This window comes from Shewanella basaltis (assembly GCF_023283885.1).
Lineage (GTDB): Bacteria > Pseudomonadota > Gammaproteobacteria > Enterobacterales > Shewanellaceae > Shewanella > Shewanella basaltis.
This window is the reverse complement of record NZ_JAKILA010000030.1, coordinates 1-46,326: the sequence shown is the minus strand read 5'-3', so window position 1 is coordinate 46,326 and position 46,326 is coordinate 1. Positions and strand designations below refer to the sequence as shown.

The following is a 46,326-nucleotide window of genomic DNA, read 5'->3' as shown; positions in this document are numbered from 1 at the left end:
AACTCCAAACTTGCTCAATTGGGTTTAATTCCGGAGTATAATACTAATCAGTACAACAATGTGCTCATGCTTACTGGTTAACATTGCTTATAGTCTGGCGAGAATTGTTGAGGCTAGAAAAACTAGCTCGATTCAATTACAGCCTTATTCTAAGCGATGTTCCTGATACAATCTTTAATCATTTACTTATTCTGATTGGTACTGCATAAATTAACTCGTTAGTTTTTCAATTTCGTGAGCATAAATTAATTATTCTTTCAAATTCTGTAACAAAGAAATGGACAGACTGAGAGTTTCCAGCAAACGGGTTTCTATTCTTCTTAAGAGCATTTTGACGAACGATGTTATGGCTCTTGGAGTTAGTCGATGCTGGAGCAGTTGCCGACGACTGCATGGATGCTGGAGGTAGAGCAACGCAGGAGCAGTTGCCGACGACTGCATGGATGCTGGAGGTAGAGCAACGCAGGAGCAGTTGCCGAGAACAAATATGCCTACAATACTATCACTTGCCTAGGGTCTGTTGATTTTTCAAGGTTATTTTTGCAGCGAGTTGTTGGTCTTTTATACAAGGTAGAGACGTTGAAGTGTAGTTATTCTACATAAAAAGTCGATAACGCAGTAAAAATGACCAACAAACGCTGCCCACAGGGTTCGACTAAAAACGTTTTACTCTTTGTTGAATAGATTTTGCTTAGGTGGCTAGGCTTCAATCCATTCGCCTCGATTAAAACGTTTTTAACTCGAACAAAATTCAACCAGCAAAGATCAACAGACCCTAGCAAGCCTGGAGTTCCAGCTGTTAATCAACTAAATTCGGTCACCTTAGTTAAGTTCTTTAAGCTACATCTTTAAACGGTTTAGTCATAGTTTCAAATTCATTAGGACTTTGAAATTGAAGTATAAACGCATCCGTATCCCGCAGTATCACATATTGATGTAATGCTAGACTGATGCATACAGCATAGTACGATTTGATAAAACGATTTTCACTCGAACGATAAAGTTTGGCTAAAATGATATTAAGATTTAGATCGAAACTCGAGAATCGAATTTATGTTCCCTGTTACAATATGTTATTACTTTAAAGATTAATAATTTTATGTCTATTTCCTTGGCTCCACTTAATACATTTGGTCTTAAACAAAATTGCTCAGCTTTGGTTCGTGTAGTGACTAAATCTGAGCTAACGACAGCCTGTAGGTTTCTTTATTCTGAGCAAGTGCCGATGCTTATATTAGGCGGTGGTAGTAATTTAGTTTTTACCACTGACTATCAAGGTACTGTGGTGAGTGTAGAAACGAAAGGAATTAAGATCACAACAGATGATGACTATTATTACGTCAATGCCCAAGCAGGGGAGAATTGGCATTCATTAGTTGAATTTTGTTTAGCTAATAATATTAATGGTCTGGAAAACATGGCACTTATACCTGGCACAGTGGGTGCGGCTCCAATACAAAATATTGGTGCCTATGGTATTGAATTTAATCGTTATTGCCAAGATGTAGAGTTTTTGCGATTAGACACTAACGAGCTTGTTGTGTTCAGCAACGAGCAGTGTCGGTTTGGCTATCGCGAATCAATATTTAAGCAGGAGTTAAAACACCTCGTGGTGATTACGGAGGTGACACTAAAATTACCTAAACAATGGCAGCCAATACTTGAGTATGGTCCATTACAACATCTGGAACAGTCAACTGTGACAGCGCAGCAAATATTTGATTGTGTCTGCCAGGTTCGCCAATCTAAACTACCTGATCCCAGCTTGCTAGGTAATGTTGGGAGTTTCTTTAAAAACCCTATTGTTTCATCAAGTCAGTTTATAACGCTTAAGCAGCGGTTTCCTTCGATAGTGGCCTTTAAGCAAGCGGATGAGCAATACAAACTAGCCGCGGGCTGGTTGATTGAACAGGCGGGTCTAAAAGGATTTCAAATAGGTGGAGCTGCGGTGCATAAAGATCAAGCTTTAGTACTCGTCAACACAGGTCAAGCAACTGGTGAAGATGTGTGTCAATTAGCGAAATATATTATTGACGTCATATATGCTTTATTTGACGTTACCTTGCATGTTGAGCCGAGGATTATTGGACCTGAAGGGGAGATTGAAATCAAATGAATGATCATTGGTTACGCAAAAGGCAGATATTAGCTTGCTTGAGTCACAAGGTGTTTGTGTCTGGTGAAGTCATTGCACAGTCATTGTCACTCTCTCGTGCAGCTATTAATCAACATATTGATGCACTTAAAGACTATGGTGTCGAAATTTATAGTGTGAAAGGTAAAGGTTATAAGCTTGCTAGTGCGATTTCTTTGCTAAATGAAACCGAGTTGGTTAATAACATAGAAAATCGGTGTTTCTATTTTGACGAAATCCACAGTACTAATACATTTATGTTAGAACATGCATCTGAGCTTAAGTCTGGTGATGTATGTGTGGCTGAATTTCAGTCTGCAGGTCGTGGGCGTCGTGGACGAAAGTGGTTATCTCCTTATGGTCACCATATTTACGCTTCATTGTTTTGGCGTTTAAATAAAGATATTTCACATGCGAGTGGTCTGAGTTTGGTGGTTGGTTGTTCAATTGTAAAAACCTTACAGGATTTAGGTGTAGAAGGGTTAGGTGTTAAGTGGCCTAATGATATCTATTTGGACCATAAAAAACTGGCAGGTATCCTCATTGAATTACGTCAACATTCTGATGTAAAAACAGAACTGATTATTGGTTTTGGCATCAATATGAGCATGTCTGTAGAACAAGGTGATTTAATTGATCAGCCTTGGAGCGACTTATCTGTCATGGCTAATATGCCTGATAAAACCGATCTTTTAATTAAGCTGCATCAGCAAATAAAGCGTGATCTGGTTATGTTTGAACAACACGGTTTGGAGCTATTTTTGGATCGTTGGAACCAAAATGATTTGTTTATTAACCGTGAGATAACATTGTTAATGGCACCAAATTCAGTTACTGGGACTTGTCGGGGTATCGATAAAAATGGTGCGATATTATTAGAGAATGAACAAGGTGTTGCTGCATTTGTTGGAGGTGAAATAAGTTTAAGGGCAACTTAAAAGGGCCAGTTTACTTGCGTAACAACACTTTATTCATTAAATGATTGTGGCCTTTTTGCAGAATAAGATGCGCGCGCTCTCGTGTTGGCTGAATATTAAGTTGTAAATTAGGCCCATTTATCGTGTCCCATATATTGGCGGCTATGGCGTTAGCTTCGTCATCGCTTAAGCTAGCGTAATGATGGAAAAATGATTTTGGGTCACTAAATGCGCCTTTTCTAAACTGCAAAAACCGTTGTTTGTACCATTGCTTTAGTAATGACTCCTCGGCATCGACATATATTGAGAAATCGACAAAGTCAGAAACAAATGGTCGTCTGGTGTCTATAGGAGTATCTAAACCGGTTTGCAGGACATTAAGACCTTCAAGAATTAAAATATCAGGTTGGCGTATAGCCTGATGTTTATCGTGGCATCGGTCATAAGTGACATGGGAATATAATGGTGCTAAGACTTCTTTATTACCTGCTTTTACAGCAGAAATAAACTCGACTAGCATTTTCATATCGTAACTTTCAGGAAAGCCTTTGCGTTGCAACAATCCTTTGCGTTTAAGATCAGCAAGCGGGTATAAAAAACCGTCGGTGGTGACGAGATCCACTTTAGGATGCTCTGGCCAACGTTGAAGCAATGTTTGCAAAATACGTGCAGTAGTGCTTTTTCCTACAGCTACGCTGCCAGCAATACTGATAATATAAGGACCTGGCACATCTTTTTGTTCTAAAAACTTACTTAGAACTAAGCCTCGTTGCTGTTTTGATCCAACAAATAGATTCAATAAACGGCTTAGCGGTAAATAAATGTCGGTCACTTCGTCCAGTGACAGTTTTTCATTCATACCACGAAGGTTTTCGAGTTCAGTTTGACTCAACGTCAGTGGCACTGATTTACGTAATTCTGCCCAATGCTCGCGCTGAAAAGCAAAATAGAGTGCATCTTGTATTGAGTTTATTGAAGTCATAACCATTCCTCTAGGTTGGTCAGGCACATTACACTATCGAATAATTGGCGACAATACTTTGATATTGATTTGTCGTCATGTGGGATATATTCGCCCAGAAATTGCACTTTTTTAGAAAAACGAGACCAAAAAAACGCCATTTGAAACTTTTTTTAGGTTTTTTCGCATTTATCTATTGCACTCCTGAGCACATTTACCTAATATCCGAACCCGAAATGACATGCCGGCATAGCTCAGTTGGTAGAGCAACTGACTTGTAATCAGTAGGTCCCGAGTTCGACTCTTGGTGCCGGCACCATTTTACTGGAGGGGTTCCCGAGTGGCCAAAGGGATCAGACTGTAAATCTGACGGCTCAGCCTTCGAAGGTTCGAATCCTTCTCCCTCCACCATTTTTCTAGGTAGTTAGGTAGCCTATGTTAGGTTGCGCGGATGTCGTATAATGGTATTACTCCAGCCTTCCAAGCTGATAACGCGGGTTCGATTCCCGCCATCCGCTCCAAAATTTGATTGCTGATATGGCTCAGTTGGTAGAGCGCACCCTTGGTAAGGGTGAGGTCGGCAGTTCGAATCTGCCTATCAGCACCAGCCTGCCATACTAACTCCTAACAATACTTGATTCGATGTCATATTAATGCATCGGATTTTTATTATATGTGTGTTTTCATCACCAAACTATTGGATTGAGGCAATACCATGGCAAAAGCTAAATTTGAACGTTCAAAGCCACACGTAAACGTAGGCACCATCGGTCACGTTGACCATGGTAAAACAACTTTAACAGCAGCTATCTCTTCTGTATTGTCTAAGACATACGGTGGTGAAGCTCGTAACTTCGCACAAATCGATAACGCTCCAGAAGAGCGTGAGCGCGGTATTACTATTAATACTTCTCACATCGAATATGACACTCCATCACGTCACTACGCACACGTAGACTGTCCAGGTCACGCGGATTATGTTAAAAACATGATCACTGGTGCTGCACAGATGGACGGCGCAATCCTAGTAGTAGCAGCGACAGATGGCCCAATGCCACAAACTCGTGAGCACATTCTACTTTCTCGTCAAGTAGGTGTACCTTTCATCATCGTATTCATGAACAAGTGTGACATGGTAGATGACGAAGAGTTACTAGAATTAGTAGAAATGGAAGTTCGTGAACTTCTATCAGAATACGACTTCCCAGGTGATGATTTACCAGTAATCCAAGGTTCAGCATTAAGAGCGCTAGAAGGCGATGCAGCATGGGAAGCAAAAATCCTTGAGCTTGCAGAAGCGTTAGACTCTTACATTCCAGAGCCAGAGCGTGACATCGATAAGCCATTCCTACTACCAATCGAAGACGTATTCTCGATTTCAGGTCGTGGTACAGTAGTAACAGGCCGTGTAGAGCGTGGTATTATCCGCGTATCAGACGAAGTAGAAATCGTAGGTGTTCATGCTACGACTAAAACAACTTGTACTGGTGTAGAAATGTTCCGTAAACTGCTTGACGAAGGTCGTGCAGGTGAGAACTGTGGTGTGTTATTACGTGGTACTAAGCGTGATGACGTAGAGCGTGGTCAAGTACTAGCTAAGCCTGGTTCAATCACACCTCACACAACGTTCGAATCAGAAGTATACGTGTTATCAAAAGAAGAGGGTGGTCGTCACACTCCATTCTTTAAAGGTTACCGTCCACAGTTCTACTTCCGTACAACAGACGTAACAGGTACTATCGAGTTACCAGAAGGCGTAGAAATGGTAATGCCTGGTGACAACATCAAGATGGTAGTTACACTAATTTACCCAATCGCGATGGACGACGGTTTACGTTTCGCTATCCGTGAAGGTGGCCGTACAGTAGGTGCTGGTGTTGTAGCTAAAATCATCGCGTAATAGCGACTTTAGTGAACACTGAAAAAGGAAGCTTCGGCTTCCTTTTTTGTTTTTACGAAAAAAACACCGCTTTATTGATTTTTTTGGCTAATTTGTTGCGCTAACTTTACCTGTATTGTTGCGAACAAAGCTGAATAAGAATACAATCTATGGCCGATTTTTGACCCTGTGCTTATGCATTTTCTGGGAAAGCTCGGAAATGCGGATTTGGTAAATATGTTGTTTACCAAGCTAAGCTCAGGTCGTAGTGAGTAACGGAATTAACCGATGACAACAAATACTGAAAACCAGAGTAATTCTTTGGATATCGTTAAGTGGGGCGTAGCAGCATTGCTAATTGCTGCTGCTGTTATAGGCAATCAATTTTACGCAGATGCAAATGTTGTGGCTCGTGTTGCTGGGGTCATTATTGCTTTTGCTATTGCTGGTGTTATTGCATTGCAAACTATTAAAGGTAAACAAGCATTATCATTTGCCCGTGAAGCACATATTGAGGTGCGTAAAGTAGTATGGCCAACTCGCCAAGAGGCGCTTAATACTACCTTTATCGTACTTGCAGCAACTGGTGTGGTTGCATTGGTCCTATGGGGATTGGATGCAGTTTTGTTACGAGTAGTCAATTTAATTACTGGCGTATAGGCATCTAAAAATGACTGAAGCTACAGAAGCGAAAAAAAGATGGTATGTAATTCAAGCCTTTTCAGGTTATGAAGGTCGTGTACTTAAAACACTGCTAGAACATATCAAAATGCACAACATGGAACATTACTTTGGTGAGATTTTAGTCCCAACTGAAGAAGTGGTAGAAATGCGTGCGGGTCAGCGTCGTAAGAGCGAACGTAAATTTTTCCCTGGCTATGTATTAGTCCAAATGGAAATGAACGATGACAGCTGGCATTTAGTGAAGAGCATTCCGCGAGTGATGGGCTTTATTGGTGGAACCTCTGATCGTCCAGCGCCGATTTCTGATAAAGAAGCTAATGCTATTCTTCAGCGCCTACAAGACACTATTGAGTCACCTACTCATCGTGTAATGTACGAACCGGGTGAAGTGGTTCGTGTGTGCGATGGTCCATTTGCAGACTTTAATGGCACAATTGAAGAAGTAGACTACGACAAGAACCGCGTTAAGGTTTCTGTGATGATTTTCGGTCGTTCAACGCCAGTAGAGTTAGATTTTAATCAAGTAGAAAAAACCTGATTAAAATAACTACAAAATAAAGATTGTTTGCGGGTGCGTATTTTACTATAATTCGCACCCGTTGTTTTCAGGGGAGCAAATTGGCATGTCGCCGAGATGCGCTAGAACCCAAATAGAGGAAATGTCGACATGGCAAAGAAAATTGAAGCTTATATTAAGCTACAAGTAGCAGCCGGTGCTGCAAACCCGTCTCCACCAGTTGGTCCTGCTTTAGGTCAAAAAGGTGTGAACATCATGGAATTCTGTAAAGCATTCAACGCTCGTACTGAAAAGTTCGAAAAAGGTATGCCAATTCCTGTTGTTATCACTGTATATAACGACCGTTCTTTCACTTTTGAAACTAAGACTCCACCTGCGTCTTTCCTACTGCTTAAAGCAGCTGGTTTGAAATCAGGTTCTGGCCGTCCTAATACTCAAAAAGTAGGAACTATCAAGCGTAGCGCAGTTCAGGAAATCGCTGAAACTAAAGCCGCTGATATGACTGGTGCTGACATTGAAGCGATGACTCGCTCAATTGAAGGTACTGCACGTTCAATGGGTTTGGTAGTAGAGGACTAATATAATGGCAAAGCTAACTAAGCGCGCTCGCGTAATCCGCGAAAAAGTTGATGCAACTAAACTGTACGACATCAACGAAGCAGTAGCACTTTTAAAAGAATTAGCAACTGCTAAATTCGTAGAAAGTGTTGACGTAGCTGTTAACCTTGGTATCGATCCTCGTAAATCAGACCAAAACGTGCGTGGTGCTACTGTACTACCACACGGTACTGGTCGTGACGTTCGTGTTGCTGTATTCACTCAAGGTGCAAACGCTGAAGCTGCTAAAGCTGCTGGCGCAGAACTAGTGGGTATGGAAGATTTAGCTGAACAAGTTAAAGCTGGCGAAATGAACTTTGACGTTGTTATCGCATCACCAGACGCAATGCGCGTTGTAGGTATGTTAGGTCAAATCTTAGGCCCACGTGGTTTAATGCCTAACCCTAAAACTGGTACTGTAACGCCAAACGTTGCAGAAGCAGTTAAAAATGCTAAAGCTGGTCAAGTTCGTTACCGCAACGACAAGAACGGTATTATCCACACTACTATCGGTAAAGTGGATTTCACTGCTGAACAGTTAAAAGACAACTTAGAAGCGTTAGTGTCTGCACTGAAAAAGGCTAAGCCTGCAGTTGCAAAAGGCGTTTACGTTAAAAAAGTTAGCATCTCTACCACTATGGGTGCAGGTGTAACTGTTGACCAAGCTAGCTTGGAAGACGCTAAGTAATTTTACAAAATGCGTGCGTTAGTCTATAATGCGCGCACTTTGTGGGTTGAAGCTCCTTTTTGCTTAATTTAACCAAATTATTTAGGTGAATTAGTTGAAACGTGAGCTTCCGTCCAAGACCGCAGGCGTCAATCGTAAGGTTAACTTAATTTCCTGCGTAGACGGTGTCAGGCCCCAGCTAAAATTTTTTACTGGAATATCTGCACCGTAAGTAACTAAGCACATGTTGTGTTTAGTTTGGTAAATTCTAGGGGTATTCCCTAGGTAGAATCCAGGAGTAAAGCCAATGGCATTAAGACTCGAAGACAAAAAGGCAATTGTTGCTGAAGTCAACGAAGCTGCCAAAGGTGCACTTTCTGCAGTAGCCGCTGATTCTCGCGGTGTAACTGTAGGTGCTATGACTGTTTTGCGTAAAACAGCTCGCGCTAACGGTGTTTATGTACGTGTAGTACGTAACACGCTAGCTCGTCGTGCTGTTCAAGGTACTGCTTTTGAGTGCCTAGCCGAAACGTTCACTGGCCCAACTTTATTAGCTTTTTCTACTGAGCACCCAGGTGCTGCAGCGCGTCTTTTAAAAGATTTCGCTAAAGAACAAGCTAAGTTTGAAGTTAAAGGTGCAGCTTTCGAAGGGGAATTTATCCCTGCAGCTGATATTGATCGTTTAGCGAAACTACCAACATACGAAGAAGCACTAGCTCAGTTAATGATGACTATGAAAGAAGCATCTGCTGGCAAGTTCGTTCGTACATTGGCCGCCCTTCGCGATCAAAAACAAGACGCCGCTTAATTTTAAGTTGGCCGCTTAATCAAATTGAATTCAGAACAATAGGAAATATTTCTAATGTCTATCACTAAAGACCAAATTTTAGAAGCTTTTGCAGCAATGTCTGTAATGGAAGTTGTTGAACTAATCGAAGCAATGGAAGAGAAGTTCGGCGTTTCTGCTGCTGCTGCAGTAGTTTCTGGCGGTAGCGATGCTGGTGCAGCTGCTGAAGAACAAACAGAATTCGACGTAATTCTTACTTCACACGGCGACAACAAAGTAGCAGTTATTAAAGCTCTACGTGGCGCTACAGGTCTAGGCCTGAAAGAAGCTAAGACTATGGCTGAATCTTCGCCAATCGCTGTTAAAGAAGCGGTAAGCAAAGAAGAAGCTGAAGCGCTTAAGAAAGAATTAGAAGAAGCTGGTGCTTCTGTTGAAATCAAGTAAGCTATAACTTACTTGCTCACCCAAGCAATTGGGTGAAGGCTGGCGGTTTTTTAACCGTCGGCCTTTTTTGCGCTTTATGCGCAGGCGATTTTTATTCACCGTTTGTCGCCAGTTTTAGCAGTCCCTAGCAGAGATTACTGGTTAGGTTCTTGCCATCAACGGTGATGGGCAAACGTGCTGATTTAATTATATTATTTCAGTCTTGGTCACATCTCGTAAGCAGAGGAAACCCATGGTTTACTCCTATTCTGAAAAGAAGCGTATTCGCAAAGACTTTGGTAAGCGTCCAAAAGTTTTGGATATCCCTTATTTATTGTCTATCCAGTTAGACTCTTTTAAGAAGTTCACCGATCAAGACCCTACGGGTGAACGCGGCTTAGAAGCTGCATTCCGTAGCGTTTTTCCTATCAAGAGCTTTTCTGGCTATAGTGAGCTGCAATATGTCAGCTACAAGCTAGGTGAGCCAGTTTTTGATGTGAAAGAATGTCAGATCCGCGGTGTTACTTATTCAGCACCACTTCGCGTTAAGTTACGCATGGTGTTGTTTGACCGTGAAGCTGCAGCTGGCACTGTTAAAGACATTAAAGAACAAGAAGTCTACATGGGTGATATCCCATTGATGACTGATAACGGTACTTTCGTTATTAATGGTACTGAGCGCGTTATCGTATCTCAGTTACACCGTTCTCCAGGCGTGTTCTTTGATCATGACCGTGGTAAAACCCACTCTTCAGGTAAGGTGCTGTATAACGCACGTATTATTCCTTACCGTGGTTCATGGCTTGATTTTGAATTCGATCCTAAAGATGCACTATTTGTTCGTATTGACCGTCGTCGTAAATTACCGGCAACGATTATTTTACGTGCACTTGAATACTCTACTCAGGACATCTTAGATTTATTCTTTGAGCGTATAGAGTTTAAAATCAAGAAAGATTCACTTGTTATGGCACTTGTGCCTGACCGTTTACGCGGCGAAACAGCAAGTTACGACATTAAAGATGCAGAAGGCACTTTATTAGTTGAAGCTGGCCGTCGTATTACTGCTCGTCATATTAAGCAACTTGAAAAAACCAACACCACTGAGCTTGAAGTGCCAGTTGAATACATTGTTGGTAAGTATGCTGCACAAGATTATATTGACGAAGACACAGGTGAAGTATTAGTTACTGCTAACAGTGAGATTAGCTTAGAAGATTTAGCTAAGTTATCACTTGCTGGTATTAAGAACATTGATACATTATTTATCAATGATCTTGATCATGGTGCTTATATTGCTGACACATTACGCATTGACTCTACAACTAACCGCCTAGAAGCATTAGTTGAGATTTATCGTATGATGCGTCCTGGCGAGCCACCAACCAAAGATGCAGCTGAAGGTTTATTCCAAAACCTATTCTTCAGTGAAGAACGTTATGACTTATCTAAAGTAGGTCGTATGAAGTTCAACCGTCGTCTAGAAATCGCTGAAGACGAAGGTAACGGCGTGTTGTCTAAAGAAGACATCGTTGCTGTAATGAAGAAAATCATCGAAATCCGTAACGGCTATGATGAAGTCGACGATATTGACCACTTAGGTAACCGTCGTATTCGTAGCGTAGGTGAGATGGCTGAAAACCAATTCCGTGTTGGTTTAGTTCGTGTAGAGCGTGCTGTTCGTGAACGTCTATCATTAGGCGATTTAAACGAGCTTATGCCACAGGACTTAATTAACGCTAAGCCAATTTCTGCGGCAGTGAAAGAATTCTTTGGTTCTTCACAGTTGTCACAGTTTATGGATCAAAACAACCCGCTATCAGAAGTGACGCACAAGCGTCGTATTTCTGCACTTGGCCCAGGTGGTTTGACTCGTGAACGTGCAGGCTTTGAAGTTCGTGACGTACATCCAACTCACTACGGTCGTTTATGTCCAATTGAGACCCCTGAAGGTCCAAACATTGGTCTAATCAACTCATTAGCCAGTTTTGCTCGTACTAACTCTTATGGTTTCTTAGAAACACCTTACCGCAAAGTGGTTGATGGTGTGATTACTGATGAAGTTGAATACTTATCAGCAATTGAAGAAGGCCGTTATGTTATTGCACAGGCAAACATTGAAGTAGACAGTGCTGGCCGTATGGTTGAAGAACAGATTGCGTGTCGTCATAAGGGTGAATCTACCTTTATGCGTGCTGCAGATGTTCAATATATGGACGTATCACCACAACAGATTATTTCTGTTGCGGCATCACTTATTCCGTTCTTAGAACACGATGATGCTAACCGCGCATTGATGGGTGCAAACATGCAACGTCAAGCCGTTCCTACTTTACGTGCTGATAAGCCGTTAGTAGGTACTGGTATTGAGCGTACGCTTGCTGTTGACTCTGGTGTGGTTGTTGCGGCTAAACGTGGCGGTGTTGTTGACTACGTTGACGCTAGCCGTATCGTTGTTAAAGTGAATGAAGATGAGCTACGCCCAGGCGAAGCCGGTATCGACATTTATAACTTAACAAAATATACCCGTTCAAACCAAAACACCTGTATTAACCAACGTCCTTGTTGTTTCGTTGGTGAGCCAGTGGTTCGTGGTGACGTATTAGCCGATGGTCCATCAACCGATTTAGGTGATTTGGCTCTTGGTCAAAATATGCGTATCGCGTTCATGCCTTGGAACGGTTATAACTTCGAAGACTCGATCTTAATTTCTGAGCGCGTTGCGCAAGAAGATCGTTTCACTACTATTCATATCCAAGAGCTTTCTTGTATTGCTCGTGATACTAAATTAGGTAGCGAAGAAATCACAGCTGATATTCCAAACGTAGGTGAGTCTGCTTTATCTAAATTAGATGAATCAGGTATCGTTTACATTGGTGCAGAAGTGAAGGGTGGCGACATTCTAGTGGGTAAAGTGACACCTAAAGGTGAAACACAGTTAACCCCAGAAGAGAAACTACTCCGTGCTATTTTTGGTGAAAAAGCATCTGACGTTAAGGACAGTTCATTACGTGTACCTAACTCAGTGAAAGGCACCATCATCGACGTTCAGGTATTTACCCGTGACGGCGTTGAAAAAGACAAGCGCGCGCTTGAAATCGAAGAAATGCACGTTCGCCAAGCTCGTAAAGACTTAGGTGAAGAGTTCAAAATCCTTGAAGAAGGTGTATTGAGCCGTGCACGTAACTTGTTACTGTCTGTAGGTTATTCAGAAGCTAAATTAGCTGAAATCCCACGTAAAGACGTGTTAATTCAAGTTATCGACGATGAAGCAAAACAAACTGAATTAGAACAGTTAGCTGAACAGCACGAAGAGCTAAAAGCTGACTTTGACAAGAAGTTTGAAGTTAAGCGTCGTAAGATCACCCAAGGTGATGATTTGGCACCAGGTGTACTGAAAATTGTTAAGGTTTACTTAGCCGTTAAACGTACCATCCAACCAGGTGACAAAATGGCGGGTCGTCATGGTAACAAAGGTGTTATCTCGAAGATCTGTCCAATCGAAGACATGCCATACGATGAAGAAGGTAATCCAGTAGACATCGTACTAAACCCATTGGGCGTACCATCGCGTATGAACATCGGTCAGGTACTTGAAGTTCACATGGGTGCTGCAGCCAAAGGCATCGGTAACAAGATTACCGCTATGCTTGAAGAGCAGCGTGAAATTGCCGAACTTCGTAACTACATCAAGCAAGTTTACGAGTTAGGTGACGACGTGCTACAGCGTGTTGACATTGATTCGTTTAGCGATGAAGAGGTCGTGCGCCTGGCTACTCACCTAAAAGGTGGTGTGCCGATTGCTACACCAGCATTCGACGGTGCTAAAGAGAAAGAGATCAAGCAAATGCTTGCTCTTGCAGGCTTACCTGAGTCTGGCCAGTTAACTCTGTGTGACGGCCGTACCGGTAACGAATTTGAGCGTAAAGTAACTGTTGGTTACATGTACATGCTCAAACTGAACCACTTAGTTGATGACAAGATGCACGCCCGTTCTACCGGTTCGTACAGCTTAGTGACTCAACAACCATTGGGCGGTAAAGCTCAATTTGGTGGTCAGCGTTTCGGTGAGATGGAAGTGTGGGCACTTGAAGCATACGGTGCAGCTTATACTCTACAAGAAATGCTAACAGTTAAGTCAGATGACGTTAACGGTCGTACTCAGATGTATAAAAACATCGTCGACGGTAACCATCAGATGCAACCAGGCATGCCTGAGTCTTTCAACGTGTTGTTGAAGGAAATCCGTTCACTTGGTATTAATATCGAGTTGGACCAAGAGTAAGCATCGCACTTAAGCAATGTTTGGTAACCAAGGGTGCTTTGCATCTGCAAAGCACCTGGTTTAACTCCTTCAGGAGAGAAACGTGAAAGACTTATTAAAGTTTCTTAAACAGCAAAGCAAGACTGAAGAATTCAACGGAATTAAAATTGGTTTGGCTTCGCCAGATCTCATCCGTTCTTGGTCTTTTGGTGAAGTAAAGAAGCCAGAAACCATTAACTACCGTACATTCAAGCCTGAGCGTGAAGGTTTGTTCTGTGCGCGTATCTTTGGTCCGGTTAAAGATTACGAATGTTTGTGTGGTAAATACAAACGTCTTAAGCACCGTGGTGTGATTTGTGAAAAGTGTGGCGTAGAAGTTACCCAGACTAAAGTGCGTCGTGAGCGCATGGGTCACATTGAATTGGCTAGCCCAGTTGCCCACATTTGGTTCTTAAAATCACTTCCGTCACGTATCGGCTTAATGCTTGATATGACGTTACGTGATATCGAACGCGTACTGTACTTTGAATCATTTGTTGTGATCGAGCCTGGCATGACCACGCTTGAGCGCGGCCAAATGCTAACCGAAGAAACGTATCTTGATGCGTTAGAAGAATACGGTGACGAGTTTGAAGCTAAGATGGGTGCCGAGGCAGTGTTAGAATTGCTACGTGCTATCAACTTAGAAGAACAGATCGAACAAATGCGCGAAGAGTTGCCATCTATCAACTCTGAAACCCGTCGTAAAAAGGTGACAAAACGCCTTAAACTGATGGAAGCATTCTTCACATCTGGCAACAAGCCAGAGTGGATGATCTTAAAAGTATTACCGGTTCTGCCACCTGATCTACGTCCATTAGTGCCGTTAGATGGCGGTCGTTTCGCGACTTCAGATCTTAACGATCTTTACCGTCGTGTGATTAACCGTAACAACCGTTTGAAGCGTCTGTTAGATTTAGCTGCGCCTGACATTATCGTACGTAACGAAAAACGTATGTTACAAGAGTCAGTTGATGCGCTATTAGATAACGGTCGTCGCGGTCGTGCTATTACCGGTTCTAACAAGCGTCCGCTTAAATCTCTTGCAGATATGATCAAGGGTAAGCAAGGTCGTTTCCGTCAAAACTTACTTGGTAAGCGTGTTGACTATTCAGGCCGTTCGGTAATTACCGTAGGTCCTACTTTACGTCTACATCAGTGTGGTCTTCCTAAGAAGATGGCACTTGAGCTATTCAAACCATTTATTTATGGCAAGTTAGAAGGTCGTGGTTTAGCCACTACCATCAAAGCGGCTAAGAAAATGGTTGAACGCGAACAGGCTGAAGTATGGGATGTATTAGACGAAGTCATTCGTGAACATCCTGTGATGCTTAACCGTGCACCAACACTTCACAGACTGGGTATTCAAGCATTTGAACCTGTTCTGATTGAAGGTAAAGCAATTCAATTGCACCCGTTAGTTTGTGCGGCATATAACGCCGACTTCGACGGTGACCAAATGGCGGTTCACGTTCCATTAACGCTTGAAGCTCAGTTAGAAGCTCGTGCGCTAATGATGTCAACCAACAACATTTTGTCACCAGCAAACGGTGAGCCTGTAATTACTCCGTCTCAGGACGTGGTATTAGGTCTGTACTACACCAGCCGTGAACGTATTAACGGCCGCGGTGAAGGCATGGCATTTGCTTCAGTAGCTGAAGTAGAAAAAGCCTATGCTACTGGTGCAGCTGAATTACATGCTCGCGTTAAAGTGCGTATCACTGAAACCACAATTGCAGACAATGGCGATAAAACCAAAGCAACACGTATCGTTGATACCACTGTTGGCCGTGCGCTTTTATCATTGATTCTGCCAGAAGGCTTATCTTATGATTTGGTTAACCAAAACATGGGTAAGAAGCAGATCTCTAAGCTATTGAACACCTGTTACCGTCAACTAGGTCTTAAAGATACTGTTATCTTTGCTGACCAATTGATGTATACCGGTTTCCGTTTTGCAACCATTTCTGGTGCCTCTGTAGGTATCGACGATATGGTTATTCCAGATGAGAAATACACCCTAGTTGCAGACGCAGAAGCTGAAGTACTTGAAATTCAAGAACAGTTCCAGTCAGGTCTGGTGACTGCTGGTGAGCGTTACAACAAAGTTATCGATATCTGGGCAAGTGCCAACGAAAAAGTCTCTAAAGCGATGATGGAAAACCTGTCAACAGAGACAGTGATTAACCGTGATGGCGTAGAAGAGAAACAAGCCTCGTTTAACAGCATCTACATGATGGCTGACTCAGGTGCTCGTGGTAGTGCTGCTCAGATCCGTCAGTTGGCGGGTATGCGTGGTCTGATGGCAAAACCGGATGGTTCTATCATCGAAACTCCAATTGTGGCTAACTTCCGTGAAGGTCTAAACGTACTACAGTACTTTATTTCTACTCACGGTGCGCGTAAAGGTCTTGCCGATACCGCATTGAAGACAGCTAACTCGGGTTACTTAACTCGTCGTCTAGTAGACGTTGCACAAGACTTAGTCGTTATTGAAGACGACTGTGGTGTTGAGCATGGTCTAACCATGAAGCCATTGATTGAAGGTGGTGATGTAGTTGAGCCTCTACGCGAACGTGTTCTAGGTCGTGTTGTTGCTGTTGACGTATTAAAGCCAGGTACAGAAGAAGTGCTTGCGCCACGTAACACACTGCTTGATGAAGCATGGTGTAACACGTTAGAAGAGCACAGTATCGATGAAGTTATTGTACGTTCTGTAATTACCTGTGAAACAGACTTTGGTGTGTGTGCAGCGTGTTACGGCCGTGATTTGGCTCGTGGTCATATTATTAACCACGGTGAAGCCATTGGTGTTGTTGCAGCACAGTCAATCGGTGAACCAGGTACACAGTTAACCATGCGTACGTTCCACATTGGTGGTGCGGCATCTCGTGCGTCAGCAGAAAACAACGTTCAAGTTAAGAACGCAGGTTCTCTGAAGCTACATAATGCTAAGCATGTTTCTAATATCGACGGTAAGCTTGTTATTGTTTCTCGTTCTTCTGAGATTGCCATCATCGATGAGCTTGGTCGTGAGAAAGAGCGTTATAAAGTGCCATACGGTACCGTGTTAGAGAAATTGGAAGACAGTGAAGTTGCAGCTGGCGAGATCATCGCAAACTGGGATCCACATACTCACCCAATTATTTCTGAAGTAGCGGGTAGCGTAAAATTTGTTGATATGATCGACGGTGTAACCATGACACGTCAAACGGACGAGTTAACTGGTTTATCATCTGTTGTGGTATTAGAAATTGGTGCGCGTACTTCTGCAGGTAAAGAGTTACGTCCAGCCATTCGTCTTGTTGACGCTGATGGTAATGACTTAATGATCCCTGGCACTGAAGTACCAGCTCAATACTTCTTACCAGGTAACGCGATTGTGTCGAAAGACGATAACGCGAAAATCAACGTTGGTGACGCATTAGCACGTATTCCACAAGAATCGTCTAAAACGCGCGACATCACCGGTGGTCTACCACGTGTTGCTGACTTATTCGAAGCGCGTAAGCCAAAAGAGCCTGCAATTCTTGCAGAGATCTCAGGTACTATCTCGTTCGGTAAAGAGACCAAAGGTAAGCGTCGTCTCGTGATTACCCCTGCTGATGGTGGCGAACACTATGAAGAGATGATCCCTAAGTGGCGTAACTTAAACGTGTTCGAAGGTGAAAAAGTTGAGCGCGGTGAAGTTATCGCTGACGGTCCAGAAGCCGCACATGACATTTTACGTCTTCGTGGTATCCACAATGTTGCAAACTACATTGTGAACGAAGTACAGGATGTTTACCGTCTACAGGGCGTTAAGATCAACGATAAGCATATCGAAGTTATCATTCGTCAAATGCTGCGTAAGTGTTTAATTACTTCAGCAGGCGACAGTGAGTTCTTAGAAGGCGAGCAAGTTGAAGTATCGCGCGTTAAGATAGCTAACCGAGAGCTAATTGCTCAAGGTAAAGCGCCTGCAACGTTCGAACGTGAATTATTGGGTATTACCAAAGCATCTTTGGCTACCGAATCATTCATTTCAGCGGCATCGTTCCAAGAAACCACTCGCGTGTTAACAGAAGCGGCAGTTGGCGGTAAGAGCGATCCATTACGTGGTCTAAAAGAAAACGTCATTGTAGGTCGTTTAATTCCTGCTGGTACTGGTTATGCTTACCACAAAACGCGCAATGAAGAGCGTGCTAAAGCAGCAAACTCTAAAGGCAAAGTTGAAGTGGCAACTGTGACAGCAAGCGAAGCTGAACAAAACCTAGCGGATCTATTAAACTTGGCAGGCAGCCAAGATTAAGTTAGTTTTTTGTTAAAAAAAGGCGCCTAGGGCGCCTTTTTTATTGTAATTTGCAGTTAAAGTTGGCTATTTCTTGACAGGCAGCCATTACCTTTCTAAAATTCCGCGTCCTACCATTGTGGGATATAGATTTTTCACACCTAATTGTTGAGTTTAAATCAACTGTCGGAGCTATACATGGCAACTGTAAACCAGTTGGTACGTAAGCCACGTGCGCCAAAAGTCGAAAAGACTAATGTGCCTGCGTTGAACGCGTGCCCACAAAAACGTGGTGTTTGTACTCGTGTGTACACAACAACACCTAAAAAACCTAACTCTGCACTACGTAAAGTAGCTCGTGTGCGTCTAACTAACGGTTTCGAAGTGACTTCGTACATCGGCGGTGAAGGCCATAACTTGCAAGAGCACAGTGTAATCCTAATCCGTGGTGGTCGTGTTAAAGACTTACCTGGTGTGCGTTATCACACTGTTCGTGGCGCATTAGACTGTGCTGGCGTGACTACACGTCGCCAAGGCCGTTCTAAGTACGGTGCTAAGCGTCCTAAGTCTTAACGTATCCCGTTTAAGTAAGGCCAAGCTAGTATTTATTTGACATTCCAGTTTTGGAAATACCTGAAGCATACGGAGAATTGATATGCCAAGACGTCGCGTTGTAGGACAACGTAAAATCCTACCAGATCCAAAGTTTCACAGTGAGTTGTTGGCTAAGTTCATCAACGTCATTATGCAGGACGGCAAAAAGTCGACTGCTGAAAAAATTATCTACAAGGCGTTAGATGTTGTCGCTGAAAAGAAAAGCGAAAATCATTTAACTATCCTTGAAGCAGCCCTTGATAACGTTCGCCCATCAGTCGAGGTTAAATCTCGTCGTGTTGGTGGTTCAACGTATCAAGTACCATGTGAAGTTCGTCCAGTGCGTCGTAACGCACTAGCGATGCGCTGGTTAGTTGAAGCTGCTCGCAAGCGTGGTGAAAAATCTATGGCTCTACGTCTAGCAGGTGAAATGCTAGATGCATCTGAAAACAAAGGTACTGCTGTTAAGAAGCGTGAAGACGTGCATCGCATGGCTGAAGCTAACAAAGCCTTTGCTCATTACCGTTGGTAATATAATGGAGCGGGCGATTGCCCGCTCCATATTGTTGATATTGCTAAAACGTCTGTTTTGGCTGAGAGGGTATAACTAGTGGCTCGTACAACCCCAATTGAGCGTTATCGTAATATCGGTATCGTTGCTCATGTGGATGCAGGTAAAACTACCACAACAGAACGTGTTCTGTTCTATACCGGTATGTCTCATAAAATCGGTGAGGTGCATGATGGCGCCGCCACGACCGACTGGATGGTACAAGAGCAAGAGCGTGGTATTACTATCACTTCTGCTGCTGTAACCACTTTTTGGCGCGGTATGGAAGCTCAATTTGCAGAACACCGTATTAATATCATCGATACCCCAGGTCACGTAGACTTCACAATTGAAGTTGAGCGTTCATTACGCGTACTTGATGGAGCCGTAGTTGTATTTTGTGGCTCATCAGGCGTTGAACCGCAATCTGAAACTGTATGGCGTCAAGCTGACAAATACCACGTTCCGCGTATGGTGTTTGTGAATAAGATGGACCGTGCAGGTGCAGATTTTGACCGAGTAATAAAACAAATTCGTAATCGACTTGGCGCAACTTGTGTACCAATCCAATTAAATATTGGTGCAGAAGAAAACTTCAAGGGTGTTATTGATTTGATAAAGATGAAAGCCATTAACTGGTCTGAAACAGATCAGGGAATGACGTTCACTTATGAAGACATTCCTGCAGATCTAGCAGCTAAAGCTGCTGAAATGCACGAGTATCTTGTGGAAGCAGCCGCTGAAGCCTCAGATGAACTGATGGACAAATACCTTGAAGAAGGTGAGCTATCAGAACAAGAGATTAAATCAGCACTGCGTCAGCGCACAATTAACAATGAGATCGTACTCGCAACCTGTGGTTCAGCATTTAAGAACAAAGGTGTGCAGGCGGTACTTGATGCGGTTGTCGACTTTTTACCAGCGCCAATTGATGTACCTGCAATTAAAGGTATTGATGAAGACGAGAAAGAAGTTGAACGTCCATCTGATGATGATGCGCCATTTGCCGCATTAGCATTTAAAATTGCGACTGATCCATTTGTTGGAACACTTACCTTTATCCGCGTATATTCCGGTGTACTTGAGACAGGTGCGGGCGTTTATAATTCTGTAAAACAGAAACGTGAACGTATTGGTCGTATGGTGCAAATGCACGCAAACGATCGGACCGAACTAAAAGAAGTGCGCGCAGGTGATATTGCTGCGGCCATTGGTCTAAAAGATGTTACAACAGGCGATACTCTTTGCGATAATGATCACAAAGTGATTCTTGAGCGCATGGAGTTCCCAGAGCCCGTAATTACCATTGCCGTTGAGCCTCGTTCGAAAGCAGATCAGGACAAAATGGGGATTGCGCTGCAAAAATTAGCAGCAGAAGATCCATCATTCCGAGTCGAAACTAACGAAGAATCAGCACAAACACTGATATCTGGAATGGGTGAGTTACACTTGGATATTATCGTTGACCGTATGCGTCGCGAATTCAGTGTAGAATGTAACGTAGGTAAACCTCAGGTAGCCTATCGCGAGACTATCCGTTCGAAAGTAGAAGTGGAAGGTAAATTTGTACGCCAATCTGGCGGTCGTGGCCAATTTGGTCATGTCTGGCTAAGATTAGAGCCGCTCGAAGAGGGCGCTGGCTACGAGTTTGTCAATGAAGTCGTTGGTGGTGTTATTCCACGCGAATACATACCCGCAGTTGACAAAGGTATTCAAGAACAGATGAAAAATGGCGTATTAGCCGGTTATCCTGTTCTTGATGTGAAGGTCACATTATTTGACGGTTCATATCATGATGTGGACTCGAATGAAATGGCGTTCAAAATTGCAGGTTCTATGGGCTTCAAACAGGGTGCGCTAGATGCAAACCCAGCGTTGCTTGAACCCTGTATGAAAGTAGAAGTCACTACACCTGAAGATTATATGGGCGATGTTGTTGGTGACTTAAACCGACGTCGTGGCATAATTGAAGGTATGGACGATGGCATCGCAGGTGTTAAACTTGTTCATGCAGTAGTACCTCTATCTGAAATGTTTGGTTATGCAACTGATTTGCGCTCTGCATCTCAGGGCCGTGCTTCTTACTCTATGGAGTTTTATAAGTACGCAGATGCACCGCAAAACATTGCAAAAGCGATTATAGAATCTCGTAACTAATATTGGTTACGGCATTAATGTTATATTGCTCGAATTTATCGAGCACTTCTGAAAAGAAAGGAATTTATCGTGGCAAAAGCTAAATTTGAACGTAGTAAGCCTCACGTAAACGTAGGCACCATTGGTCACGTTGACCATGGTAAAACAACTTTAACAGCAGCTATCTCTTCTGTATTGTCTAAGACATACGGTGGTGAAGCTCGTAACTTCGCACAAATCGATAACGCTCCAGAAGAGCGTGAGCGCGGTATTACTATTAATACTTCTCACATCGAATATGACACTCCATCACGTCACTACGCACACGTAGACTGTCCAGGTCACGCGGATTATGTTAAAAACATGATCACTGGTGCTGCACAGATGGACGGCGCAATCCTAGTAGTAGCAGCGACAGATGGCCCAATGCCACAAACTCGTGAGCACATTCTACTTTCTCGTCAAGTAGGTGTACCTTTCATCATCGTATTCATGAACAAGTGTGACATGGTAGATGACGAAGAGTTACTAGAATTAGTAGAAATGGAAGTTCGTGAACTTCTATCAGAATACGACTTCCCAGGTGATGATTTACCAGTAATCCAAGGTTCAGCATTAAGAGCGCTAGAAGGCGATGCAGCATGGGAAGCAAAAATCCTTGAGCTTGCAGAAGCGTTAGACTCTTACATTCCAGAGCCAGAGCGTGACATCGATAAGCCATTCCTACTACCAATCGAAGACGTATTCTCGATTTCAGGTCGTGGTACAGTAGTAACAGGCCGTGTAGAGCGTGGTATTATCCGCGTATCAGACGAAGTAGAAATCGTAGGTGTTCATGCTACGACTAAAACAACTTGTACTGGTGTAGAAATGTTCCGTAAACTGCTTGACGAAGGTCGTGCAGGTGAGAACTGTGGTGTGTTATTACGTGGTACTAAGCGTGATGACGTAGAGCGTGGTCAAGTACTAGCTAAGCCTGGTTCAATCACACCTCACACAACGTTCGAATCAGAAGTATACGTGTTATCAAAAGAAGAGGGTGGTCGTCACACTCCATTCTTTAAAGGTTACCGTCCACAGTTCTACTTCCGTACAACAGACGTAACAGGTACTATCGAGTTACCAGAAGGCGTAGAAATGGTAATGCCTGGTGACAACATCAAGATGGTAGTTACGCTAATTTACCCAATCGCGATGGACGACGGTTTACGTTTCGCTATTCGTGAAGGTGGCCGTACAGTAGGTGCTGGTGTTGTAGCTAAAATCATCGCGTAATAGCGACTTTAGTGAACACTGAAAAAGGAAGCTTCGGCTTCCTTTTTTGTTTTAAGAAAAAACATCACAATCTAGTGGCATAAATACATAATTTGTGTAAAATGCGCCGCAATTGGTAATGAACATTCTTTCTGAAGAGTCTTTACACAATGGGCTTGATCTTCAATATAAGATCTGTATAATTGCCCACTCGCTCACTTGTGAAGCGAAAATACATGTTTAACCAAATAAATTGGTTATTCATTTTCATAGCGACTCCGATTGGGAGTCGAACGGTTAAATCATCTCGCTCTGCTTTTCCAGTTTGGAAGTAGCTAGAGGGTGATTTTTTATGTGTCCATTTTAGGAGCTCTGGTCAATGCAGAACCAAAGAATCCGTATCCGCTTAAAAGGCTTTGATCATCGTTTGATTGATCAGTCTACAGCGGAAATCGTTGAAACTGCTAAGCGTACAGGCGCGCAGGTACGTGGTCCTATTCCACTACCAACACGCAAAGAGCGTTATACCGTTTTGATCTCTCCGCACGTTAATAAAGATGCTCGTGATCAGTACGAAATTCGTACCCACAAGCGCTTAGTTGACATCGTAGAGCCAACAGAAAAGACTGTAGACGCGTTAATGCGTTTAGATCTTGCGGCTGGTGTCGACGTTCAGATTAGCTTAGGTTAATTGAGATCCTTAGAAGAGGTTTGAGAGATGGCTATCGGTCTTATTGGTCGTAAAGTGGGTATGACTCGCATCTTCACTGAAGATGGTACGTCAATCCCTGTAACAGTAATTGAAATTGCTGGCAACCGCGTGACTCAAGTGAAAACTTTAGAAACTGACGGCTACCGCGCACTTCAAGTGACTACTGGTACCAAAAAAGCCAATCGCATCACTAAAGCAGAAGCAGGTCATTTTGCCAAGGGCGGCGTAGAAGCCGGTCGTGGTTTATGGGAATTGCGTCTTGCAGACGGTGAAGGCGAAGGCATTGAAGTTGGTGCTGAGCTTAATGTAGATATTTTCGCTGAAGTAGTGAAAGTAGATGTTACTGGTCAATCAAAAGGTAAAGGTTTCCAAGGCGGCGTTAAGCGTTGGAATTTCCGTACTCAAGATATGACTCACGGTAACTCATTGGCGCACCGCGCGAACGGTTCTATCGGTCAGAACCAAACGCCTGGTCGTGTATTCAAAGGCAAAAAAATGTCAGGTCATATGGGTGCTGAGCAAGTAACTACTCAAAATCTACACGTAGTACGTGTTGATGCAGAGCGTAACTTGTTGTTAGTACGCGGCGCAGTTCCAGGCGCTACCAATGGTGATCTAATCATTAAGCCTGCAGTTAAAGCTTAGGTCTGAGGAGATAGTAATGGAATTGGTATTGAAAGACGCGCAAAGCGCTCTTGAAGTTTCCGAAACTACCTTCGGCCGTGACTTTAACGAGGCACTGGTTCATCAGGTAGTTGTAGCTTACGCTGCAAATGCACGTCAAGGCACTCGTGGCCAAAAGACTCGTGCAGAAGTAACTGGCTCTGGCAAAAAGCCATGGCGCCAAAAAGGCACTGGCCGTGCTCGTGCCGGTAGTGTTAAAGGCCCAATCTGGCGTGGCGGTGGCGTAACATTCGCTGCTAAAACTCAAGATCACAGCCAAAAAGTTAACAAGAAGATGTACCGTGGTGCTCTTAAGAGCATTCTATCTGAATTGGTACGTCAAGAGCGTTTAGTTGTTGTTGAATCATTTAGCGTTGAAGCTCCTAAAACTAAAGAGTTGAAAGCTAAATTAGCAGCAATGAACCTAGAAGACGTTCTAATTGTTACTGCTGAAGTTGATGAGAATTTATTCTTAGCAGCTCGCAACTTATACAAAGTTGACGTACGTGACGTAGCGGGTCTTGACCCAGTAAGTCTAATTGCGTTCAACACAGTTCTTGTTACTGCTGATGCAGTGAAGCAAATCGAGGAGATGCTAGCATGATCCGCGAAGAACGTTTGCTAAAAGTGATTCTAGCTCCACACATCTCTGAAAAGAGCACTGTCGTTGCTGAGAAGAACAACACTGTAGTTTTCCGCGTAGCAATCGATGCGACTAAAGCAGAGATCAAAGCTGCAGTAGCGAAGCTATTTGAAGTTGAAGTAGATTCAGTTCGCACTCTAGTTAACAAAGGCAAAACTAAGCGTACCGGTGGCCGTGTTGGTCGTCGTAGCGATTGGAAAAAAGCTTATGTTACTTTAGCTGCTGGTGCTGACATCGATTTCGTCGGCGGCGCTGAGTAAGCAAAGGAGAATTATCATGGCAGTTATTAAGTGTAAGCCAACCTCTCCAGGTCGTCGCCACGTAGTTAAAGTGGTGAATACGGACCTGCATAAGGGTAAACCTTTTGCTGGCCTGTTGGCGAAGAAAACTAAAAGTGGTGGCCGTAACAATACTGGCCGTATCACTGTACGCCACGTAGGTGGTGGACATAAGCAACATTACCGTTTAATCGACTTTAAACGCGATAAAGACGGTATCCCTGCAAAAGTTGAACGTATTGAATACGATCCAAACCGTACTGCGCACATTGCATTAGTACTGTATGCAGATGGTGAGCGTCGCTATATTCTTGCTGCTAAAGGCATGAAAGCTGGTGATGCAATCAAATCTGGCTTGGATGCAGACATCAAGACTGGTAACGCTATGCCGTTACGCAACATTCCAGTAGGTAGTGTTGTACACGCTGTTGAAATGAAGCCTGGTAAAGGCGCTCAGATCGCACGTTCAGCTGGTGCTTATGTACAAGTTGTTGCTCGTGATGGTGCTTATGCAACTCTACGTCTTCGCTCTGGCGAAATGCGTAAAGTTCCAGTAGATTGCCGCGCGACATTTGGTGAAGTTGGTAATGCCGAGCATATGCTACGCCAGTTAGGTAAAGCAGGTGCTAAGCGCTGGAGAGGCGTACGCCCAACAGTTCGTGGTGTTGCAATGAACCCAGTAGACCATCCACATGGTGGTGGTGAAGGCCGTACTTCTGGTGGACGTCATCCAGTGAGTCCATGGGGTGTGCCGACTAAGGGTTATAAAACTCGTAGCAACAAGCGCACTGACAAGTACATCGTACGTCGTCGTAATAAATAGTAAGAGGATTCGCCATGCCACGTTCTCTCAAGAAAGGTCCCTTCATTGACCTGCACTTGCTGAAGAAGGTAGAGAAAGCGATGGAAGCGGGAGATAAAAAGCCAATTAAGACTTGGTCTCGTCGCTCAATGATCATCCCTAATATGATTGGGTTGACCATCGCTGTCCATAATGGTCGTCAGCACGTACCTGTGTTCGTAACTGACGAAATGATCGGCCACAAGCTTGGTGAATTTTCACCAACTCGCACTTATCGCGGCCATGCTGCTGATAAGAAAGCGAAGAAGCGTTAATACGGGAGGAATAAGATGGAAGTTTTAGCTAAACATCGTTTTGCTCGTACGTCTGCGCAGAAGGCCCGTCTAGTTGCTGATCAAATTCGAGGATTGCCAGTTTCTAAGGCACTTGAAATTTTGACCTTCAGCCCAAAGAAAGCCGCCGTACTAGTTAAAAAAGTACTTGACTCAGCTATCGCAAACGCCGAACACAACGAAGGCGCTGACATTGATGAGCTAAAAGTTGGAGCCGTCTTCGTAGATGAAGGCCCAACAATGAAGCGTATCATGCCACGTGCCAAAGGCCGCGCTGATCGTATCATGAAGCGTACCAGCCACATCACTGTGGTTGTATCAGATCGCTAGGAGAAGAGAGCAATGGGACAGAAAGTACATCCTAATGGTATCCGTCTGGGTATCACTAAGCCTTGGATCTCTACCTGGTACGCAGATAAGTCAGATTATGCAAAAAATCTGAACAGCGACTGGGAAGTGCGTCAATATTTAACTGAAAAGTTAAAAGCCGCATCAGTATCTAAGATTGTTATTGAACGCCCAGCGAAAAGCATCCGCGTTACTATTCACACTGCCCGTCCAGGCGTAGTGATTGGTAAGAAAGGTGAAGACGTTGAAGTATTACGTGCACATGTGTCTAAAATCACTGGCACTACTGCTCAAATCAACATCGCTGAGATCCGTAAGCCTGAATTAGACGCTAAGCTCGTTGCTGACTCTATTGCTCAGCAATTAGAGCGTCGTGTTATGTTCCGTCGTGCTATGAAGCGCGCAGTTCAGAACGCAATGCGCATTGGTGCTCAAGGTATCAAAGTTGAAGTGAGCGGTCGTTTAGGCGGCGCTGAAATCGCACGTTCTGAATGGTATCGTGAAGGTCGTGTACCTTTACATACATTACGTGCTGATATCGACTACTCAACTGCTGAAAGTCACACTCAATATGGTGTGATTGGTATTAAAGTTTGGATCTTCAAAGGTGAAGTTCTTGACGGTTTAGTGCCAGCAATTGAAGAGCCTAAGCAGCAACCTAAGCGTAAGCCTCGTGGTAAATAGGAGAAACTTTTATGCTGCAACCTAAACGTATGAAGTTTCGCAAGATGTTCAAGGGCCGCAACCGTGGTCTAGCGAACGGTACTGAAGTTAGCTTTGGTACTTTCGGTTTGAAAGCAGTCGGCCGTGGCCGTTTAACTGCTCGTCAAATTGAATCTGCACGTCGTGCCATGACACGTCATGTTAAACGTCAAGGACAAATTTGGATTCGAGTTTTCCCTGACAAGCCAATTACCTCTAAGCCTCTTGAAGTGCGTATGGGTAAAGGTAAAGGTAACGTTGAATACTGGGTATGTCAGATTCAACCTGGTAAGGTTCTTTATGAGATGAATGGCGTCTCTGAAACGTTGGCTCGTGAAGCCTTCGCTTTAGCTGCTGCTAAGCTTCCTTTAAAGACTACCTTCGTAACTAAGACGGTGATGTAATGAAAGCGAGCGAACTAAGAGAAAAGAGCGTTGAAGAACTTAACGCTGAATTACTTGGTCTGCTGCGTGAGCAGTTTAACCTGCGTATGCAACACGCTACTGGTCAATTGACTCAAACGAATCAATTGAAGCTAGTGCGTCGTAACATTGCACGTGTTAAGACCATTATTACTTCTAAGGCAGGTGCGTAATGTCTGATAAAATCCGTACTTTGCAAGGTAAAGTTGTTAGTAACAAGATGGAAAAATCTATCACTGTTGCTATTGAACGCCAAGTGAAACACCCTATTTATGGGAAGTACATCAAGCGTACAACTAAGATCCATGCACATGACGAAACTAATCAGTGTAATGAAGGTGATATCGTGACTATTAGTCAGTGTCGCCCTCTTTCTAAGACTAAGTCTTGGACACTTGCTGAAGTAGTAACAAAAGCCTAATTTTCATTAGGATAACGTAAACGGCTCCAGTATTTGGGGCCGTTTGTTTTTTTTGCTATGCTTTCGCAAAATGTGGTGTTATACTTGCGCGCCATTTTTGAGTAAATTAACGCTCAAATTTGGTTCAAATATACTCCCATAGTGGGATTGTGTAGTAACGATAGCGGAGCACTTGAAATGATCCAAATGCAATCGACTCTAGACGTCGCATGTAACAGCGGCGCACGCAGAGTTCAGTGTATTAAGGTCTTGGGTGGCTCTCATCGTCGTTATGCCGGTATCGGCGACATCATCAAAGTTTCTGTTAAAGAAGCAATTCCTCGCGCTAAAGCGAAGAAAGGTGATGTATATAACGCGGTGGTAGTCCGTACTAAGAAAGGCGTACGTCGTCCAGACGGTTCTGTCATTCGCTTCGATCGGAATGCAGCGGTATTGCTTAACGCAAACCTTGCACCGATTGGTACTCGTATCTTTGGCCCAGTGACACGTGAATTGCGTAATGATAAATTCATGAAAATTGTCTCGCTGGCACCAGAAGTACTGTAAGGAGCTTCAAATGGCAGCTAAAATCCGTCGTCTAGACGAAGTAGTAGTATTAGCAGGTAAAGACAAGGGTAAACGCGGTAAGGTTTCTCAAGTTCTACCTACTGGTAAATTAATTGTTGAAGGCATCAATCTTGTTAAAAAGCACCAGAAGCCAAACCCACAATTGGGCGTGACTGGTGGCGTTATTGAGAAAGAAGCACCGATGCAAGCATCAAACGTTGCGATCTTTAACCAAGCCACAGGCAAGGCAGATCGTGTTGGTTTCCGATTTGAAGACGGTAAAAAAGTCCGTTTCTTTAAATCGAACAGCGAACTCGTTAAGTAATTTGGAGTAAACGATGGCGAAACTGCATGATAAATATCAAGAGACTGTAGTTGCTGAACTATCTAAAAAGTTCGGTTATAGCAGTGTCATGCAAGTCCCTCGGATTGAAAAAATCACCCTAAACATGGGTGTTGGCGAAGCTGTTGCAGATAAGAAAGTTATGGAGCATGCGCTTCGTGACATGACTGCAATCGCTGGTCAAAAACCAGTTGTAACTGTTGCTCGTAAATCAGTTGCTGGTTTTAAAATCCGTGAAGGCTACCCTATAGGCTGTAAAGTGACCCTGCGCGGTGAGCGTATGTGGGAATTCTTAGAGCGTCTAGTTGACATTGCAATTCCACGTATTCGTGACTTCCGTGGCCTAAGCGCAAAAGCGTTTGATGGTCGTGGTAACTACGCGATGGGTGTGAAAGAACAGATCATCTTCCCAGAAATCGATTACGATAAAATCGATAAGATTCGCGGTATGGATATTGTTATCACTACCACTGCGAAGAATGACGAAGAAGGTCGTGCTTTGTTGACCGCTTTTAACTTCCCATTTAAGAAATAAGGGTAGCATAATGGCTAAAACATCTATGAAAGCACGTGAAGTAAAACGTGCACAGCTCGTAGCTAAGTATGCTGAAAAGCGTCTAGCACTTAAAGCTACTATCAGCAGCCCAGAAACTTCAGAAGAAGATCGTTGGGATGCAGTACTTAAGTTGCAAGCACTACCACGTGATTCAAGCGCATCGCGTCAACGCAATCGCTGTAATCAAACTGGTCGCCCACATGGTGTTTTACGTAAATTCGGTTTAAGCCGCATTAAATTACGTGAAGCTACAATGCGTGGTGAAGTTCCTGGTCTGCGTAAGGCCAGCTGGTAAGCACTTGTACGGAGTAAGCTAATATGAGCATGCAAGATCCTATTGCGGATATGTTAACCCGTATTCGTAACGGCCAAGCTGCTAACCACGTATCTGTAAAGATGCCTTCAGCTAAGTTAAAAGTAGCAATTGCGAAATTACTTAAAGAAGAAGGTTTCATTACTGACTACGCCGTAGCAGATGAAGCTAAGCCTGAATTAGAAATCACTTTAAAGTATTTCCAAGGCAAACCAGTCGTTGAGACTATCCAGCGCGTAAGCCGTCCTGGTCTTCGTATTTACAAAGGTAAAGACGAACTTCCAAAGGTTATGGGCGGTCTGGGTATCGCAATTGTGTCCACTTCTAAAGGCTTGATGACTGATCGTGCCGCCCGCCAAGTTGGCACGGGTGGTGAGGTTATCTGCTACGTAGCGTAAGGAGTTAGTAATGTCTCGTGTTGCAAAGGCACCAGTCACTATCCCTGCTGGCGTAGAGGTGACTAAAAACGAACAGGCTTTAACCGTCAAAGGCGGTAAAGGAAGTCTGACTCGAGTAATCAACAATGCGGTTAATGTTGTTATCGAAGATGCACAAATTAAGTTTCTACCTGTCGAAGGCGCTGTTGACGCTTGGGCACAGGCTGGTACTGCACGTGCACTAGTAAACAACATGGTTGTTGGTGTATCACAAGGTTTTGTGAAGAAATTAAAGTTAGTTGGTGTTGGTTACCGTGCAAAAATTGCTGGTAGCGACTTAGACTTAACACTAGGTTTCTCACATCCGTTGGTACACAAACTACCCGCAGGCGTTACTGCCGAATGTCCTAGCCAAACTGAAATCGTCCTAACAGGCGTTGATAAGCAGTTAGTAGGTCAAACAGCAGCCAACATTCGTGGTTACCGTCCACCAGAGCCGTACAAAGGCAAAGGTGTTCGCTATGACGACGAAGTTGTACGCCGTAAAGAGGCTAAGAAGAAGTAGGTAACGCGATATGGATAAGAAAACATCTCGCTTACGTCGCGCTCTACGTGCACGTAAGAAGATCCAAGAGCTAGGCGTGAACCGTCTGGTTGTACATCGTACACCGCGTCACATCTATGCTCAGGTGATCAGTCCTGAATTTAAGGTGTTAGCTGCTGCGTCAACTGTTGAAAAAACAGTTAAAGAGCAACTAAAGAGTACCGGAAACGTAGATGCGGCTAAAGCAGTAGGTAAAACTGTTGCTGAGCGTGCGATCGAGAAGGGCGTAGCTGTTGTTGCGTTCGACCGTTCTGGATTCAAGTATCACGGTCGTGTAGCTGCTTTAGCAGATGCAGCTCGTGAAGCTGGCCTGAAATTCTAAGGGGTTATAAATGGCTAAATTAGAAGCTCAGCAAAAAGACGATCTGCAAGAGAAATTAATTGCAGTTAATCGTGTTTCTAAAGTAGTTAAGGGCGGTCGTATCTTTAGCTTCACAGCACTAACAGTAGTGGGTGATGGTAATGGTAAGATCGGCTATGGCTATGGTAAAGCGCGTGAAGTTCCAGCTGCTATTCAAAAAGCAATGGAAAAAGCCCGTCGTAATATGGTAACCGTGGAGTTGAATGCAGGTACTTTGCATCACCCAGTTAAAGGTCGCCATACTGGTTCTAAAGTTTACATGCAACCAGCATCAGAGGGTACCGGTATTATTGCCGGTGGCGCAATGCGTGCCGTATTGGAAGTTGCAGGCGTTCATAACGTTCTGTCAAAAGCATACGGTTCTACTAACCCGATCAACATCGTTCGCGCAACTGTCGATGCGTTGGTGCACATGAAGTCACCAGCTCAAATCGCAGCAAAACGTGGCCTGAATGTTGATGAAATTCGGGGGTAATGCACCATGGCTACTAAAACTTTAAAAGTAACACAGACTAAAAGCAGCATCGGTCGTTTACCAAAACACCGTGCGACCCTAACCGGTTTAGGTCTGCGTCGTATTGGCCACACTGTTGAATTAGAAGATACTCCTTCTGTTCGCGGTATGATCAATAAGGTGTACTACATGGTTTCGGTGGAGGAATAAGATAATGCGTCTAAATACTCTATCTCCAGCAGCAGGTTCTAAATCTGCTCCTAAGCGTGTAGGCCGTGGTATTGGTTCAGGTTTAGGTAAAACAGCGGGTCGCGGCCATAAAGGTCAGAAGTCTCGTTCAGGCGGCGGTGTTCGCCCTGGTTTCGAAGGTGGTCAAATGCCACTTAAGATCCGTCTACCTAAGTTTGGTTTTACCTCGCGTCGCGCTTTGGTATCAGCTGAAGTTCGTTTACTCGAACTAGCAAAAGTTAACGGTGATGTTGTCGATTTGAATGCACTGAAAGATGCGAACGTAATTACTCGCAACATCCAGTTTGCGAAAATCGTTCTTTCAGGTACCATTGACCGCCCAGTGACCGTAAAAGGTCTGAAGGTAACCAAAGGTGCTCGTGCGGCTATTGAAGCTGCCGGTGGCAAGATCGAGGAATAATACGTCGATGGCAAAACCAGGACTTGATTTAAAAAGCGCGAAAGGTGGTTTATCAGAATTGAAAACCCGCCTTCTGTTCGTGATTGGTGCGATTATCGTCTTTAGAGCCGGTTCGTTCGTGCCAATTCCTGGTATTGACGCAGCTGTATTAGCAGAGCTTTTTGCTCAGCAAAAAGATACCATCCTTGGCATGTTTAACATGTTTTCGGGTGGTGCTTTAGAGCGTGCCTCTATCTTTGCATTAGGTATCATGCCGTATATTTCGGCGTCGATTATCATGCAGTTATTGACTGTTGTGCATCCTGCACTTGCTGAATTGAAAAAAGAAGGCGAGTCAGGGCGTAAAAAAATCAGTCAATATACTCGATATGGCACACTTGTGTTGGGTACATTGCAGTCTGTCGGTATTGCAACGGGTTTACCAAATCTAATGCCTGGTCTTGTGGCCAATCCAGGGTTTGGTTTTTACTTTGTTGCTGTTGTGAGTTTAGTGACGGGAACGATGTTCCTAATGTGGCTAGGTGAACAAATTACCGAACGCGGTATTGGTAACGGTATTTCGATATTAATTTTCGCAGGTATCGTTGCTGGTCTACCGTCGGCTATCGGCTCTACAGCCGAGCAAGCTCGTCAAGGTGACATGAATGTATTGGTACTACTGTTGCTCGCGGTTATCGTATTTGCAGTAACTTATTTGGTGGTATTTGTGGAACGTGGTCAACGTCGTATTGTCGTTAACTACGCTAAACGTCAACAAGGCCGTAAGGTTTTTGCAGCGCAAAGCACCCACTTACCATTAAAAGTGAACATGGCAGGTGTGATTCCACCAATTTTTGCATCCAGCATAATTTTGTTCCCAGGCACACTGGCTCAGTGGTTTGGTCAAAATGAGTCCATGTCATGGTTAAGCGATTTCGCTTTGGCTGTGTCACCTGGACAACCGCTGTATTCATTATTGTACGCGACAGCAATCATCTTTTTCTGTTTCTTCTATACTGCGTTGGTTTTCAATCCACGTGAAACAGCAGATAATTTGAAAAAGAGTGGTGCATTCATTCCTGGGATCCGTCCCGGAGAACAGACTTCGCGTTACATAGATAAAGTTATGACACGTTTAACCTTAGCGGGTGCGTTATATATTACTTTTATCTGCTTAATTCCGGAGTTCATGTTAATTACGTGGAAAGTACAGTTCTATTTTGGCGGTACTTCACTACTCATTATAGTAGTCGTAATCATGGACTTCATGGCTCAGGTTCAGACCCATATGATGTCTCATCAGTATGAGTCTGTGATGAAGAAAGCTAATCTTGTTAACAAAGCAAACTTAGATCGCTTTGGTAAATAAGATTACTTTGACGGAGTGATGAAATGAAAGTTCGAGCTTCCGTGAAGAAGATCTGCCGTAATTGCAAGATCGTCAAGCGTAGTGGCGTTGTGCGCGTTATCTGTGTTGAACCAAAACACAAACAGCGTCAAGGCTAAGAAAGAAGTTTGGTCAGCTCAATAATGGGCTGACCAAAAATATTGTTTGCAAATTTGTTGTCTGTCGAGTATCCTTTCGGGCTTTTCGCAGATGGCCTTTAACTTTAAGGAGTGCATAGTGGCCCGTATCGCTGGCATTAACATTCCTGATCAAAAGCATACAGTCATTGCATTGACTGCTATTTTTGGTATTGGACGTACACGCGCTAGAGCAATCTGCGCATCTACTTCAATTGCTGAAGATGCTAAGATCAAGGAATTGAGCGAAGCTCAAATAGATATCCTACGCGAGGAAGTCGCCAAATACACCGTAGAAGGTGACTTGCGTCGTGAGATTTCAATGAACATCAAGCGTCTTATGGACCTTGGTTGTTATCGTGGTCTCCGCCATCGTCGTAGCCTGCCTCTTCGTGGGCAACGTACTAAGACCAATGCGCGTACGCGTAAAGGTCCACGTAAACCAATAAGAAAGTAACGGGAAGGTAAACCAAAATGGCTAAAGTTCCGTCACGTTCTCCGCGTAAGCGCGTACGTAAACAGGTTGCAGATGGCATGGCTCATATCCATGCATCTTTCAACAACACAATTGTCACCATTACAGATCGTCAAGGTAATGCGTTGTCATGGGCTACCTCAGGTGGTTCTGGTTTCCGTGGTTCACGTAAATCAACACCATTCGCTGCACAGGTTGCTGCAGAGCGTGCAGGTATTGCCGCTCAAGACTACGGTGTTAAAAACCTTGAAGTTTTCGTGAAGGGTCCAGGTCCAGGTCGTGAGTCAGCCATTCGTGCGCTGAACGCTGTTGGTTATAAAATTACTAACATTACCGATGTGACGCCTATCCCTCATAATGGATGTCGTCCACCTAAAAAACGTCGTGTATAACACTGCGTATATAGGATAGTTGGAGAAAGATCATGGCAAGATACTTGGGTCCTAAGCTCAAGCTCAGCCGCAGAGAAGGTACAGACCTTTTCCTAAAAAGCGGTGTGAGAGCAATCGATTCGAAGTGTAAGCTTGAAGCTGCACCAGGACAACATGGCGCTCGTAAGCCACGTTTGTCTGAGTACGGTTTACAGCTACGCGAGAAACAAAAAGTTCGTCGTATTTACGGTGTGCTAGAAAAGCAATTCCGTAACTACTACAAAGAAGCTGCACGTCTAAAAGGTAATACTGGTGAAAACCTATTACAACTTTTAGAAGTCCGCCTAGATAACGTAGTTTATCGTATGGGTTTTGGTGCTACACGTGCAGAATCACGTCAGCTAGTAAGCCATAAATCTGTTATGGTTAACGGTCGTGTTGTTAACATTCCGTCATTCAAAGTGTCTGCGAATGATGTTGTAAGCATCCGTGAAAAGTCTCGTACTCAAGCTCGTATCAAAGCGGCTTTAGAAGTGGCTGGTCAACGCGAAAAGCCTACATGGGTAGAAGTCGACAGTGCGAAAATGGAAGGTGCTTTCAAGCGTATTCCAGAACGTAGCGATTTGTCTGCGGATATTAACGAACAGCTGATCGTCGAGCTTTACTCTAAGTAAAGCTAACAAACAAGAGAGGACACAATGCAGGGTTCTGTTACAGAATTTCTTAAACCGCGTCTCGTTGATATTGAGCAGGTTAATTCAACTCGCGCCAAAGTTACACTAGAGCCACTCGAACGTGGTTTTGGCCATACCTTAGGTAACGCGTTGCGTCGCATCCTATTGTCGTCTATGCCAGGCTGTGCAGTTACTGAAGTCGAAATTGACGGCGTACTGCATGAGTACAGCAGTAAGGAAGGCGTACAAGAAGATATCCTTGAGATATTGCTTAATCTTAAGGGATTAGCAGTGACTATCGAGGGTAAAGACGAGGCTTTGCTTACATTAAGCAAGTCCGGCACAGGCCCTGTTACAGCAGCAGATATCACACATGATGGTGATGTTACCATTATGAATCCTGATCATGTTATCTGTCACTTGACTGGTAACAATGATATCAGCATGCGTATCCGCGTTGAGCGTGGTCGTGGTTATGTGCCTGCTTCGGCTCGTGCACAAACCGAAGACGACGATCGCCCAATTGGTCGCCTGTTGGTTGATGCTTCATTTTCGCCTGTAGCTCGCATTGCATACAATGTAGAAGCTGCTCGCGTAGAACAGCGTACTGACTTAGATAAACTTGTGATTGATATGACCACTAACGGTACTATTGATCCTGAGGAAGCCATTCGTCGTTCTGCAACCATTTTAGCTGAACAGCTAGATGCGTTTGTTGAACTTCGTGATGTAACTGAGCAGGCTGTTGTAGAAGAGAAACCGGAGTTTGATCCGATTTTGCTGCGTCCTGTCGACGATTTAGAGCTAACTGTACGTTCGGCAAACTGTTTAAAAGCCGAAGCGATTCATTACATCGGAGATCTGGTACAACGCACTGAAGTTGAGTTACTTAAGACCCCTAATTTAGGTAAGAAATCTCTTACTGAAATCAAGGACGTTTTAGCATCTCGCGGACTGTCGTTAGGTATGCGTCTTGAAAACTGGCCACCGGCTAGTTTAGCAGACGACCTATAAGTCTCAGGTTAGTACAGATTTAGGTTATAAGGATTAGGTCATGCGCCATCGTAAGAGTGGTCGTCAACTAAACCGCAACAGCAGTCATCGTCAAGCTATGTTCCGTAACATGGCTTGTTCAATAGTTCGTCATGAGATTATCAAGACAACTACTGTTAAAGCGAAAGAACTGCGTCGCGTTGTTGAGCCTCTAATAACACTTGCTAAAGTAGACAGCGTTGCAAATCGCCGTTTAGCTTTCGCTCGTACCCGCGACGCTGAAGTTGTAGGTAAGTTATTTACTGAATTGGGTCCACGCTTCCAGGAACGTCCTGGTGGTTACACCCGTATTCTTAAGTGCGGTCTACGTGCCGGTGATAAAGCCCCAATGGCTTACATCGAGTTAGTAGGACGCCCTGAAGCTGCTGAAGCTGTAGAAGTAGAAGCTGCTGAGTAATTTTTAATTACTTAATTAAAAACCGAGCCTAGGCTCGGTTTTTTTATATATGTTTTTAGTTGAACCTTTCAGGTAGCGTTTGTTGGCCATTTATACTATGTAGTCGATGTTTATGTAGAATACTGACACCTCGATGCTCTGTCTTATCGCTTATGTTTAACACTCGCGACAAAAGTATGCCCCAGCCGCTTTTACTCTACGTTCTCGCTATTTCAAAGGGAGCAACCATTACTGCATAACGCCTTAATCAAAATGTGCTGGACGCATTCTGAGTGGTCACTGATTAATGCGCAATGGTATTAACATCGCCTATCACTTCGTTAGACATTTTGACAGTAGAACATCTATCTTGCTGCAATTTCTGCCTTGTCCTTGACAAGTTTTTACGCTAATTCTGTTCACTTATTTCTGGTTGGGATTAGTAATGGCCAACAATTTGCCGCAGAAAAAACCTTTAAAGATCAATAGACCTTAGCTTTTATACCACCTCTTATTTGAATGTGGTCTATTTTTAGGTTGCACGCTTAGCTTTATAGCCTAGGTTGTTCACTAATTATTGGTACTTTATTTTATTTTTGCAGACAAGCAGACAAGCAGACAAGCAGATATAAAAATGCCAATCAAAAGATTGGCATTCAGTGGTAATCTCTGTGCTTGCGATATTAGTATTGATAGCCTTCAGTCGACTTTTGTTCAGGATAATCTAACTTTTCGTGCTTTTGGCCCATAGCTTCAGCTACTTCTGGCGGCATATAGTTCTCGTCATGTTTTGCAAGTACTTCACTTGCTTCTAACTTGCCAGATTCAACTAATACGCCCTGTGCTACTATGCCTTGTCCTTCACGGAATAAATCTGGTAAAAGGTCGTCATAGGTTACCGTAATTTCCCCTCCGGCAGAATCGTGAACGGCAAACTCGACATGCAAGCTATTAGGATCACGTTTCATTGATCCCATTGTTACCATACCACCAACTCGAATTCGTTGGCCGATTTCAGGCTTAACGCCAGTATCGTTTTTTCCATTGACGATTTCATAAGGTGTATAGAATAAATTCAAGTTCGAATTTAATGCATATAATAATAATGACGCCACCGCCGCAACGCCAGCAATCAGTGCGACGGCTAATGTTAGACGCTTCTTTCTTCTTGGGTTCACAGTTTATTACCTCTCGATTCTTTCAGCTTTTCTTCTCGAGCCATTTTGCTCGCAATTTCTGTTAACACTTTGCGTTTTCTACGTGCACTTAAGATGATTAACATGGTTAAACTGGTAAACGTCACCCCATAAGCTAACCAAACGTAGAAGGCATAACCACCCATGTTTAAAAAGTCATTAATTGATTCAAATTGCATTATTTAGACACCTCTTGCGTTGCCAATGCTCTTACCCAAGGGCGCATGCCGTTACGCGCCAACACTTCAGCCCTAAACCTGACCAGTGTTATAGCGCCAATCATCATGCCGAAACCAAAAATATTGATGATAAGTGGGTATAGCATATCACCAGTCATTGTTGATTTTTCAGTGATTTTAATTGTTGCTGGTTGATGTAAGCTGCTCCACCAATCTACTGAATATTTAATAATTGGAATGTTGACCACACCGACGATTGCCAAGATTCCAGCAGCTCTTGCAGCCAACACTTTATCTTCAAATGAGGCGTACAGAGCGATAACGCCTAAGTATAAAAATAGTAGCACCAGCTCAGAGGTCAATCGTGCATCCCATACCCACCAAGTGCCCCACATGGGTTTTCCCCATGCCGCACCTGTAAATAGCGCAATAAACGTAATCACAGCACCAATAGGTGCTATAGAGGCCGCAGCCCAGTCAGCGGCTTTTATTTGCCAGACGATCCCAATGAATGACGCAGTTGCCATTCCCATGTATGCGGCCATTGACATTGAGGCTGCTGGAACATGGATATAGATAATTCTGAAACTATCACCTTGTTGATAATCCATCGGTGCAAACAAAAGACCCCATGTCGTTCCGACGCCAATTAATGCAATTGCCAGACAAACAAACCAAGGCAAAAGAGTTCCTGCAAGTTTATAAGAACGCTCAGGATCAGCGTATGAGTTTAGCCATTTCCACATTTAGTTTGTACTCACTCTTAATGATGCGCCGATTGCAAAAGGCGCCATAATTAATGATCCAATTAACATCGCGCCAATAATTGCAAGTTGGCCGCTGTAAGGTAAATTTATACTTGCCGAGTCAATTGCGCTGGTCGCAAAAATTAACACCGGAATGTATAAAGGTAAAATCAACAAACTTAACAACACACCGCCTTTTCTAAGGCCGACGGTTAAGGCAACACCAATTGCACCAAGCAACGATAAAACAGGCGTTCCGAGCGCCAGTGTTGCCATGAGAGCAACATAACTATTGCTATCTAAGTGCAATAAAACGGCTAGTAGTGGTGCGACCAAAATTAATGGCACACCAGTTAAAATCCAATGGGCGAAGACTTTTGCTAATACCAGAATCACAAGTGGTTGCGGGCTTAGCAACATTTGTTCCAAGCTGCCATCGTTATAGTCAGCTTTAAATAAACGCTCTAGTGATAGCATGGAGGCTAATAGTGCTGCCACCCAAATGATACCGGGAGCGACTCGAGTTAATACTTGTGGCTCTGGCCCAATCCCCAATGGAAAAAGCGTTACGACTAAAATAAAAAACAATAATGGATTAAAAATGTCGCCACGATGACGTATAGCAATACGCAAATCACGCTGCAATAGCGTTGTAAATGCTTTGGTATAGCTTATTCCTCGTTTCATTCAGATACCTTATACGAAGCGATAGTCGAGAGTGATTTTACGTAATATGTCATCACTAATAATGCTCATATCCTGATGTGTTGTTAAAATGACACATCCTCCAGATTTCGCATGTAGAATAAATAGTTGTTCTAATGCTTCTACCCCTTTTTTATCGATAGCGGTAAAGGGCTCGTCTAATATCCATATTTTACAATTACTGTGCTGTAACCTTGCCAGTGCAGTGCGCCTATGTTGTCCTGCAGATAAGTGTCCAGCAAGTGCTTCCTCAAATCCTGCGAGGTTGACTTTAGCCAGTAATGCAGTGGTATCAAAGTTATCATAGCCACTGATTCTTAAATTGAAGTTAAGATTTTCCTCAGCAGTAAGCTCACTCTTTACCCCAGCTAAATGACCCAAATAAAGTAAATCATGATTAAATTCGTCACGGCAGCGAGTGATATCTTCGCCAGCATATTTTACTTCACCTGCATATGGGCGGGATAGACCAGCGATAATCCGTAGTAAACTGGTTTTGCCTGCACCATTTGGACCTTCAATTTGGACGATATCACCTGCATTGATATTAAAACTGAGTCCATCGAATAAGATGCGCTCTTCACGGATACAGGTTAATTCGTTGGCACTTAACAGTGTTTTTGATTGAGTAGACTTGGTCACTTATCCCTCTTGTTTACGCGTGAGGATGAATTCGAAAAGATATTAACACAAAGGTATTCATCGGTTTAGCTTTGTCTCCGACTAAGTGCTAGCAATTTGATATGGTTCCAAAAAAAACGATACCAATTGAACTTTTTCAACGATTACTAATATATTACCTGAACTAGCCTGATTGTCTTAATTTAGAGACTAAGCTGAGATTGTTATCACAAAAAGATGAGTTTTTTTGCTATTTGTAGTAATCTAGTTGTGCTAAAAAGAGTCTGCCTTCTAAATCAAAGGGCAGCGTTAAGCTTTGTATATTTGCAATTAGGAACGTTGAACATGAAAAAATTGTTAGCAATGACTGCAGTAGCTGCATTAACTTTGTCTGCGAATGTGTTTGCTCAAGAAGGTGAAGCTATTTACAATAAAGCGTGTCAAGTATGTCACAGCATGGGTGTGGCCGGTGCGCCAAAAGTTCATGATGCTGCTGCTTGGGAACCACGTCTAGCGAAAGGTTTAGATGCCTTAGTTGGTTCTGTTAAGTCTGGTTTAAATGCAATGCCACCAGGTGGTATGTGTACAGACTGTACTGACGAAGATTACAAAAACGCTATCGAGTTTATGTCTAAGTAATTTTCGACTAAACCAAAAACCGGCTTAATAGCCGGTTTTTTTATGCACGTTTGTTTCTGATTTATACATTGCCATACACGTCGAATTTTTCTCTATGTATGGCAATGATAGATAAGTGCTTATTGTACTAATGTATCTAATGTTAGCTTAGCGTTAGCACCAACGGCAATAGCATCAATTCTGCCTTTCAGATCGCCCGTTTGTGGTTTTACACTGCCGTTTTTAGATAGAACTGCAATCACTTCGACTTCTTTTACTGAGCTGAGTTTTATGTCGCCGCCCATTGATGTGCTGTCATCTAAAGTAATTGTTGCAGGTAGGTTTGCGGCGCTAATTTTTGTCGCTGCTAATGGCACTTTAGGGCCTTGAGTTGCACGAGCAAAGATAAATACCACATCTGTGTCGCTGACTTTGTCGGCAAGTGCATCAGATATAGTGACTTCAATAGCAAGTGTGTTGGCATTGGCTGGCGCTATACTCTTATGGTTTGCGTCATTTGGCATTGTATTTGTGCTATCACCCATACGCATTTTTGCCGACTCAATGGCATTCATCAATGCGGTGCGATCAACGTCGTTGCGGTCGCTGTCTAAAATCATTTGCCAAGCATCAATGGCTTTAGTGTAGTCAGCAGTAAAAAATGCATCCATACCGACTAATAATAACGTTGAAGGATCTTGTGGATCTAACGCCAGTGACTGGTCAATAATGGCCTGAATGTCGGGCGTGATTTGTTGACCTGCTTTGTAATAAAGTGCGGTTGCTTTTGGTCCGAGTAATTCTGCATGTGTACCAACGAGTGCCATTACCTTGTCAAAGGCTGCTGCTGCTTTATCATATTGGTTTGCCGATATGTAAGCATGACCCAGACTAAACCAAGCTTGGCTGTCTTCAGGTTGTGCTTGAACTTTGGCTTCCATCATTTGCACACGTTGCGACATAATTTGCGCAGGGTCCATGCCTTGATGCGGGTTGTTTGCTTGAGGTGGGTTAGCAAGCTCGTTATAAGCACCTAACTGGTGGTAAAAATAACCCGAAATAGCGAGTAAACATACTGTCATAAATGCAGGCCATAAAGCGCTTTTGGGTTTAATGGCAACATCTAAAGAGTCATCACCCTCTTGTTTCATGTCTTGAAGTAAGTTTATTTCCAGTTCTTTCTTGAGTGCTTCAAATTCGGCTTTATCCAGTAGCTCATCTTGTAACTCTTTTTCAAGTATGGCTATGCGTTCACCATATAGCTCAAGGTTGGTCTGTCTACGAACGCCAGCTTCTTCTGCTTGTAATAGCTGTTGTTGGCGAAAGTGAGGGACCCAAATCATGATTAGGCCGATGAGTACGACAAGCGCAATAAAAATCCAAAATGTGGTCATTGTGTCAATATTCACTTTTAGGTTAACTGAGAAAGCGGTGAAACCGCAGTGCTTGAAAATTTGATTATACGTAAAGATTATTAATTGAATAGTAATATAAGGGCGATATGAATCTAAATCCTGAGAGTTGCGTACTGGTTCACAGATTGAATGTGTTTGGTTGATTCTGTGAAACTTTAATTTCATGTTTGGGTCAGATGCCGAGAACGCTATCGGTTTTACTCTGCTGATTGTTCATAATGAGACTGGAGACCCAGTTTTGTACGAAAAGGGCAGACAGATGCCATAGCAAGCTCTAAAATGATTTAAAATTCGTTTAAGCTAATGTGCGTATATTAGTTTTGATGCATTGATTGATGTTGCCGTGGTTTGTTCATTCAGATCCGCTTAATTATTTAGACTAAGGAATACCCATGATTCCAGAACTTGGACATTTCTCGCTTATTCTCGGTTTAGCTTTTGCTTTACTGTTAGCTAGCGTGCCGTTATTTGGTTCCGCACGTAAAGATCAGTATCTTGTTCGTTATGCTTGGCCGCTTACTTACGGTATGTTTTTCTTTATTACGTTGTCGGTTATTACTTTAGCCTATAGTTTTGCAACAGATGACTTCTCCGTTGCATACGTTGCACATCATTCAAATTCTCAATTGCCTATCTTCTTTAAAATTGCTGCTGTATGGGGCGGGCATGAAGGGTCATTATTGTTTTGGGTTTTTTCTTTGTCTGTCTGGGCCGCTTCAGTGGCACTGTTCAGTAAAGGTTTAGAAGAGGTATTTACTGCGAGGGTGTTATCTGTACTGGCGATGATAGTTGTCGGCTTCACTCTGTTTATGATATTGACATCCAGCCCATTTGAGCGAATTTTCCCAATCCCTATGGAAGGGCGTGATTTAAATCCAATGTTGCAAGATGTTGGGCTTATTTTTCATCCTCCAATGCTGTATCTGGGTTATGTGGGTTTCTCAGTTTGTTTTGCGTTTGCTATAGCAGCATTAATGAGTGGCAGACTTGATTCTGCATGGGCACGATGGAGTCGTCCATGGACATTAGCTGCCTGGATTTTTTTAACCGGTGGTATTTCACTGGGTTCTTGGTGGGCTTACTACGAGTTAGGCTGGGGCGGCTGGTGGTTCTGGGACCCAGTAGAAAACGCATCATTTATGCCTTGGCTGGTGGGTACCGCTTTAGTTCACTCATTAATCGTGACAGAAAAACGCGGTGCATTTCGTAACTGGACCGTGCTGCTTTCAATCTTCGCTTTCTCGTTGAGTCTATTAGGCACCTTTATTGTACGTTCAGGTGTATTAACATCTGTGCATTCATTTGCAGCCGATCCAAGTCGTGGTTTGTTTATTTTGCTATTACTCGGTATTGCAGTGGGTGGCTCGTTAACGCTGTTTGCATTCCGTGCAAGTGAAATGAGCAGCCCGGCACGATTTGAACTCAAATCAAAAGAAACCATGCTATTAATTTGTAATGTTCTACTCACCGTGGCAGCGGGTACTGTATTACTTGGCACATTATATCCATTGTTAATCGATGCATTAGGTATGGGTAAAATTTCAGTTGGACCTCCATACTTTAATGCCGTATTTGTACCTATTGTGCTTGTACTCTTTGGCTTTATGGGTATTGGCCCAATCATTCGCTGGAAAAAATCGAAAACGGGTGAAATTAAAAGGCAACTTTTGGTTCCGGCTATCATTTCATTAATTGTTGGTGTAGTCGTTCCATTTATTGTGGGCGGTGCATTTAATGCTTGGGTAATGTGTGGTGTAGCAGCAACCGTTTGGATTATGCTGTCGACTTTACGCGCAGCCTACAACATTGTGAGCCCAAAAGAAGGCGGTATCAGTCTTGGTAGAATGGGACGCAGCCAGCTAGGTATGATTATTGCGCATTTTGGTATCGCAGTTTCAGTGCTTGGTGCAACTATGGTATCTAACTACTCAATAGAGAAGAGCGTAAGAATGGGGCCCGGAATTTCACAAGAATTAGCCGGTTATACCTTTAAATACATAGAAACCAAAAATGTAGTTGGTCCTAACTATACCGCGCAACAAGGGCAAATTGAGATTTATAAAGATGATGAGTTCATTACGTTATTAAAGCCAGATCGTCGTCAATATAATGTGCGTACAATGGACATGACAGAAGCCGGTATTGATTGGGGCTTGTTCCGCGATCTTTATGTGACAATGGGTGATCCAATCAGCTTAACTGAGTTTGCTGTTCGTCTTAACTATAAGCCTTTTGTACGTTGGTTATGGTTTGGTTCCATTTTTATGATGGTGGGTGGTTTCCTTGCTGCATCTGATAAGCGTTATCGTGTAAAGCAGGTTGCAAAACAAGAAGCAACAAAAGCAAAATTAGCGACCGCATAATCACTCGGAGACATTATGAAGAAGTTTGTACTGTTTATACCTTTAGTCCTATTTTTAGGTATGGGCGTATTTTTATATAAAGGGTTATTCCTCAATCCTAAAGTGCTCGACTCTGCCTTAGAAGGAAAGCCTTTACCGGCTTTCCAACTTGAGCGGCTTGAAGTCGCTACTGAAATGATCACAGAGAAAGATCTTATCGGTAAAGTAACAATGCTTAACTTTTGGGCGACTTGGTGCCCAGCGTGTAAGTATGAACATCCCTATCTCATGATGTTATCAAAGCGTAATTTATTACCTATATATGGTATCAATTATCGTGATGAGCGAGCCTTAGCAATCAAAGAGCTAAATACAGAAGGTGATCCCTACACGCTAAATGTTTTTGATAAAGACGGTCGGTTAGGTCTTGATCTGGGTGTGTACGGAGCACCTGAAACCTTTATTGTGGATCATAATGGCATTATTCGTTATCGCTATGCCGGACCAATTGACCAAACGGTATGGACACAAACCTTATATCCAATGATCCAACAACTCCAAACAGAAGCTAAAGCGGATGGAGCATCGTAATGAACATGGTCACTAAATTATTAATTTGCTTAGTCAGTGTGTTGCTTGCCGCATCCGTTATGGCTACACCAGTAGATACTTACGAATTTAAGACAACTGAGAATCAACAACGTGCATTGTCACTTGCACATCAATTACGTTGCCCACAGTGTCAGAATCAAAATTTAGTTGATTCTAACTCACCTGTTGCACAAGATTTACGCCTTGAAGTATACAAAATGGTAGACAATGGCAAGTCAGATGCTGAAATCATTGACTTTATGACGAGTCGTTATGGTGATTTTGTGTTGTACAAGCCCAAACTTGATTCTAAAACCTACGTTTTATGGCTAGGTCCAATCGGGTTATTAGTATTTGGATTATTTATCGGGTTTATTTTCGTTCGTAGGCAACGAATTCAGCCAGCTGAAGCAGATTCACTTTCACCAGAACAACAAGCAGAGCTCGATGCGCTACTAAAAGAAAGTAAGGCGAATAAATAACAACATGGAGTAGCAAAGTGAAAAAGTGGCTTGCGATAATATTATCTAATCTATTAATAATAAGTATGCCAAATATGGCGTCTGCATACCCAGGTATGCAGGCCCAAAGTAACCCCGCTACTCAGTCAACACTCGATCGAATAAATATATTGCCTCAACCATTTCCAATAGCATTAGTTGATTTCACTAATGCAACGGGTAAGCCGGTTAACTTCGAGCATTACAAAGGCAAGGTTGTCATTGTAAACCTTTGGGCAACATGGTGCCCACCTTGTGTAAGAGAATTGCCTGCTTTACATCGTTTAACTCAAACACTCAACGCAGATCAATTTGTCTTGCTACCGATATCAATCGATGCAGATACAGCAATGGTTAAGCCTTTTTTAGCCGAAATAGGCTTATCTGCTTTTAATTCCTACTTTGATCCACAACAAGATTTACGTGATGTCTTTCCGCTCGACACCATACCAGCAACTTTTATCTTAAACGAACAAGGTGAATTAGTTGCCTATGTTCGCTCTTATGTCGATTGGGACGATAAAAATGCAGTAGCCTTTTTAACTCAATTCAGAAATACCACCGAGAAAGCTCAATAAATCAGCATTAACAGGCTTATAAAGCCTAAAAGGATCGTATTTGGTGAAAAGATCGCCAAGCGATCCTTTTTTATTAAAAAAGGGGTTGCACTAAATCTTTTGCTGCCTATAATGCGCATCCACTGACACGGCAGACAGCGAAAGCAGTCACCGAGTGAGTTGAACCAAGTGCTTCAAAACACAA

55 protein-coding genes and 4 tRNA genes are annotated in these 46,326 nt (G+C 43.3%); 52 read left to right on the top strand and 7 right to left on the bottom strand.

The annotated features are described in order from the left end of the window. The first annotated feature begins 1,099 nt into the window (after positions 1-1,099). Positions 1,100-2,116, top strand: coding sequence for a UDP-N-acetylmuramate dehydrogenase (gene murB, locus L2703_RS17580; RefSeq protein WP_248972335.1), 1,017 nt, complete (start codon positions 1,100-1,102; stop codon positions 2,114-2,116). Then, positions 2,113-3,072: a bifunctional biotin--[acetyl-CoA-carboxylase] ligase/biotin operon repressor BirA gene (birA, locus tag L2703_RS17575; RefSeq protein WP_150138661.1), complete on the top strand. Its 960-nt coding sequence runs from the start codon at positions 2,113-2,115 to the stop codon at positions 3,070-3,072. Before murB ends, birA begins: the two co-directional genes overlap by 4 nt. A 10-nt stretch (positions 3,073-3,082) precedes the next feature. On the opposite strand, the gene coaA is transcribed toward birA, so the two are convergent. Beyond that, the gene (coaA, locus tag L2703_RS17570; protein ID WP_150138660.1) at positions 3,083-4,033 is read right to left on the bottom strand and encodes a type I pantothenate kinase; all 951 of its coding nucleotides are present in this window, start codon (positions 4,031-4,033) and stop codon (positions 3,083-3,085) included. Positions 4,034-4,255: 222 nt separating this feature from the next. Here coaA and L2703_RS17565 point away from each other — a divergent pair. The 45 genes from L2703_RS17565 (at position 4,256) to rplQ (ending at position 36,672) form a co-directional block, all read left to right on the top strand. Further along, positions 4,256-4,331: transfer RNA gene (locus L2703_RS17565), tRNA-Thr, on the top strand. 7 nt (positions 4,332-4,338) lie between these two features. Then, a tRNA-Tyr gene (locus L2703_RS17560) sits at positions 4,339-4,423 on the top strand. A 36-nt stretch (positions 4,424-4,459) separates the two neighbouring features. Continuing rightward, positions 4,460-4,533 (top strand) — tRNA-Gly (locus L2703_RS17555). A 10-nt stretch (positions 4,534-4,543) separates the two neighbouring features. Continuing rightward, a tRNA-Thr gene (locus L2703_RS17550) sits at positions 4,544-4,619 on the top strand. 108 nt (positions 4,620-4,727) lie between these two features. Next, positions 4,728-5,912, top strand: coding sequence for an elongation factor Tu (tuf, locus tag L2703_RS17545; protein ID WP_248972328.1), 1,185 nt, complete (start codon positions 4,728-4,730; stop codon positions 5,910-5,912). A 267-nt stretch (positions 5,913-6,179) separates the two neighbouring features. Next, positions 6,180-6,551 (top strand): preprotein translocase subunit SecE, encoded by a 372-nt coding sequence (gene secE, locus L2703_RS17540; RefSeq protein WP_188740714.1) that lies wholly within the window; start codon positions 6,180-6,182, stop codon positions 6,549-6,551. A 10-nt stretch (positions 6,552-6,561) separates the two neighbouring features. Continuing rightward, positions 6,562-7,113 carry a transcription termination/antitermination protein NusG gene (gene nusG, locus L2703_RS17535; protein WP_248972334.1) on the top strand — a complete coding sequence of 184 codons (552 nt, stop codon included), beginning with the start codon at positions 6,562-6,564 and terminating at the stop codon, positions 7,111-7,113. A 129-nt stretch (positions 7,114-7,242) separates the two neighbouring features. Continuing rightward, the gene (gene rplK / locus L2703_RS17530; RefSeq protein ID WP_160056465.1) at positions 7,243-7,671 is read left to right on the top strand and encodes a 50S ribosomal protein L11; all 429 of its coding nucleotides are present in this window, start codon (positions 7,243-7,245) and stop codon (positions 7,669-7,671) included. 4 nt (positions 7,672-7,675) lie between these two features. After that, complete coding sequence (gene rplA, locus L2703_RS17525; RefSeq protein WP_248972333.1) at positions 7,676-8,377, top strand: 50S ribosomal protein L1; 702 nt, start codon at positions 7,676-7,678, stop codon at positions 8,375-8,377. 286 nt (positions 8,378-8,663) lie between these two features. Then, a complete protein-coding gene (gene rplJ / locus L2703_RS17520; RefSeq protein ID WP_188923170.1) occupies positions 8,664-9,164 on the top strand; it encodes a 50S ribosomal protein L10 in 501 nt (166 codons plus the stop codon). A 54-nt stretch (positions 9,165-9,218) separates the two neighbouring features. Next, positions 9,219-9,587, top strand: coding sequence for a 50S ribosomal protein L7/L12 (gene rplL, locus L2703_RS17515; protein ID WP_248972332.1), 369 nt, complete (start codon positions 9,219-9,221; stop codon positions 9,585-9,587). A gap of 232 nt (positions 9,588-9,819) precedes the next feature. Then, positions 9,820-13,851, top strand: coding sequence for a DNA-directed RNA polymerase subunit beta (rpoB, locus tag L2703_RS17510; protein ID WP_248972331.1), 4,032 nt, complete (start codon positions 9,820-9,822; stop codon positions 13,849-13,851). An 82-nt stretch (positions 13,852-13,933) separates the two neighbouring features. After that, on the top strand, positions 13,934-18,160 hold the full coding sequence (gene rpoC / locus L2703_RS17505) for a DNA-directed RNA polymerase subunit beta' (protein WP_248972330.1): 4,227 nt from the start codon (positions 13,934-13,936) through the stop codon (positions 18,158-18,160). Between the two features lie 177 nt (positions 18,161-18,337). Beyond that, positions 18,338-18,712 (top strand): 30S ribosomal protein S12, encoded by a 375-nt coding sequence (rpsL, locus tag L2703_RS17500; protein WP_025823559.1) that lies wholly within the window; start codon positions 18,338-18,340, stop codon positions 18,710-18,712. Between the two features lie 82 nt (positions 18,713-18,794). Further along, positions 18,795-19,265, top strand: a complete 471-nt coding sequence (gene rpsG, locus L2703_RS17495) for a 30S ribosomal protein S7 (protein ID WP_160056453.1) — start codon at positions 18,795-18,797, stop codon at positions 19,263-19,265. 78 nt (positions 19,266-19,343) lie between these two features. Next, on the top strand, positions 19,344-21,440 hold the full coding sequence (fusA, locus tag L2703_RS17490; protein ID WP_248972329.1) for an elongation factor G: 2,097 nt from the start codon (positions 19,344-19,346) through the stop codon (positions 21,438-21,440). Positions 21,441-21,509: 69 nt separating this feature from the next. Beyond that, entirely contained in the window at positions 21,510-22,694 is a 1,185-nt protein-coding gene (gene tuf / locus L2703_RS17485) for an elongation factor Tu (protein ID WP_248972328.1), read from the top strand. Positions 22,695-23,052: 358 nt separating this feature from the next. Then, on the top strand, positions 23,053-23,364 hold the full coding sequence (gene rpsJ, locus L2703_RS17480) for a 30S ribosomal protein S10 (RefSeq protein ID WP_011635639.1): 312 nt from the start codon (positions 23,053-23,055) through the stop codon (positions 23,362-23,364). A gap of 27 nt (positions 23,365-23,391) precedes the next feature. Further along, positions 23,392-24,030: a 50S ribosomal protein L3 gene (gene rplC / locus L2703_RS17475; protein ID WP_248972327.1), complete on the top strand. Its 639-nt coding sequence runs from the start codon at positions 23,392-23,394 to the stop codon at positions 24,028-24,030. Positions 24,031-24,046: 16 nt separating this feature from the next. Further along, positions 24,047-24,652, top strand: a complete 606-nt coding sequence (rplD, locus tag L2703_RS17470) for a 50S ribosomal protein L4 (protein ID WP_188740703.1) — start codon at positions 24,047-24,049, stop codon at positions 24,650-24,652. Further along, positions 24,649-24,951: a 50S ribosomal protein L23 gene (gene rplW, locus L2703_RS17465; protein WP_124729276.1), complete on the top strand. Its 303-nt coding sequence runs from the start codon at positions 24,649-24,651 to the stop codon at positions 24,949-24,951. Before rplD ends, rplW begins: the two co-directional genes overlap by 4 nt. 16 nt (positions 24,952-24,967) lie before the next feature. Further along, on the top strand, positions 24,968-25,792 hold the full coding sequence (gene rplB, locus L2703_RS17460; RefSeq protein ID WP_248972326.1) for a 50S ribosomal protein L2: 825 nt from the start codon (positions 24,968-24,970) through the stop codon (positions 25,790-25,792). 14 nt (positions 25,793-25,806) lie between these two features. Next, a complete protein-coding gene (gene rpsS, locus L2703_RS17455; RefSeq protein ID WP_006083596.1) occupies positions 25,807-26,085 on the top strand; it encodes a 30S ribosomal protein S19 in 279 nt (92 codons plus the stop codon). A 15-nt stretch (positions 26,086-26,100) separates the two neighbouring features. Continuing rightward, positions 26,101-26,433 (top strand): 50S ribosomal protein L22, encoded by a 333-nt coding sequence (rplV, locus tag L2703_RS17450; RefSeq protein WP_160056441.1) that lies wholly within the window; start codon positions 26,101-26,103, stop codon positions 26,431-26,433. Positions 26,434-26,445: 12 nt separating this feature from the next. After that, positions 26,446-27,135 (top strand): 30S ribosomal protein S3, encoded by a 690-nt coding sequence (gene rpsC, locus L2703_RS17445; RefSeq protein WP_188740701.1) that lies wholly within the window; start codon positions 26,446-26,448, stop codon positions 27,133-27,135. An 11-nt stretch (positions 27,136-27,146) separates the two neighbouring features. Further along, on the top strand, positions 27,147-27,557 hold the full coding sequence (gene rplP / locus L2703_RS17440) for a 50S ribosomal protein L16 (RefSeq protein WP_160056437.1): 411 nt from the start codon (positions 27,147-27,149) through the stop codon (positions 27,555-27,557). Next, positions 27,557-27,748, top strand: coding sequence for a 50S ribosomal protein L29 (gene rpmC, locus L2703_RS17435; protein ID WP_006083592.1), 192 nt, complete (start codon positions 27,557-27,559; stop codon positions 27,746-27,748). The genes rplP and rpmC overlap by 1 nt, the downstream gene beginning before the upstream one ends. Further along, positions 27,748-27,996: a 30S ribosomal protein S17 gene (rpsQ, locus tag L2703_RS17430; RefSeq protein ID WP_160056435.1), complete on the top strand. Its 249-nt coding sequence runs from the start codon at positions 27,748-27,750 to the stop codon at positions 27,994-27,996. Before rpmC ends, rpsQ begins: the two co-directional genes overlap by 1 nt. Positions 27,997-28,173: 177 nt before the next feature. Beyond that, complete coding sequence (rplN, locus tag L2703_RS17425) at positions 28,174-28,542, top strand: 50S ribosomal protein L14 (protein ID WP_011635649.1); 369 nt, start codon at positions 28,174-28,176, stop codon at positions 28,540-28,542. A gap of 10 nt (positions 28,543-28,552) precedes the next feature. After that, positions 28,553-28,867, top strand: a complete 315-nt coding sequence (rplX, locus tag L2703_RS17420; protein WP_248972325.1) for a 50S ribosomal protein L24 — start codon at positions 28,553-28,555, stop codon at positions 28,865-28,867. Between the two features lie 13 nt (positions 28,868-28,880). Then, positions 28,881-29,420, top strand: coding sequence for a 50S ribosomal protein L5 (gene rplE / locus L2703_RS17415; RefSeq protein ID WP_248972324.1), 540 nt, complete (start codon positions 28,881-28,883; stop codon positions 29,418-29,420). Between the two features lie 10 nt (positions 29,421-29,430). Further along, positions 29,431-29,736: a 30S ribosomal protein S14 gene (gene rpsN / locus L2703_RS17410; protein WP_248972323.1), complete on the top strand. Its 306-nt coding sequence runs from the start codon at positions 29,431-29,433 to the stop codon at positions 29,734-29,736. A gap of 23 nt (positions 29,737-29,759) precedes the next feature. Beyond that, positions 29,760-30,152, top strand: coding sequence for a 30S ribosomal protein S8 (gene rpsH, locus L2703_RS17405; protein WP_188740698.1), 393 nt, complete (start codon positions 29,760-29,762; stop codon positions 30,150-30,152). 10 nt (positions 30,153-30,162) lie between these two features. Further along, positions 30,163-30,696 carry a 50S ribosomal protein L6 gene (gene rplF, locus L2703_RS17400; RefSeq protein WP_160056425.1) on the top strand — a complete coding sequence of 178 codons (534 nt, stop codon included), beginning with the start codon at positions 30,163-30,165 and terminating at the stop codon, positions 30,694-30,696. Between the two features lie 10 nt (positions 30,697-30,706). Beyond that, on the top strand, positions 30,707-31,057 hold the full coding sequence (gene rplR / locus L2703_RS17395; protein WP_188740696.1) for a 50S ribosomal protein L18: 351 nt from the start codon (positions 30,707-30,709) through the stop codon (positions 31,055-31,057). 10 nt (positions 31,058-31,067) lie between these two features. After that, complete coding sequence (gene rpsE, locus L2703_RS17390) at positions 31,068-31,571, top strand: 30S ribosomal protein S5 (RefSeq protein WP_137224583.1); 504 nt, start codon at positions 31,068-31,070, stop codon at positions 31,569-31,571. A 6-nt stretch (positions 31,572-31,577) separates the two neighbouring features. Continuing rightward, positions 31,578-31,760 (top strand): 50S ribosomal protein L30, encoded by a 183-nt coding sequence (rpmD, locus tag L2703_RS17385; RefSeq protein ID WP_188740695.1) that lies wholly within the window; start codon positions 31,578-31,580, stop codon positions 31,758-31,760. A gap of 4 nt (positions 31,761-31,764) precedes the next feature. After that, on the top strand, positions 31,765-32,199 hold the full coding sequence (gene rplO / locus L2703_RS17380) for a 50S ribosomal protein L15 (protein ID WP_188740694.1): 435 nt from the start codon (positions 31,765-31,767) through the stop codon (positions 32,197-32,199). A gap of 7 nt (positions 32,200-32,206) precedes the next feature. Then, entirely contained in the window at positions 32,207-33,547 is a 1,341-nt protein-coding gene (gene secY / locus L2703_RS17375; RefSeq protein ID WP_248972322.1) for a preprotein translocase subunit SecY, read from the top strand. Between the two features lie 23 nt (positions 33,548-33,570). Next, entirely contained in the window at positions 33,571-33,684 is a 114-nt protein-coding gene (gene rpmJ / locus L2703_RS17370; protein WP_006083579.1) for a 50S ribosomal protein L36, read from the top strand. 118 nt (positions 33,685-33,802) lie between these two features. Beyond that, the gene (gene rpsM / locus L2703_RS17365; RefSeq protein ID WP_011635660.1) at positions 33,803-34,159 is read left to right on the top strand and encodes a 30S ribosomal protein S13; all 357 of its coding nucleotides are present in this window, start codon (positions 33,803-33,805) and stop codon (positions 34,157-34,159) included. 17 nt (positions 34,160-34,176) lie between these two features. Beyond that, complete coding sequence (rpsK, locus tag L2703_RS17360) at positions 34,177-34,569, top strand: 30S ribosomal protein S11 (protein WP_011635661.1); 393 nt, start codon at positions 34,177-34,179, stop codon at positions 34,567-34,569. A 32-nt stretch (positions 34,570-34,601) separates the two neighbouring features. Continuing rightward, on the top strand, positions 34,602-35,222 hold the full coding sequence (rpsD, locus tag L2703_RS17355; RefSeq protein WP_248972321.1) for a 30S ribosomal protein S4: 621 nt from the start codon (positions 34,602-34,604) through the stop codon (positions 35,220-35,222). A gap of 24 nt (positions 35,223-35,246) precedes the next feature. Further along, positions 35,247-36,236, top strand: a complete 990-nt coding sequence (locus tag L2703_RS17350) for a DNA-directed RNA polymerase subunit alpha (RefSeq protein ID WP_160056417.1) — start codon at positions 35,247-35,249, stop codon at positions 36,234-36,236. A 40-nt stretch (positions 36,237-36,276) separates the two neighbouring features. After that, the gene (gene rplQ / locus L2703_RS17345) at positions 36,277-36,672 is read left to right on the top strand and encodes a 50S ribosomal protein L17 (protein ID WP_160056416.1); all 396 of its coding nucleotides are present in this window, start codon (positions 36,277-36,279) and stop codon (positions 36,670-36,672) included. Positions 36,673-37,334: 662 nt separating this feature from the next. Here rplQ and ccmE read toward each other — a convergent pair. Genes ccmE through ccmA form a run of 5 tightly spaced genes read right to left on the bottom strand, consistent with a single transcriptional unit; the run spans position 37,335 to position 40,119 of the window. Further along, the gene (gene ccmE / locus L2703_RS17340; protein WP_248972320.1) at positions 37,335-37,829 is read right to left on the bottom strand and encodes a cytochrome c maturation protein CcmE; all 495 of its coding nucleotides are present in this window, start codon (positions 37,827-37,829) and stop codon (positions 37,335-37,337) included. Then, entirely contained in the window at positions 37,826-38,026 is a 201-nt protein-coding gene (ccmD, locus tag L2703_RS17335) for a heme exporter protein CcmD (RefSeq protein ID WP_248972319.1), read from the bottom strand. Before ccmD ends, ccmE begins: the two co-directional genes overlap by 4 nt. Beyond that, entirely contained in the window at positions 38,026-38,772 is a 747-nt protein-coding gene (locus L2703_RS17330) for a heme ABC transporter permease (protein ID WP_248972318.1), read from the bottom strand. The genes ccmD and L2703_RS17330 overlap by 1 nt, the downstream gene beginning before the upstream one ends. Then, entirely contained in the window at positions 38,773-39,459 is a 687-nt protein-coding gene (ccmB, locus tag L2703_RS17325) for a heme exporter protein CcmB (RefSeq protein ID WP_248972317.1), read from the bottom strand. A gap of 9 nt (positions 39,460-39,468) precedes the next feature. After that, positions 39,469-40,119 carry a cytochrome c biogenesis heme-transporting ATPase CcmA gene (gene ccmA, locus L2703_RS17320; protein WP_248972316.1) on the bottom strand — a complete coding sequence of 217 codons (651 nt, stop codon included), beginning with the start codon at positions 40,117-40,119 and terminating at the stop codon, positions 39,469-39,471. A 324-nt stretch (positions 40,120-40,443) separates the two neighbouring features. Here ccmA and L2703_RS17315 point away from each other — a divergent pair, with 324 nt between their 5' ends. Further along, positions 40,444-40,737 carry a c-type cytochrome gene (locus L2703_RS17315; RefSeq protein WP_248972315.1) on the top strand — a complete coding sequence of 98 codons (294 nt, stop codon included), beginning with the start codon at positions 40,444-40,446 and terminating at the stop codon, positions 40,735-40,737. Positions 40,738-40,856: 119 nt separating this feature from the next. Here L2703_RS17315 and ccmI read toward each other — a convergent pair whose 3' ends face one another. Further along, positions 40,857-42,110 (bottom strand): c-type cytochrome biogenesis protein CcmI, encoded by a 1,254-nt coding sequence (ccmI, locus tag L2703_RS17310; RefSeq protein WP_248972314.1) that lies wholly within the window; start codon positions 42,108-42,110, stop codon positions 40,857-40,859. A gap of 413 nt (positions 42,111-42,523) precedes the next feature. On the opposite strand from ccmI, the gene L2703_RS17305 reads away from it, so the two are divergent. From L2703_RS17305 to L2703_RS17290, 4 genes are all read left to right on the top strand, one after another. Continuing rightward, complete coding sequence (locus L2703_RS17305) at positions 42,524-44,494, top strand: heme lyase CcmF/NrfE family subunit (protein ID WP_248972313.1); 1,971 nt, start codon at positions 42,524-42,526, stop codon at positions 44,492-44,494. A 15-nt stretch (positions 44,495-44,509) separates the two neighbouring features. Then, positions 44,510-45,064 carry a DsbE family thiol:disulfide interchange protein gene (locus tag L2703_RS17300; protein WP_248972312.1) on the top strand — a complete coding sequence of 185 codons (555 nt, stop codon included), beginning with the start codon at positions 44,510-44,512 and terminating at the stop codon, positions 45,062-45,064. After that, positions 45,064-45,546 (top strand): heme lyase NrfEFG subunit NrfF, encoded by a 483-nt coding sequence (nrfF, locus tag L2703_RS17295; RefSeq protein WP_248972311.1) that lies wholly within the window; start codon positions 45,064-45,066, stop codon positions 45,544-45,546. Before L2703_RS17300 ends, nrfF begins: the two co-directional genes overlap by 1 nt. Before the next feature lie 65 nt (positions 45,547-45,611). Next, complete coding sequence (locus L2703_RS17290) at positions 45,612-46,142, top strand: TlpA family protein disulfide reductase (protein WP_428848670.1); 531 nt, start codon at positions 45,612-45,614, stop codon at positions 46,140-46,142. The last annotated feature ends 184 nt before the right edge of the window (positions 46,143-46,326 follow it).

Coding starts and splice junctions, on each gene's coding strand:
- murB (WP_248972335.1), top strand. CDS start 1,100: ATGTCTATTTCCTTGGCTCCACTTAATACATTTGGTCTTAAACAAAAT.
- birA (WP_150138661.1), top strand. CDS start 2,113: ATGAATGATCATTGGTTACGCAAAAGGCAGATATTAGCTTGCTTGAGT.
- coaA (WP_150138660.1), bottom strand. CDS start 4,033: ATGACTTCAATAAACTCAATACAAGATGCACTCTATTTTGCTTTTCAG.
- tuf (WP_248972328.1), top strand. CDS start 4,728: ATGGCAAAAGCTAAATTTGAACGTTCAAAGCCACACGTAAACGTAGGC.
- secE (WP_188740714.1), top strand. CDS start 6,180: ATGACAACAAATACTGAAAACCAGAGTAATTCTTTGGATATCGTTAAG.
- nusG (WP_248972334.1), top strand. CDS start 6,562: ATGACTGAAGCTACAGAAGCGAAAAAAAGATGGTATGTAATTCAAGCC.
- rplK (WP_160056465.1), top strand. CDS start 7,243: ATGGCAAAGAAAATTGAAGCTTATATTAAGCTACAAGTAGCAGCCGGT.
- rplA (WP_248972333.1), top strand. CDS start 7,676: ATGGCAAAGCTAACTAAGCGCGCTCGCGTAATCCGCGAAAAAGTTGAT.
- rplJ (WP_188923170.1), top strand. CDS start 8,664: ATGGCATTAAGACTCGAAGACAAAAAGGCAATTGTTGCTGAAGTCAAC.
- rplL (WP_248972332.1), top strand. CDS start 9,219: ATGTCTATCACTAAAGACCAAATTTTAGAAGCTTTTGCAGCAATGTCT.
- rpoB (WP_248972331.1), top strand. CDS start 9,820: ATGGTTTACTCCTATTCTGAAAAGAAGCGTATTCGCAAAGACTTTGGT.
- rpsL (WP_025823559.1), top strand. CDS start 18,338: ATGGCAACTGTAAACCAGTTGGTACGTAAGCCACGTGCGCCAAAAGTC.
- rpsG (WP_160056453.1), top strand. CDS start 18,795: ATGCCAAGACGTCGCGTTGTAGGACAACGTAAAATCCTACCAGATCCA.
- rpsJ (WP_011635639.1), top strand. CDS start 23,053: ATGCAGAACCAAAGAATCCGTATCCGCTTAAAAGGCTTTGATCATCGT.
- rplC (WP_248972327.1), top strand. CDS start 23,392: ATGGCTATCGGTCTTATTGGTCGTAAAGTGGGTATGACTCGCATCTTC.
- rplD (WP_188740703.1), top strand. CDS start 24,047: ATGGAATTGGTATTGAAAGACGCGCAAAGCGCTCTTGAAGTTTCCGAA.
- rplW (WP_124729276.1), top strand. CDS start 24,649: ATGATCCGCGAAGAACGTTTGCTAAAAGTGATTCTAGCTCCACACATC.
- rplB (WP_248972326.1), top strand. CDS start 24,968: ATGGCAGTTATTAAGTGTAAGCCAACCTCTCCAGGTCGTCGCCACGTA.
- rpsS (WP_006083596.1), top strand. CDS start 25,807: ATGCCACGTTCTCTCAAGAAAGGTCCCTTCATTGACCTGCACTTGCTG.
- rplV (WP_160056441.1), top strand. CDS start 26,101: ATGGAAGTTTTAGCTAAACATCGTTTTGCTCGTACGTCTGCGCAGAAG.
- rpsC (WP_188740701.1), top strand. CDS start 26,446: ATGGGACAGAAAGTACATCCTAATGGTATCCGTCTGGGTATCACTAAG.
- rplP (WP_160056437.1), top strand. CDS start 27,147: ATGCTGCAACCTAAACGTATGAAGTTTCGCAAGATGTTCAAGGGCCGC.
- rpmC (WP_006083592.1), top strand. CDS start 27,557: ATGAAAGCGAGCGAACTAAGAGAAAAGAGCGTTGAAGAACTTAACGCT.
- rpsQ (WP_160056435.1), top strand. CDS start 27,748: ATGTCTGATAAAATCCGTACTTTGCAAGGTAAAGTTGTTAGTAACAAG.
- rplN (WP_011635649.1), top strand. CDS start 28,174: ATGATCCAAATGCAATCGACTCTAGACGTCGCATGTAACAGCGGCGCA.
- rplX (WP_248972325.1), top strand. CDS start 28,553: ATGGCAGCTAAAATCCGTCGTCTAGACGAAGTAGTAGTATTAGCAGGT.
- rplE (WP_248972324.1), top strand. CDS start 28,881: ATGGCGAAACTGCATGATAAATATCAAGAGACTGTAGTTGCTGAACTA.
- rpsN (WP_248972323.1), top strand. CDS start 29,431: ATGGCTAAAACATCTATGAAAGCACGTGAAGTAAAACGTGCACAGCTC.
- rpsH (WP_188740698.1), top strand. CDS start 29,760: ATGAGCATGCAAGATCCTATTGCGGATATGTTAACCCGTATTCGTAAC.
- rplF (WP_160056425.1), top strand. CDS start 30,163: ATGTCTCGTGTTGCAAAGGCACCAGTCACTATCCCTGCTGGCGTAGAG.
- rplR (WP_188740696.1), top strand. CDS start 30,707: ATGGATAAGAAAACATCTCGCTTACGTCGCGCTCTACGTGCACGTAAG.
- rpsE (WP_137224583.1), top strand. CDS start 31,068: ATGGCTAAATTAGAAGCTCAGCAAAAAGACGATCTGCAAGAGAAATTA.
- rpmD (WP_188740695.1), top strand. CDS start 31,578: ATGGCTACTAAAACTTTAAAAGTAACACAGACTAAAAGCAGCATCGGT.
- rplO (WP_188740694.1), top strand. CDS start 31,765: ATGCGTCTAAATACTCTATCTCCAGCAGCAGGTTCTAAATCTGCTCCT.
- secY (WP_248972322.1), top strand. CDS start 32,207: ATGGCAAAACCAGGACTTGATTTAAAAAGCGCGAAAGGTGGTTTATCA.
- rpmJ (WP_006083579.1), top strand. CDS start 33,571: ATGAAAGTTCGAGCTTCCGTGAAGAAGATCTGCCGTAATTGCAAGATC.
- rpsK (WP_011635661.1), top strand. CDS start 34,177: ATGGCTAAAGTTCCGTCACGTTCTCCGCGTAAGCGCGTACGTAAACAG.
- rpsD (WP_248972321.1), top strand. CDS start 34,602: ATGGCAAGATACTTGGGTCCTAAGCTCAAGCTCAGCCGCAGAGAAGGT.
- L2703_RS17350 (WP_160056417.1), top strand. CDS start 35,247: ATGCAGGGTTCTGTTACAGAATTTCTTAAACCGCGTCTCGTTGATATT.
- rplQ (WP_160056416.1), top strand. CDS start 36,277: ATGCGCCATCGTAAGAGTGGTCGTCAACTAAACCGCAACAGCAGTCAT.
- ccmD (WP_248972319.1), bottom strand. CDS start 38,026: ATGCAATTTGAATCAATTAATGACTTTTTAAACATGGGTGGTTATGCC.
- L2703_RS17330 (WP_248972318.1), bottom strand. CDS start 38,772: ATGTGGAAATGGCTAAACTCATACGCTGATCCTGAGCGTTCTTATAAA.
- ccmB (WP_248972317.1), bottom strand. CDS start 39,459: ATGAAACGAGGAATAAGCTATACCAAAGCATTTACAACGCTATTGCAG.
- L2703_RS17315 (WP_248972315.1), top strand. CDS start 40,444: ATGAAAAAATTGTTAGCAATGACTGCAGTAGCTGCATTAACTTTGTCT.
- ccmI (WP_248972314.1), bottom strand. CDS start 42,110: ATGACCACATTTTGGATTTTTATTGCGCTTGTCGTACTCATCGGCCTA.
- L2703_RS17305 (WP_248972313.1), top strand. CDS start 42,524: ATGATTCCAGAACTTGGACATTTCTCGCTTATTCTCGGTTTAGCTTTT.
- L2703_RS17300 (WP_248972312.1), top strand. CDS start 44,510: ATGAAGAAGTTTGTACTGTTTATACCTTTAGTCCTATTTTTAGGTATG.
- nrfF (WP_248972311.1), top strand. CDS start 45,064: ATGAACATGGTCACTAAATTATTAATTTGCTTAGTCAGTGTGTTGCTT.
- L2703_RS17290 (WP_428848670.1), top strand. CDS start 45,612: ATGCCAAATATGGCGTCTGCATACCCAGGTATGCAGGCCCAAAGTAAC.